This is a genomic window from Micromonospora sp. DT47 (assembly GCF_049844475.1).
Lineage (GTDB): Bacteria > Actinomycetota > Actinomycetes > Mycobacteriales > Micromonosporaceae > Micromonospora.
This window is the reverse complement of record NZ_JBNCLC010000029.1, coordinates 1-54,091: the sequence shown is the minus strand read 5'-3', so window position 1 is coordinate 54,091 and position 54,091 is coordinate 1. Positions and strand designations below refer to the sequence as shown.

The following is a 54,091-nucleotide window of genomic DNA, read 5'->3' as shown; positions in this document are numbered from 1 at the left end:
GGGCGCGCTGCAGACCCACGCGGTGACCCCGTCCGGGCTGGACGGCCCCGGCCAGTTCACCAGCGCGTACGACCTGGCGCTGATCGCCCGGGCCTGCTTCGCCGACCCCGCCTTCCGCCGCTACGACGCCACCCGGGAGGCCGAGATCCCCGCCCAGCCGGCGCTGCGGGAGAAGGCGTTCCAGATCCAGAACGACAACCAGTTGCTCTACCGGTACCCGGGGGCGCTGGGCGGCAAGACCGGCTACACCGACCTGGCCCGGCACACCTACGTCGGCGCCGCCGAGCGGAACGGCCGGCGGCTGGTGGTCACCCTGCTCGGCGCGGAGGTCGTCGACAAGCGCGGCTGGCAGCAGGGCGCCGCCCTGCTGGACTGGGGGTTCGCGCTGCCGCGGGACGCTTCCGTGGGCCGGCTGGTCCGCCCCGGAGAGCTGGCCTCGCCCGCGCCCGGCTCCAGCGTCGCCCCGCCCGCGCTGGCCGCGGCCGGCGGCCCGGCCGGGCTGGAGCCGGTCGGCCACCGGTGGCTGCGGCCCGGTCCGCTGGCCGGCCTCTCGCTCGCCGCCCTCGTGGTCGGGGTGGCCGCGCTGGTCCTCGTGCTCCGGCGCCGGGCCGTACGACGGCAGCCGTGATCCTCGGCGCGCTCGGCCCCGCCGGCCGGACCCCGCCCGGGGCCTCGGGTGCACGGTGGCCCGGGTGGGTCGCCCGGCCGGTCGTCGGTGCGCTGGTCGTGGCGGCGCTGGTCGCCGGCTGCGGCCGGCCCTCGGGTCCGCGGCCGACCTCGAGCGAGCCGACGCCCACCGCCAGCGGGCCGCGCGCTCCGGCGGACGTCGTGCTCCTGGCCGAGGTGGACCCGAGCATCGCCGTCGACATCCGGTACGCCACGGCGCACAACTTCGTCGGCCGGCCCGTCGACGGTTACCCGGAGCCGCTCTGCCTGCTCACCCGGCCTGCCGCCGAGGCGTTGCGCCGGGTGCAGGACGCCGCCCGCGCCCAAGGCCGCAGCCTGCGGGTGTACGACTGCTACCGGCCGCAGCGGGCGGTCGACGACTTCGTCCGCTGGGGCAAGGACCCGGCCGAGCAGCGGATGAAGGCCGAGTTCTACCCCCGAGTGGCGAAGTCGAGGCTCTTCGACGACGGCTACCTCGGGGCTCCCACCGCGCACAGCCGGGGCAGCACCGTGGACCTGACCCTGGAACCACTCCCCGCGCCGCCCCGCGCCACGTACGCCCCGGGCCAGCCGCTGGCGGCCTGCACCGCCCCGGCCGGGCAGCGCTTCGCCGACGGCGGTGTGGACATGGGCTCCGGTTTCGACTGCTTCGACCCGCTCGCGCACACCGGCGACCCGCGGGTCACCGGCGTCGCGCGGGAGAACCGGCAGCTGCTGAAGCGGCTGATGGCGCAGGGCGGGTTCGTCAACTACGACCGCGAGTGGTGGCACTACCGGCTCTCCGCCGAGCCCTATCCGGACACGTTCTTCGACTTCCCGGTCGCCCGGTCGTCGCTCCGCTGAGCCGGCCTGCCGGCCCGGCGTCGGGCCCGAATCGCTACCCCGGAGGCCGGAGCGGAAACCGGGCGGCGCCGCCCAACCGGCCCCGGGCGACCAGCTCCACGGTGACCGCGACGGCGATCGCCTCCACCGCCAGCAGGGCGACCAGGATCAGCAACTGGGTCGCGCCGGCCTGCGCCGGGCTCGCCCCACCGAGCAGTACGCCGACGAACGTGCCGGGCAGGGTGACCAGGCCGACCGTGCGGGTCTGGTCGAGGGCGGGGACCAGCGCCTGGCCGGCGGGGATCCGGCAGACCTCCAGCGCGGCGTCGCGCGGGCTGAAGCCGAGGGCGAGTCCCGCCTCGTACTCGCCGTGCCGGGTGCGCAGCTCGTCCAGCGCCCGGCGGGCGGCCAGCGTGGTGGCGGTCATCGCCCCGCCGATCAGGATGCCGGCGCTGGGCAGCACGGCCAGCGCGGTGGCCGGCAGCGCCCGACTGCCCAGCAGCAGGGCGAGGGTGGGAACGACCCCGCCGGCGATCGGTAGCGCCAGCGGCCATCCGGTACGCAGGCTGCCGGTGCGGCGGGCGGCGGTCACCGACGCCACGACGAACATCACCGCGATGAACGCGATCGTGGCCCACCAGGAGCCGAGCACCGCGCCGATGATCAGCGACACCGCGCCGAGTTGCAGCACGGCCCGCGCCGAGGCGCTCAGCACCGCCCGGCCCGGGCCGAGCCGGCTTCCGGCCAGGACGGCCGCCCCGAGCAGGGCCAGGCCGGCCACGACCGCGTACAGGGTCGGACCGGGGGTCACCGAGGCGCCATTCACCGGGGCATTCTCGCCGGTGCGTGGCCCGGCCGCCGGGCGACCGGCGCGAACGGCGGACGGGGCCGCCCCGGTGGTCCCGGTGGCGGCCCCGTCCGGGCCGGTCAGAGAATGCCGCGGGCCTGGAACGCCGCGCGGGTCGCCGAGGCGGCCGACTCGCCGTAGAGCTGCTGCGCGGCGTCCACCGTGGCCAGCGCGGCGTCCCGGAACGTGACGTCCCTGGTGAAGGCGAACTGCGCCTCCACGATCAGCGTGCTGGCCCTGCGGTCACCGAGGGCGGCGCGGATGTCCCACAGCGCCCGGGACCAGATCTCGCCGTCCGCGTGCACCTCACCCACCACGTCGGCCGGGTAGACCTTGGCCTCGTCCAGGCGGCGCAGGCAGTGCGGCGCGGTACGGGTGTAGGAGACCGCGTCCCAGTCGGCCACGCAGGCCTCCGGGGTCCCGGTCGGCGTGCCGGTGGCCCAGCTGGTCACCACCACGGCCAGGTAGTCGGAGAAGGCCTCACCGATCGAGCCGGACTCCAGGGTGGTGCCGAAGCCGGGGACCTGGCCGTCCTGCACCGAGTGGCCGTACTCGTGGACGATCACCTCGGCGTCCTCGGCGTCGTCCACGCCACCCTTGCCCAGGGTGATGTTGGCCTTGTCAGGGCGGAAGAACGAGTTGTCGCCGCCGAACTGGTCGATGCGCAGCTCGATCTGCCGCTGGTTGACCGGGCGCAGCGTGCCGCCGAAGCCGAGCGACTGCAGGTACGCCTGGGCGGTGTTCACCCAGTGGTAGCCCATCACCTGCTCGAACTGGTCGGCGTCGCGGTGCCAGGCGGGGAAGTTCCCGTCCACCGCCCGGGCCGGCGTGCCGGTCTTGCTCTTGACCACCACGTACCGGCCGGTGAGGGTGCCGGAGGAGTCCAGATTGGTCAGCAGCACCGGCCGGTACGCCCCGGCCAGGGCCGGGTAGTCGGCGTCCTTCTGGTCGGTCAGCGTCTGGTCGCCGAGCTGCTGGACGGGGTTCGGCGCGAAGGCCGTCGCGCCGGCGGTCTGGCCGTAGGGATCGCCGGCGGCCTGGACGGTCGTGCCGCCGGCGACCAGCGCCGCGGTGACCGCCGAGGCGACCAGGGCGGATCGCGTGAGGTGGGGGTTCATGCATGATCCCTTCGAGAGTGGATCGGTGCGCCGAGACTAAGCTCCCGTGCGACCCCTGCCAACCCTCGACGGGCGGGCCATCGCCGTTCCCGTTACCGCAGGAAGGACATCACCGTGACCACCGAACGGATCGGCCCGCCGCTGCGGGCGGGAGAGCGGGAGACGCTGCGCGCCTTCCTCGACTTCCACCGGGCCACCCTGGCGATGAAGTGCGAGGGCCTCGCCGACGACGAGCTGCGCCGCCGCTCCTCACCGCCGTCGACGCTGACCCTGCTCGGCCTGCTGCGGCACATGGCCGAGGTGGAGCGGGCCTGGTTCCGGCGGGTGATCGACGCCGAGGACATCCCGCTGATCTGGTCGGCGACCGGCGACTACCAGGAGGCGTACGACCCGTCCGGCTCGACCGGGGCGGAGGCGTTCGAGGTGTGGCGGCGGGAGGTGGAGCACTCCCGCCGCATCGAGCGGGAGGCCGAGTCGCTGGACGTGATCGGGCACCAGCCGCGCTGGGGCGAGGACGTCTCGCTGCGGCTGGTGATGCTGCACATGATCCACGAGTACGCCCGGCACAACGGCCACGCTGACTTCCTCCGGGAGGCGATCGACGGCAGCGTCGGCGCCTGAGCCCCCGCGCGGAGTCGGCCGGTCAGGCCGGCGTGGCGGTCGAGCCGGCCGGCTCGGCCGGGGTGCTCCGCGTCGGCTCGCGGGCCTTGACCGTCGCGGTGATCGACCAGGCCAGCGCGACCAGCAGCGCCGCGACGACGGCGGGAATCAGACCCCAGGGCAGGGCCCGCGCCGAATGCGTCCAGGCCTGCCGGCCGTCGGCGAGCACCCGCGGCTGCCTGACCGACTCCGGGATGGTGACCTCCCACTCGTAGGCGCTGTTGGGTTCTTCGTCGATGACCTTCCAGGACTCCTGGACGTCCACGCCGTAGATCGGCCCTTGGTACCCGCGGCCGCCGCGGGTCCAGTTGCCGACGCACCGGCTGTGCATGACCTCCAGCCGGTCGTAGGTGACGAAGCAGTGGTCCACAATGGCGCGCGGCTGGTCACCGGGCCACAAGCCCGCCGTCCAGCTCGCCACCCCGGCGAGGGCCAAGCCCACCACGAGGACCGCGGCGAGCCGGCTCCTGAACGCGATCATGGCCGGTTCCCCTCGTCGCTCAGTGGCCGCCGGTCGGGGTGCGCGAGCGCAGCGGCAGCCAGGCCAGCACGTCCTGGATCTTCGCGTCCCAGTACGCCCAGTCGTGCGCGCCGGGGGAGAGGTCCACGGTGACCGGGACGCCCTGCGCCCGGGCGGCCTCGACGAAGCGCAGGTTGTCGTCGTACAGGAAGTCCTCGGTGCCGCAGGCGACGTAGAGCGGGGGTGTGTCCACCCCGGCCCGGCGGACCAGGGCGACCGTGTCGTCGTCCGTGCCCGGCACGTGCTGGTCGCCCCAGACGGTGTGCCAGACGGCCGGGTCGACCGGCCTGGTCGGGTGGTCCCGCCGGTGCGCGACGTCGAGCGCGCCGGACAGGCTCGCCGCGGCGGCGAACCGGCGGGGGTCGCGCAGCGCCCACTTGACCGCGCCGTAGCCGCCCATGGAGAGCCCGGCGACGAAGGTGTCCTCCCGGCGGTCGGAGAGCCGGAAGAAGGACTGGCACAGCTGCGGCAGCTCCTCGCTGAGGAAGGTCCAGTAGCGGTTGCCGTGCGCCTCGTCGGTGTAGAAGCTGCGCGCGGCCTGCGGCATCACCACGGCCAGCCCGAGCGGGGCCACGTACCGCTCGATCGCGGTGCGGCGCAGCCAGATGGTGTCGTCGTCGGTGAGGCCGTGCAGCAGGTAGAGCACCGGCGGGTCACCGTCGGCGACGCCGCCCGACATGCCGATCTGGGACGTGGCGCGTTGCGGCAGGAGCACCGTCATGGAGGTGCTGAGGCCGAGCGCCTCGGAGAAAAAGTCGCAGCGCATCAGTGCCATGGTCCGGCACCGTACCCGGTCAGCCGGCGGGGCGGGCAGGCGGCGGCGACCAGGGCCTCGGCGGCGGCGCGGGCCTCCGCTGGCGCGCTCGGGTCGGCGTCCAGCACGCCGGCGGCCAGCCCCCCGTCGAGCAGCAGGGTCAGCTGGCGGGCCAGCCGGTCCGGGTCCGCGGCGCCGGCCCGCCGGGCCAGGTCGGTGACCCAGGCCCGGACCACGTTCTTGTGCTCCACGGTGCGGGCGTGCACCGCGCTGTCGGGGGCGCTCTCGGCAGCAGTGTTGATGAAGGCGCAGCCGTGGTAGCCCTCCCGGCGGCACGCCGAGGCGAGGGCGTCGAACATCCCGACCAGCTGCTCGCGCGGCTCGTCGCCGGCCGTCCGGGCGGCGGCGCGCAGCGCACCGAACCAGGCCTGGTCGACCCTGTCCAGGTACGCCAGGACCAGGTCGTCCTTGCGCGGAAAGTGCTTGTAGAGGGTGGCCTTGGCGACCCCGGACTCGGCGATCACGGTGTCCACGCCGACGCCGCGCGGTCCGTGCGCGTAGAAGAGCCGGAAGGCGGTGTCCAGGATCCGGTCCCGGGCGCACTGCCGGTTCCCCCCGGGCGTCTGCGGCGCCGCCATGTCCGGTCACCTCCGTCGTCGTCAGCCGGTCAGAGCCAGCATACCGACCCGTCTGCCGGCCACCCGGTTTGTTGTGCTGATGCACGCGGCGACTAAAGCATTGTGGGTAGACAGACCTGTCTGTTAGCTTGACTCCGACAACGCCATCGATCAATGCAGGAGCGGCATCATGAAGATCGCGGTATTCGGCACCGGCATGGTCGGGCAGGCCCTCGCGGGCCGGCTGGCGGAGCTGGGCCACCAGGTCACGGTCGGCACCCGGGACGTCGCCGCCACCCTTGCCCGCACCGAGCCGGACGGCATGGGCAACCCGCCCTACCCGCAGTGGGCGACGGCCCACCCGGAGGTCTCCCTGACCACCTTCGCCGCGGCGGTGGCCGGCGCCGAGCTGGTCGTCAACGCCACCTCGGGCGGGGTCTCGCTCGACGCGCTGACCGCCGCCGGCGCGGAGAACCTCGCCGGCAAGGTGCTGGTCGACATCGCCAACCCGCTCGACTTCTCCCAGGGCTTCCCGCCCAGCCTCTTCGTCAAGGACACCGACTCGCTCGGCGAACGGATCCAGGCGGCCTTCCCCGGGCTGAAGGTGGTCAAGGCGCTCAACACGTTGACCGCCGAGCTGATGGTCAACCCGAAGGCGCTCGCCGGCGGCCAGCACACCGTCTTCGTCGCCGGCGACGACGCCGGGGCCAAGCGGACGGTGACCGAGCTGCTGGAGAGCTTCGGCCACACCGACATCATCGACCTGGGTGACATCACCGGCGCCCGGGGCACCGAGATGCTGCTGCCGGTCTGGCTGCGGCTGATGGGCACCCTGAACACCCCGATGTTCCAGTTCAAGATCGTCCGCTGATCGGGCCTGGTCCGGCTGATCCGCGACGAGGTCCTCCGCTCACCCCGCTGACGGGTCCCCTCACCTGCCGTGGTTGTCCCCCGCCCGCTTGTGGGCGGGGGAACCGGGCCCGCACCGCGTCGACGCAAGTGTCCCGGGAGGTAGGGCCGCCGAACCGCAGCCGGTCGTACCCGGTGAAGGCCGGCTCCAGCGCATCCAGGTCGTCGACCAGCGCGTGCAACCGCCGCGACCAGTCGTCACCGGACCCGGGGCGGTCCACCGCGGCGTGGATCGCCGTGGTCAGCTCGTCCTTGCGCCGGATCGTCTCCGGCGTCACCGAGCGCAGGCACACGTACCGGCCGCTGAGATAGGCGCCCCATTCCGCCTCGCCCACCGCCGGGTCCGCCCACTGGCCGGCGAACCAGGCCCGCAGCCGGTCCGGGCCGCCGGCCCGTTCGGCCAGCGCGAACAGGTCGGCCGACACCATCTGGGCACCGTCCGAGCGCAGGTAGCCCGGCAGCGGCAGTCGTCGGTCCAGCATCAGCCGGCGTACGTCGTCGGCGTCACGGCCGTGCGCCGCGCAGAGTTCCTCGAGCACGACGAACTGCGCGCTGACGTACGCGTCGTCCGCCGGCGTCATCGGATGGTCCCCGTTGACCTGCCGGAACCGCTCGGCCACCCGTCGCCTCAGCTCCACCCGCATCCCCTTCCCACCTCCAGCCGGGAACGGTAGCCGGCGGACGATTCGGCCCCTACCGAACCATCAGGCGAGCAGACGCCGCCGCGCGTGTTCCAGCCCCCGCTCGTTGTCGGCCGGGCCGTCGATCCCGGTCCGGTCGTCCTCGACGATCCGCCGCGCGAAGTAGTCCGCCTGCACCGCCCACCGGAACCGCAGCATCACCCCCAGACCCCGCTCGACCTCCGCCGTCCCCAGCACACCCGACCCGACGTACGCCTCGACCAGCGCCCGACCACGGTCCGGACCGCCGACGTACATCACCGCCGAGGCCACGTCGTAGAGCAGCGGCCCTACCAGCCCGACGCTCCAGTCGATCACCCCGCAGCGGCCGGTCGCCGGGTCCAGGCGGAACGCCTCCGGGGCCGGATCGGAGTGCAACAGACCCCAGGACAGGCGGCCCGGGCCGAGCTCCTCGAACGCGCGCACCGCCGCGGTCACCGCGGGCCGCACCCAGTCGCGTACCCCCAGGTGCTCCGCCGTCGGATCGACCCAGTGGAACCGTTCGACGCCGGGCACGGTCTCGGTGCGGAGCGCGGCGTGGACCCGCGCCAGCGTGCGACCGATCAGCCGTTGCTCGGCCGGGCCGACCCCGGTCAGCGGCGCCCCCGGCACCCAGTCGAGCAACGCCAGCGCGCCACCGTCCACCTCGACCACGACGTCGCCGTCCACCGTCGGCACCGCCGCCCCGGCCATCACCCCCGTACCCTCCACCAGCCCCGCCACGGCGAGACCGGCGGTGAATCGGCTGGTCGCGGCCGGCGGCACCGTCTTGGCCACCCTGCGCAGACCGTCGTGCTCGACGAACGGCCCGGCGGCGGCGCCATCGACATACCCCGCTCACATCGGGTGCGGAATATCCATTGCGGCCCCTCGACGCCTCGCCTACCTTCAGTGGGCGACGTCAAGCTGATCAACCCGGGGAGCCCGCCGTGCCGCAGCACACCAGCACCGAGACCACGCGGTCCATGCCGCGCGGTGGTGCCATGCTGCTGGCGGGCGAACGAGCCCAGGGCCAGCTCCAGGGCCGATGCGGCTGGCGACCAGGGTGGCGGCGCGGATAGCGCCAGCGCGACACGCGCAGCCGCCCACCCCGTCGGGGACCGGGCGGCTTTTTCGTCACCCGGCACCCGTCCCAGGGGTGTAGCTCAACTGGCAGAGCATCGGATTCCAAAACCCGACGGTCGCAGGTTCGAATCCTGTCACCCCTGCTTTCCCCCGTCCCGGCCCAGCCGGCGACGTCGCTCTTTCCCAACTCCACAGTGGACGACATGAGCACGACACCCCTGGCCGGCGGCAGCATTACACCGGCCGTCGGCCAGGGGACAAGCCGTGATGGACCTGGGTGCGGCCGATAGAGTGCCGGTTTGCCACGGCAGGGTTCGAGTCCCGAGTCCTGCCGAGGCTAGGCTCATGGACCGTCGTAGCCACGGAACTGTCGCCGTCCGTCAGGGGTTGACGCAAGGGATTAACCCAACGCCGCCAGCCCGCATGGACAACCCACGATTCTTGTCGTACGTCTCCCATAGGGTCACTGGTATGCCGAATCGTCTCAGCTATAGCGAGGACCAGCTCAGAGATGCCATCTCCAAGGCAAAATGCTGGTCAGATGTGATGGAGGCGATCGGCAAGCCTCGCGGGCGAAGCGCCCACGACGTTAGGAAAGTCGCTGCACGCCTCGGCTTCGACACCTCCCACTTCTACTTCAGCCGGAGTACAGCTCCAATCCCGGCCCCACCCTCGCTGTTCACGCGACCGGCTGCTCCAGGGCACCGGTCGAGCGTCGCGATCGCCGCGCGGTGGTTCATGGAGCGCAACTACGTCGCCTCAGTGCCATTGGAGGTCGCACCATACGACCTCGTCGTCGAGTCTGACCGGGGCCTACAGCGGGTGCAGGTGAAGACCTCGTCGCACGTTAACTCCAATGGAGTGCATGTTGCTGGCATCGGGCGAATGGCTTACGACCCTAATGGACGGAGGTTTTCGCACGGTCGGGCCAGGATAGTCCCGTACACCGCTGAGGAGATTGACCTGTTCTTCATCGTGACTACCACGGGCCCGCTCTACCTCATCCCAGTCGAGTCCGCGGGCGGCCGGCTTCAACTTACGCTTGAGCCGAAGTACGGGAAGTTCCGGGTCGATTAGCTGGTCGTCGGCGCGCTCACCTGCCGCGGGCCAACCCGCCGGCGTCGCTCGTCCAGCTGGGTGCACTTGGGGAAACATGTGGCTGACTGCTGCGAGTCGGGCCGGTCAGCGTGCAGGTCCGCCTCAGGTCCCCATGCCACCTTGGGCGGGTGTGCCAACCCGCCATCGTTGACCGTGGCGGCCCGACGGGCTTCCCCAGCCAACGAGGAAACTGCATCGGCGGGTGGTCGATAGTCGCACCGGCGATCACCTCGTATAGGCACTTCAGGCTATACGGCGTGTGTGTGGCCGGACACGAGCGGACGCTGGACCGCTGGTATCCAGCGGCATATTTTCGGTTCGAGTCCCGCCCTGGGTTGGACCGCTTGGAATTTGCCCAACCAGTCACGAGGCGCGAAGCAATTCGCGTCGTTGCAGCTCGAGTCCTGCTATCGACACACATGTCGTCGTAGCTCAGCTTCGCCTAGCGCCGGCTGCGACGGGGAGGACCGCGCCTTTGATTCACGTCGATGGCTTCATGCGGTTGTAGTGCAGAGGTAGCGCGTCACCTCGCCACGGTGAAGATCGCCGGTTCGAATCCGGCCAGCCGCTCGGAACACCGCCCCTGCCGGGGCGCCACGGGCTGCGCGCTGGGGCGCAGAGAGGCCTTGCAAGCCACTCCGGCCGGGTTCGATCCCCGGGCGGTCCACGAGCATTCCCGCCGCCCCGACCCGGGGCGCGACCCGACGAACGAGGAGACGACGATGGTATTCACCCCGCTGCCGGGCACGAAGGCGCCGGTACGGGTCTGGGCCGACCCGTACGGCATCGAGCCGCAGGCCGCGCAGCAGCTGCGCAACATCGGCGCGCTGCCCTGGGTGCAGGGCGTCGCCGTGATGCCGGACGTGCACTTCGGCAAGGGCGCCACCGTCGGCTCGGTCGTCGCGATGCGGCAGGCGGTCTCGCCGGCCGCCGTCGGGGTGGACATCGGCTGCGGCATGTCGGCGGTGCGTACCTCGCTCACCGCGGCGGACCTCCCCGACGACCTGGCGTCGCTGCGCTCGGCGATCGAGGCGGCCATCCCGGTCGGCTTCGCCAAGCGGGACGACCCGGTCGACCCGCGCCGGATCCGGGGCCTGGAGCAGGCCGGCTGGGACGACTTCTGGCGTCGGTTCGGCACCCTCGACCGGCGGGTGGCGCAGCTGGAGAGCCGGGCCCAGCACCAGATGGGCACCCTCGGCGGCGGCAACCACTTCGTCGAGGTCTGCGTCGAGCAGGGCGGCCCGGACGCCGGCCAGGTCTGGCTGATGCTGCACTCCGGCTCCCGCAACATCGGCAAGGAGCTGGCCGAACGGCACATCGGGGTGGCCCGGAAGCTGCCGCACAACGTCGACCTGCCCGACCGCGACCTGGCGGTGTTCCTCTCCGGCACGCCGGAGATGGACGCCTACCGCCGGGACCTGTGGTGGGCGCAGGAGTACGCGCGGCGCAACCGGGCCGTCATGGTGGCCCTGCTCTGCGGCCTGGTCCGCGAGCGGTTCCCGCAGGTGACCTTCGGTGAGCCGACGTCATGCCACCACAACTATGTGGCGGAGGAGAGCTACGACGGCGTCGACGTGCTGGTGACCCGCAAGGGCGCGATCCGGGCCGGTCGGGGGGACCTGGGCATCATCCCGGGGTCGATGGGCACCGGCTCGTACATCGTGCGGGGCAAGGGGAACCCGGACGCGTACTGCTCGGCGTCGCACGGCGCGGGGCGGCGGATGTCCCGGGGGCAGGCGAAGCGGACGTACAGCACCGCCGACCTGGTCCGGCAGACCGCCGGCGTGGAGTGCCGCAAGGACGCCGGGGTGGTCGACGAGATCCCCGGCGCGTACAAGGACATCACCAAGGTGATGGCGCAGCAGGACGACCTGGTCGAGGTGGTGGCGCACCTCAAGCAGGTGGTCTGCGTGAAGGGTTAGGCCGACCGGCGCCCCGGGGGGTGGGCGCCGGCCGTACGCCCCGGTGGCGCAGCGGAGAGCGCGCCGGTCTACGAAACCGGAGAGCCCAGGTTCGAATCCTGGTCGGGGCACGGTCCGCATCCGGCGCGACGCCGGAGCGGAACCCATGCGAGCTGGTGCAAGAGGCAGCACACCCGTCTCTGGAACGGGAAATCGAAGTTCGAGTCTTCGGCTCGCAGCACGAACCCTCGTGGCCCAACGGTAGAGGCGGCGGCATGAGGTGCCGCAGGTTACGCGTTCGAATCGCGCCGAGGGTACGCAGTGGTCAGGCCCGGGTAGCCCAATTGGCAGGAGGCACGATTTTCAGGGAATCGACAGTGTGCGTTCGAATCGCACCCCGGGCACCTAAGGGAGCTACCGTGACGGAGCGGAGCGCGGGACCGGTGAACACAGTCTAGCGGGCCGTTCCGGGTGGTGACTTGAGCAGGGTTGCCGCCTCCGCGGCGTAACCGCCGCGCCCATTTCTAAAGGCGCTGACCGCCATGCGAATCAGGTCGATCGTGACACCTGCGCCGCCGCTCGGGTCGTGTGCCTTCAGCTTGACGTCGAGGCTGACCGAGGTCTCACCCCAGCCCTGCGCTTCGATATTGAGGTACGCCACCTTTTCCGACTGCAGCTGTGAAAGGTATCCGAGCGGAGCCATCTGGACCTTGTCCACAGTGGACTGATGCGAGGTCAGGGCGTTCAGCTTGGACTGCTTCTTGCCGCTGCCGTTCTGGGCCAGGTTGCGGAAGTCCTCGGTACCCCCCAAATTGACCTGGTAGGAACTGACCAGTGTGAGACCGCGTTCTTCCAGCAGGCGCAGCAGCGTGTGGTGCACGATCGAGGTGCCGAACTGGCTGGTCAAATCATCACCTAGGAGCGGAAGCCCGGCGGCCTCAAACAGCTCCATCCACTGTGGATCGCGGGCGACCACATCGGAGGTGGTGTTGATGAAGGCGACCCCGGCCCGCAGGGCGGCCTCAGCGTAGGCCCGGGCCACCTCGGGTCGCCCTGACGGCGCCGCGTAGAGCATGACCTCAGCGCCGGCCAAAGCCTTCGCCACGCGATCGACCCCGGTCGCGTCGGTCAGGCCCCGCTCCACCCGCACGCCAGACGGCGGCAGCTCGGTGCCGATACGCGGAAAATTATTGGGAGCCACGAAGATCGCCTCGGTGAGGTCCTTGCCCACCTTGCTGTCGGCGGTGGCGAATGCCGCCACGAAGTCGATGTCACCCACACCGAGGCCATCAACCACAGGGCGGTAGATGCCGACCAGGCTGCCGGAGGCGCGGTAGAACGCGATCCCCTGCACCAGCGCTGAAATGTTGTTGCCCACACCGACAACAGCAACCTTGGCTCTCTCGATCATGCGGACGAGGGTACAGCCGCCTCAACACATCCGAGAAACACGCCCTTGTCGCCGCCGGCCGGGCGGCCATCAGCCCCCGGCGGATCGCGCCCTCATTGAAAACGCCTGCCGGGTCTTCTGGCGGCGGTCGGCTTGTTGATCACGGAATCCTTGCGCCTGCGGCGCACCACAATCGAACTCGCCTTCCTCTTCAACCCTTGTAGGATTCTGTACTTCATCGCAGGCCTCCCTTCTCGCATACGTCAGATCAGCCAAGAAGTTCCACACCCAACAATGGGTCGGGTGGCCCGGCAGTGCAGCGACGCGGGGCGTCTCCCGGCTTGTATCCCTCGCGTATCGCAGCCCGCGTACCCGATGAGACAGCAGTCATTCATGAGCGTCGGCCTACACTGCCTCGCCGACGACACCCTCGGCGTCTACGCCGACTGGAAGATCGACTACGCCCCCACCCACACATCTGCTCGCAAACGCCTGAACTCACCCACTTGGCGGGAATAGGAGGGTCAACTTCGCCGGCGGCCGGCCGCCTCACCTTGGCGGCTGCGTAGCTGCCTCGCCGGTTTGCTCTCGCCCGGGGCAGCCATGTGTACGGCGGTGCCGGTGGGCTGATCAGGTGGTGGCGGCAAGGACGACCGGAATGGTCACCACGTGCTGGCGGGAGCCGTCGCGCGGCGAGACCTCGTACACCTCGATCGCGCCGCCTCCCGGCGCGGCCAGTCGGTACGCCACCGTGGTCCGGTAGTCGCCGCGGCAGCCGCTGCCGCAGGTGGCGGTGGTGAAGCCGGCGCCGACCACCCGGCCAGCGCCGTCGAGGACCCGGACCGAGACGGTGGCCTCGTACACGTCGGCGGTGCCGGCGACGGTGACCGTTCCGGCGACCCGTTGCCCGACGGCCGGTTCGGTGACGACGATCGGCGCCAGCAGGTCGGCCAGGTCGGACCGGGCCAGGACGACGTCGCTCGTCCCGCCGGTGAAGGCGACCCGGCGCACGGTGGGGAACTGGGTGAGGGTCCAGACCACCTGGGCCCGCCGCAGCCGCAGCGTCCGGGGATCCGGGTCGGCGAAGGAGGCGGGCGGGACGACGGTGGCGGTGCCGTCGGCGATCCGGGCCACCTCGACGCCGGCCGGGATCAGGGTGGCCAGGCCGGTGGCCGCCTCCGCCGGGGTGGGGCCGGCGGCCAGTTCGGTGAGCGCCAGGCGGGAGGTGGCGACGGTGGCGGGCCGGTTGCGCCGGGTCGGCGCGACGGTGCCGTCGCGGACGAACCAGAGTTGCAGGGCGACGGTGCCGGTCGGGTCCGGCGTCGCGGTGCGGGCGGTGGGCGGCCGGGGAGCCGGCGAGGCGGGGGTGGGCGGCGGGCCGGTGGTCCGGGCCGGTGCGGTGGTCGGGACGGTGGCCGGTGTGGCGGCGGTCGGCGCCGCGGGTGGCGGCGCGGCGGTGGGGGCCGGTCCGAGGGTGCCCGAGCGCGGGTCGGCGCAGCCGGCGGCCAGCAGCGCGACGGTGGTGAGCAGGACGGCGAGTCGCTTCACGGGGCACCGTCCATGGGCAGTGCCAGCCGGAACGTGGTGCCGACGCCGAGGATGCTCTGGACGGTGAGCCGGGCGCCGAGCAGCCGGGCGTTTTCCCGGGCGATGGCCAGGCCCAGCCCGCTGCCCCGACCGGAGCGGGCCGGGTCGGCCTTGTAGAACCGGTCGAACAGGTGCGGCAGGTGTTCGGGGGCGATGCCCGGCCCCTGGTCGCTCACCTCGTACACCAGCAGCGGGCCGGCGACGGTGACCCGCGCGCGCAGCTCGCCCTCGCCGTGCGCGACGGCGTTGCCGACCAGGTTGGCCAGCACCCGCTCCAGCCGGCGCGGGTCGGTGCGGACCGTGACTGCGTCGCCGTCCACCCGCACCCGATCCGACCAGCCGTGTGCGTCGACCAGGTCGCGCAGCAGGCCGAGCGCGTGGACCAACCCGACGGCGAGCGGTTCCCGCCCCGCGTCCAGCCGGGAGATCTCCATCAGCTCCTCGACCAGGGCGCGCAGCCGCACCACGTCCGCCACCAGCAGCTCGGCGGCGCGCCGGGCGTCGCCGGGCAGCGCGTCGAGCTGGTCGGCCAGCAGCGAGGCCGCCGCCACCAGGGCGGTGACCGGGGTACGCAGCTCGTGCGCGACGTCCGCGGTGAACCGCCGTTCCCGCGCCTCGGCACGGGACAGGTCGTCGATCTTGTTCTGCAACGCCTGCGCCATCTCGTTGAACGCGGCGGCCCAGTCGCTGAACTCGTCCCGGCCGCGGACCGGCAGCCGGGTGGCCAGCAGCCCCTCGGCCACCGCCCGGGCCGCCGTGCTGGCCCGACCCACCGGTTCGAGGGTGCGCCGGGCCAGGGTGTGGCCGACGACCGCGGCGAGGGTCACCACCGCCACCCAGCTGATGGCCAGCGCGGTGCGCAGCTGCTCCAGGCCGCCCATCAGGTCGTCCTCGTCGGTGACCGCGTACAGCTCGGCGGTGGAGCCGGGAATCCGGCCGCCCACCACCAGCAGGTGCGGTCGACCGTCGCCGCCGGAGCGCTCGTACCCGAGCTGCCCCTGCGCGACGGCGTCGCGCAGCTCGCGGCCGGGGCGCGGGTCGTACGCCGGGTTGGACGCCTCGGTGTCCCCGGCGACCAGCAGCACGTGCCGCCCGCTGCCCTCGAAGCTGGCCAGCAGTTCGGCCCGGCGGCCGTCGGTCAGCGGGACGAACTGCCCGGCCAGCACCAGCTGGTAGCGGGCGTCGGCCGCCGCCCGCTGCACCGAGCCGTCCAGCCGGGCCTGCCGGAGCATCAGGTACGACCCGCCGGCGAGCACCCCGGCGGAGATCCCGGCGACCAGGACGAACGCCACCGTCAACCGGCGTCGGAGACGCCCCGGCGGTACGGCGCCCGTGGCCATCACATCCCCCTGTCAACCGGTGGAGAGCTGGTAGCCGACCCCGCGTACGGTGCGGATCGGCCGGGGTGCGGCCGGGTCGTCCTCCACTGTGGCCCGCAGCCGCTGCATCGCCACGTCGACCAGCCGGGAGTCGCCGAGGTGGGAGTGGTTCCACAGCACGTCCAGCACGAGCAGGTCGACGGGCTGGGCCCGCCAGGCGGCGAGGGCGGCGCGCCCGTCGACCGCGGTGCTGACCCAGAAGCCGGCCCGGCGCAGACCGAGGGCGGTGACCTCCCGGATGGAGGCATCGTCCTCGATCAGCAGCACGCGGCCGTCCATGACCTCCTCAGAGTAGTCCCGAGGGTGTGCGGGCCGGCCCTGCCGCAACGGCCGGTGACGGGGGCCGGTCGGCGCCGTGCCCCCGTCCCGACGGGCGGTCACTGCTGCCACTGGTGGGCGACGTCGAGCACGATCCGGCTGTGCGTGCCGGGGCCGGCGAGTACGAACACCCGGAACGGCAGCTTCGCCCGTACGCCGACGGCGAAGGTGCTGTAGCCCTCGAACGTCCCGCCGTACACCACGTCCCGCAGCGTCCGGTAGCCCACCACGGTGGCCACGTGCTGCCCGGACCGGTACGGGTAGCTGATCGCCGGCTCGCGCAGCGTCACCCGCAGCAAAGCCCCACCCGCGGTGTACGGCGACAGCGCCAGCCCCTGCCCCTCGGTCCACGTCTCGCCGTAGGCGACGGAGAAGCCCTTGGCCGAGCCGTTGAACTCGAAGACCAGCCGGTCCCAGCAGTCGTGCCGCCCGGTGCGGGTGGTCAGCAGCGACGCGGTGCTCAACGCGCCGCCCGACTTCGCGGTGCTGCCCCAGGTGATGCCGCAGTACGGCGCGGCGGTCGTGGCCAGCGTGCGCGACGCGGCCGCCGGGCGGCCGGCCACCGCGCCGACAGCGGGTGCCGTCGCGGTCACCAGCAGACCGGTGATCAGCACCGCGAGCGCGGCCAGTGTCTTCCTGGATCCCATCATGTCCTCCCTGTGTCACTCGGTCGCCTGCGTCGAGGCGTCCGTTGAGGTCGACGGTCGGGCGGGAGTGCCACAGTGGTCTCGCCGTCGGGTAACACGGCAGTAACAGTTAGTCGCGTGCCGCGTGGACGAGCGGTGAGCCGTCCGGTGCGGGGAGGGCCGGCGGTTCGGTGAGCCTGCGCAGTGGGGAGCAGAACACCGGCAGCCAGGTCAGGGCCGCGCTGCCGGCGCCGACCCAGAGCGTGGTGCGCACGCCGACGCACTGGCCGAGCAGGCCGGAGAGCGCGGCACCGACCGTGATCGCCCCGAAGAGCAGGAAGCGGAACACCGCGTTCATCCGCCCGAGCAGGGCGTCCGGGGTGCAGCGCTGCCGCAGGCTGACGCCGATCACGTTGCCGATCCCGGTGCGCCAGGCGATGGCCGACCAACCGAGCGCGGCCAGCCAGAGCGCCGGCCCGGTGTCGACCAGCGGCACCAGCGCGCCCAGCGGCGCCACGATCAGCCCGGGCAGCCAGAGCGCCCGACCGTGGCCGATCCGGTCGGCCAGCGGTCGGGCGGTCAACGCGCCGAGCAGCGCGCCGACCCCGCCCGCACCGAGGAACAGCCCGAGCGCGCCGGCGCCGAGGCCCAGTTCGCGCAGGAAGACCACCGGAAGCATGGTGGTCATCAGGTTGACCGTGAGGTTGATGCTGGCCAGCGAGAGCGCCAGGGGCCGGAGCAGCGGGCTGCCCAGGACGTGGCGTACCCCCTCGCCGAGCTGCCGCCCGAAGCCGTCGCCGTGCCGGTCGGCGTCCCGGGCCGGCCCGGCGTCGGACCGCAGCCGGCTCAGGATGACCGCGGAGACCAGGTACGCGCCCGCGTTGAGGACCAGGGCCAGCGGCGCGGAGAGCAGCTGTACCAGGAAACCGCCGAGCGCCCGGCCACCGATCTGGACGGTGGCGCCGGTGCTCATCAGCACCGAGTTCGCCGCCACCAGCCGCTCCCGGCCGACCACCGCCGGCAGGTAGCTCTGCTCGGCGACGTCGAAGAAGACCGTGGCGGCACCGGTGAGCAGGACCACCAGGTAGAGCTGCCCGATGGTCAACCAGCCGGCCCACCAGGCCACCGGAACCGAGGCGAACAGCGCGGCCCGGACCAGATCGGCGCCGATCATGACGGTACGGCGGTCCGCCCGGTCCACCCACACCCCGGCGGGTAGGCCGATCAGCAGGAAGGCGGCGGTGCCCAGCACGCCGAGCAACCCCACCTGTCCGGGAGTGGCGTGCAGGACGGCGACGGCGAGCACCGGCACCGCCAGCAGGACCACCTGCTGGCCGATGCTGCCGACGACGCTGACGGCGTACAACTGACGGAAGGCGCGGGACCAGCGGGAGGTCGGGCGCGTGTCGGTGGCCATGCCGGTCACCATGCCCCGGGCGTCCGGCAGCGGTCGATGAATTCGGCTGAGGGCTAATCCGCGTGGGGCGAACGGACGGGGGACGAGGGGTGCTGCACGCCGCGCTGTCGGTGGCGGACCTGGCCAACACCAGGTTCGCGGTGTCGCCGCTGTGGGAGGCGGTGGCCAGCGTGCGGGTGGTCAAGGAGCCGGGCCACTTCCCGGTCCACCTGCCCTGGGCGCGCCGGGTCGGAGCGGAGCTGGCCGCGCTGGACTGGGGACTCTTCGCCGACCTGGTGCCGGTGCCCACGGTGGTCATCCCGTCCTTCGTCTGCCCACCGCCGACCACCTCGCAGCCCACCCTCGACCTGGAGCTGGCCGCCCTCACCGCCACCCCGCCGGACGTGGTCCGCGCCTGCCTCGACCGGGACCCGGTGCCGCGGACGCCGCGGCTGGCCGCCCTGCACGCCGACCCCGAGGCGGGGCTGGTCCGGCTCGCCGGGCAGATCCGCGCCTATGCCGAGGTCGCGCTGGCCCCGTACTGGCCGCGGATGCGGACGCTGCTGGAGCGGGAGGTGCTGGTCGGGGCCCGCCGGATGGCCGACGACGGGGTGCACGGCCTGCTCAACCACCTCGACCGGTACGTCTCCTGGCACGACGGCACGTTGCGCGTCGACCACGTCACCACCTCCGGTTCGGTGCGGTTGGACGGTCGCGGGGTGCTGCTGGTGCCGTCGGTCTTCACCTGGCCGCGCCCGTTCTCCAACCTGATCGGGGGGTCCGGTCAGCCCACGCTGCGCTACCCGGCCGCGGCGGTGGCGACCCTGTGGGAGCGCGCCGCGACGCCGCCGGGGCAGGCGCTGAGCGGGGTGCTGGGGCGTACCCGGGCCACCCTGCTGCACGAGCTGGCCGTGCCGACCTCGACGACCGAGCTGGCCCGGCGCTGCGAGCTGGCCCCCGGGACGGTCTCGGCGCACCTCACCGCGTTGCGTGACGCCGGTCTGGTGAGCACCCACCGGGTCGGCCGCTTCCTGCTCTACGCCCGGACCACGTCGGCGGAGGCGCTCATCGCCGGCGCCGGCTGACAGCGGCGCTCCCGGCGGTCCGGCCGACGGGGCCGCGCCCGGTCCGGACGGCTCAGGCCACCCGGGCGACCGCGCCGGCCGGCGCGGCGGGCGCCGCGTCCGGGTGCAGCACGGCGGCGATCGCCTCGACGCCGTCGACCAGACGCGGACCCGGGCGGACGATCAGGGCGTCCGCGTCGACCGCCCAGACCGGCGTGCCGGGGAACCGCGGGGCGACGGTGGCGGCCTGTGCCACCGCGCCGTCGAGGCGGAAGCCGCAGGGGGTGACCAGCACGACGTCCGGGGCCGCGTCGCGCAGCTCGGACCAGGGCACCTGCACCGAGCGGGCGCCCGGCCGGGTGGCCACCGGCTCGCCGCCGGCGGCGCGGACCAGGTCGGGGATCCAGTGCCCGGCGGTGAACGGCGGGTCGGTCCACTCCACCACCGCCACCCGGGGCCGGGGACGGCCGGCGATCGCCGCCGCGACCGCCGCGAGCCGGTCCCGCAGCACGCCCACCAGGGCCCGGGCCCGATCCGGTACGCCTGCCGCCGCGCCCACCGCGAGGATGCTCTCCAGCACCTCGTCCAGGGTGTACGGGTCGAGCGAGAGCACGTCGGCGCGGCAGCCCAGGTGGTCCAGGGCGTCGGAGACGTGCCCCGAGGGCAGCGCGCAGACCCGGCACAGGTCCTGGGTGAGGATCAGCTCCGGGTCGAGGCCGGCGAGCGCGTCGGCGTGCAGGGTGTAGAGGTCGGCGCCGGCGGCGAGCTGCGCGCGGACGTGCGCGTCGATCTCGCCCGGCGTCATCCCCCGGGTGTCCGTGCCGCCGACCACGACGGTCTTTCCGGCCCGGCCGGCGGCCGGCACCTCACACTCGAAGGTCACCCCGACCAGGTCGTCGCCGAGGCCGAGGGCGTAGACGATCTCCGTGGCGGAGGGGAGCAGGGACACCAGGCGCATGACCCCATCCTGCCCGGGGCCGCCCCCGCCGCGGGGAGCGGCCCGGTCCCGGTCACTCGGTACGCAGCCCGTCCGGGCGGGTCAGCCGCCAGAGCACGGGCAGGCTCAACCCGGTGACCAGCAGCACCGTCGCCGCGCCGAGCGCGACCGAGAGCCCGACCACCGGCCAGGCGACGGTCACCGGTGCCTGCACCATCCGCAGCAGGGCGGCGCCGAATCCGAGGCCGAAGACGACCGCCAGGCCCAGCCCGACCAGCACCGGCACGGCGGTCTGCCAGAGCACCGACCAGCCGAGCGTGGCCCGTCGGGTGCCCACGGCCACCAGCATGGCCAGCAGCCGACGACGCTCGCGCAGCTGCTCCAGCGTGCCGACCAGCATGCTCACCCCGATCAGCAGGAGGGTGACCACCACGCCGATGTACAGCCCCCGGCGCACGTCGGTGAACCGCCCGTCCTCGATGGTGCCGGAGAGGACGCTGACGTGCGCCGTCGGGTCGGCGGCGGCGACCGCGTTGCGGACGTGCTCCACCGCGTCGGGGACCTCCGGGTCGAGCCGGAGGAAGGTGTCCGCGCGCAGCGGGCCGAACGTGGTCCCGGCGGCGGCGCCCGGGGTGAGCAGCACCCCGCCGTTCTCCCAGCCGGCGGGGTCCGGCCGGGACGGCACCGCCCGGGCGCCGGGGGGCACCCGCCACCGGGCCGTTCCGTCGACGGTCAGCCGGGTGCCCGGGGTGACGGTGACCGCGCCGCCGTCCGGGGAGGGGACCAGGAAGACGTCGCCGTCGGCGCACCGGTCGATCCGGGCGAACTCGGCCAGCACGGCGCAGTCGCCGATCCGCAGCTCGGTGGCGGCGCGATCCGTCCCGTCCAGGGCGGCCACCGTGACCAGGGTGCTGGTCACGCCGGTGACCCCGGTCGCCGCGCCGAGAAGACGGGCCGCCTCGGCCGCGTCCGGACGGGCGGCCAGCTGCACCTGCAGCTGCGCTCGGGAGGGGTCCTGGCCGGTGACGGTGGTGAAGTCGCGGGCCACCCCGGCGAAGAGCATCTGCAGGCCGATGGTGCCGGCCACCGCGACGGCGATGCCGTTGACCAGCCGGGCGGAGGTGGCGGTGTCCAGCTGCATCCGCCGGACCGCGAGCTGCCACGCCACCGGCCCGCCGCGCAGCCGGCGTACCAGCAGCTCGGTGACCCAGGGCAGCAGGGCGACCGTGCCGACGAGCAGCAGCACCGCGCCCGTCGGCACCTGCCACCGGGTGACGTCGGCGCCGCCGGAGCGGAGGCCGGTGAGCGGCAGCAGCAGGGCCGCTCCGGTGGCGGGCAGCAGCAGCCGCCACCAGAGCCGCCGGCGGACCGGTGTGCCGCGCCGGGTCACCCCGAGCGGCTCGACCACGACCGCGCGCAGCGCCACCATCGCCACCAGCACGGCGAGCGCCGGTACGGCGAGGGCGACGATCGCCACCAGGGGCAGCGGTGGGCGGACGTCCGCGGCGTACACGCTGATGTCCCAGAGGGTGACCAGCGGGACGAGTTGGCGGCCGGCGGCGAAGAGCAGCCCGCCGACCGCGACGCCGAGCAGCGCGCCGGTGGCCGCCTCGCCGGCGGCGATCCGCCGGACCATCGCCGCGTCCGCGCCGACCAGGCGCAGCGCGGCGAGCCGCCGGTCGCGGCGCTCGCCGCCGAAGCGGACCGCGGCGCCGAGGAACACGGCGATGGGCAGCAGGAGGACGACGAAGATGACCGACACCAGCAGCATCAGCACGGGGCCGAAGCCCTCGCCGGGCAGCCCGCCGCCGAAGGCGTCCAGCCGGGTCGCGCCCTGCTCCGTGCTCAGCCGGTCGCTGCCCAGGTAGAACGCCAGCTCACGGGGGCCGGAAAGCCCCTGGTCGGCGATCGTGCCGGTCACCCGCGCCCCGGTGAGCCGGGGGGCGAACAGCGCGCCGTCCGGGGAGTCGAGCAGGTCCCGCAGGGCGGGGGAGGCGACCACCTCGCCCGGCGCGGGCAGCGCGGTCAGCCCCGGCGGGACGGGCGCGTCAGGCCCCTCCGGGTGGACCAGCCGGCCGCGTACCGGACGGCCGCGGAACTCGGTGTCCACGGGGGACACCAGCAGCGTGTCGGCGGCCGCGGCGAGCTGCCCGCCCATGCGCAGGTCGTCGCGGGCGTCGCCGCGCGCCTGCCGGGCCTGCAGCGCCCCGGGCACGGACGCGGCGAGCAGCAGCAGCGCCACGCCGATGCCCACGCCCAGGGCGGTGAGCACCGCCCGGGTCCAGCCGTCCCGCCCGCCGGTGACCGCCATCCGGGCGCCCATCACCAGGTCGGCCGCCGCGCCGCGGCACCGCCGCAGCGGGCTCACGCGACCGGCTCCAGGTCGCGGGTGCGGCCGTCGCGCACCACGACCTCCCGATCCGAGTACGCGGCAACCCGCGCCTCGTGGGTCACCAGCACCACCGCGGCGCCGGTCTCCCGGGCGGCCTCGGTGAGCAGCCGCATCACCCGCTCGCCGTTGAGCGAGTCCAGCGCGCCGGTCGGCTCGTCGGCGAAGACCACCCGCGGTCGGGTGACCAGCGCCCGGGCCACCGCCACCCGCTGCCCCTGGCCGCCGGAGACCTCGCCGGGCCGCTTGCCGGCCACGTCGGCGACCTCCAGCCGGGTCAGCTGGTCGAGGGCGCGCCGTTCGGCCTCGCGGCGGCCGATGCGGGCCAGCCGCAGCGGCAGCGCGACGTTCTCCAGGCAGGTCAGCTCGGGCACCAGCTGGCCGAACTGGAACACGAACCCGAACGCCTCGCGGCGCAGCGCGCTGCGCTCGGCGTCGGAGAGCGTGGCCAGGTCCCGCCCGTCGAACCGGACCCGACCGCCGTCCGGGCGGACGATGCCGGCGAGGCAGTGCAGCAGGGTGGACTTGCCGGAGCCGGACGAGCCCATCACCGCGACGACCTCGCCCGGGTCGACGCGCAGGGAGGCGCCGGCCAGTGCCACGGTCTCGCCGAAGCGGCGGTGCAGGTCCTCGGCGACCAGCAGCGGGGTGGCGCTCATCGGCGCACCTGCGCGGCCAGCTCGTCGAGGCGCGCGGCGGTCAGCTCCAGCCAACGCAGGTCGGCCTCGAGGTGGAACAGGGCGTGGTCGCAGATCAGCTGCTCGGCGAGGTCGCCGTCGCGCTTGCGGCGGGTCAGCTCCCGCATCAGCCGCAGGTGCTCGGCGCGCTGCACGTCCAGCAGGTCGGCCGCGTCGCGTCCGGTGAGCAGGGCGAGGACGACCTTGGTGTAGAGGGTGCTCTGCAGGTACGGCTCGGGCTTCTCCGGAGTGGACAGCCACTGCCGTACGTCGGTGACGCCGGCGTCGGTGATCGCGTACCGCTTGCGGTCCGGTCCCTCGCCGGGCTCGACCGCCTCGACCTGGACGAGGCCGCCGCGCAGCAGCCGGGACAGGGTGGCGTAGACCTGGCCGTAGGCGAGGGGGCGGGCGTGGCCGAAGCGTTCGTCGTAGAAACGCTTGATGTCGTAGCCGTGCCGGGGGCTTGCTTCCAGCAGGCCGAGGAAGGTCTGACCGATGGACATGCCGGCGACTATACACAGCGTGTATACGCGTGGTGTGTACACGCGGAGGTTACCGCTGCCGGTGGTGTCGGTGGCCGGTGTCGTCGCCGGTCAGCGAGGGTCGGGTCGGGCCGGGAGGAGGCTGGCGGCGGTCGCGCCGTCCTCCTCGCGGTCCCGGACCGGCGCGCCAAGCCCCGACCGGGCGGCGACCGGTGCGCCGGGTCCGGTCTCCCGGGCGGCAGCCGGTGTGCCCGGTCGGGCCGATCGGGCGGGCTCCGGTGCGTCGGGTCGGGCCGGTCGGGCGGGGTCCGCCTCGGCGAGGGCGCGCAGGTCGTCGCGGACCCTCCGCGCGGCCGCCGGCGCCGACCGCGGGTGCGCCGGAGCGGGCGGGATTGTGACATCGCTCGGCCGGTTGACCGGAAGATTGATATATGTAAGTGTTTCATTGCCCGGTGTGACCGTCGCGGCCCCACCCCGGGTCGCGGGGGTCCCGCTCACCCCGATCAGACCTCCGTCACGGATCCGGTCACCCCCGGTCACGCCCCGTCGACCCCCACGAGGAGCTCGCATGAGACGCAGCACGCCGACCAAGGGCATCGCCCTCGCCGTGTTCACCGCGGTGACGATGACCCTGGCCGCGCAACCGGCCTCGGCCACCACGACGGCCCGGCCGGCGGCCGCCCCGGCCGTCGCACTCGCCGCACCGGACATCTCGGTGACCAACGTCCAGGCCCACCTGACCCAGCTCAACACCATCGCCACCAACAACGGCGGCACCCGGCGGGCCGGCTCGGCCGGTTACACCGCCTCGGTCAGCTACCTCAGGACCAAGCTTCAGGCCGCCGGCTACACGGTCACCGAGCAGTACTGCTCGAACTGCACGTACCCGTCGAACAACCTGATCGCCGAGTGGCCGAACGGCCCCGCCGACCAGGTCGTCATGTTCGGCGCCCACCTGGACAGCGTCTCCGCCGGCCCGGGGATCAACGACAACGGCTCCGGCTCGGCCACCCTGCTGGAGAACGCGCTGGTGTTGGCCCAGCAGAACCCGACCATGACCAAGCGGGTCCGGTTCGCCTGGTGGACCGACGAGGAGCAGGGGCTCAACGGCTCCGAGTTCTACGTCAACTCGCTCAGCGCCACCCAGAAGAGCTACATCAAGAGCTACCACAACTTCGACATGGTCGGCTCGCCCAACGGCGGCTACTTCATCAACCGCATCACCTCCACCACCGCGGCGCCGCTGAAGGCGTACTGGGACTCGCTGAGCCTCCAGCCGGAGGAGAACGTCGAGGGCCAGGGCCGCTCGGACGACTACTCGTTCCAGCAGGGCGGCATCCCGACCTCCGGGTACGCCGCCGGCGCCAGCGCCCGCAAGACCAGCACCCAGGCCGCCAAGTGGGGCGGCACCGCCGGCGCCGCGTACGACGGCTGTTACCACCGCTCCTGCGACACCACCAGCAACATCAACGCCACCGTGCTCAACCGCAGCGCCGACGGCGTCGCGTACGCCATCTGGCAGCTCGCGGTGGGCACCGGCACCCCGACCAACGACTTCTCGGTGTCGGTGAGCCCGACCTCCGGCAGCGTCGCCCGGGGCGCGTCCACCACCGCCGCGGTCAGCACCGCCACCACCAGCGGCAGCGCGCAGACGGTGGCGCTGAGCGCCTCCGGCGCGCCCAGTGGCGTGACGGTGTCGTTCAGCCCGTCCTCGGTCACCTCGGGCGGCTCCGCCACCATGACCGTCAGCGCCTCGTCGACCACCACCACCGGCACCTTCACCATCACGGTCACCGGCACCGGGTCGGTCACCCGCACCGCCACCTACAGCCTCACCGTGACCGGCACCGGCGGCTGCTCCGGCGGCCAGGTGATCGGCAACAGCAGCTTCGAGTCCGGCAGCACGCCGTGGACCGCCACCTCGGGCGTGATCACCAACTCGACCAGCCAGCCGGCCCGGACCGGCTCGTACAAGGCGTGGCTGGACGGGTACGGCAGCACCCACACCGACACGCTCTCCCAGCCGGTGACCGTGCCGGCCGGCTGCTCGACCTACACCCTTGCCTTCCACCTGCACATCGACACCGCGGAGACCACCACCGGCACGGCGTACGACAAGCTGACCGTCCAGGTCGGCACCACCACCCTGGCGACGTACTCGAACCTCAACGCCGCCAGCGGCTACCTGCCGCGCTCGTTCAACGTCGGCGCGTACGCCGGCCAGACCGTCACCCTCAAGTTCACCGGCACCGAGGACTCGTCCCTGCAGACCAGCTTCGTCCTCGACGACGTGACCCTGCAGGCGAGCTGACCGGCCGGGGCGGGGTGGGCCGCCGCCCACCCCGCCCCCACGGTGGGCGCGGCCGTCGACGCTTCCATCGCGGTGGCCGGTCCCGTCGGCGGTGGACGACAGCGTCACGGCGGTAAATGTCGTACCCGGACCGCAGCATGGCGTCATGGCTGCCCCCGCGCTGACCCACCACAGTGGTCGACCCCGTTCCGTGCCGCTGCGCGAGCTGCGCACCCGGCTGACCCAACTGATCGCGATGGCCGAGCTGACCGACACGGTCACCCTGGTCACCCGCGACGGCGATCCCCGTCCGGTCGCCGCGATCGTGCCAGCCGCCGCCGCCGCCCGCACCGCCGCGCAGGCACGCGCCGACGGCGAGCGGCTCGCCGCCGTCACCGCCGGGTGGGCCCGCCGTCTGGAGGAGGCGCATCGGCAGGGTGCCCGCCGGCACGCCGCCGAGCTGCGCGCGGTCACCGCCGCCCTCGCCGAGGCCTGGGCCGAGCTGGACCGGCGGGTGCCGCCGGGCAGCGACCGGGCGGTCGACCGGCTGCGCGCCGTCCACGCGGACCTGCTGCGCGACTGACCCGCCGTGGCGCAGGCCGGGTCGGCCGCCGCGGGTCAGAGCGCGAAGTGTGGGTTGCCGGCGGTCAGCCGCAGGGTGAAGGCGTCAGCTCCCCGATGCATCGCGACGTGGTTGCAGGACTGGTGGGTGATCCACAACCCGAGACCGCCAGCGGCCGCGCCCCGTGCGGGGAGCAGGCCGGCGTACGGGTCGCTCGGCCCGCCACCACCGTCCTCGACCGTCACCACGATCCGGTCCTCGCCGGTCCAGAGCCGCAATCGCACCGGCGGCAGCCCGTGCCGCAGCGCGTTGGTCACCACCTCGCTCACGGCTACGGCCAGGTCGTCCACGTCGTCGACCTTCAGTCGGCCACGACCGGCCTCGTGCACCGCCTCGCGGGCCTGCGCCGGTGTCGGGTCGTCCAGCTCGACGGCCGGGGCGGTCGCCTGCAACGGGTCCGGCACCATCGGCCGGTTCTCCCGCAGGTACGCCTCGGGCGCGGTGTAGACCTCGTTCGGCACGTGCCGCCCGTCCGGCATGGCCGTACGCGGGTGGGTGCGGGCCACGTCCGCCAGCATCGCGGCCGGGGTGGTCCGGGTGTCGTACGCGCACATGCTCCAGAGCGGGTAGTCGTCGTACGCGTGGTTTATCGCCGACTCGTAGCGGGCCCACCAGTCCCAGGTGGGGCCGAACGCGGACGGTGGCAGCTCACCGATGATCCGGATCTGCCCCGCCCCGGCGGCCACGTGGTCGGCCAGCAGCCGCCGGTACGACCTGATCGCCGCCGTCGGCCGGGCGTACACGTCGCCCCCACCGACGAACGACACCCCGGAGTCGGGGCCCAGTGCCGAGCGCACGAGCGCGGTGTTGCGCTCGCCGAAGGCCACCAGCGTCGGTTCGCCGGCGGACACCCCGCCGCGCAGGAAGGGCAGCACGACCGCGAGGAGTTCCTCGTCGGAGCCGTAGCAGACGGCCTCGTGGTAGTACCCGTGGTGCCCGGCGGCCGCGCCGGTCCTCACAAGGCCACCTCCACCCGGATCCGCGACAGCCCCAGCAGCTCGACCAGCCGGGCGGCGGGCGCCAGCGCGGTGCGCAGGACCACGGTCCCGCCGCGACGCTCGGCGTGCCGGTGCAGGTGCACCAGGTTCCGATAGTCGATGAACCGCAGCTCGTCGGCGCGTACCACCAGCTCACCGGTCCCGTCGCCGGCGTCGGCGTGGGTCAGCGCGGTGGCGAAGGTGTCGTGGTTGGACGTGTCCAGCTCGCCGGTGAGGACCAGGTCGTCGTGCCCGGCGTACAGGTGGAACAGGGTGGCGCCCGGGTCGGACGCCGGGTGCAGGCAGGCCAGCTCCTCGATCGCCCGGTCGTCCAGCACCCGCCGGTCGTACCCGCAGGCGGCGGACATCGGCCGGACGCGCATGAACCGGTCGACCAGGTGTTCGTAGCGTGTGAAGGCGTCGCGCTGCTCGGCGGTGACCACCAGCGTCGTCGCGTCGGCGGCCACCCGCAGGCCGGTGTGGCCGTCGGCGAGGGCCGCGTCGGTCAGCGCGGCGTAGGTGGCGACCTGGGTGGCCGGGTCGACGACGTACTCCTCGCCGTAGGTGCCGGGCACCGACACCACCTCCGCCGCGCCGGCGCGCAGCGCCTCGCGCAGCCGCGGGACGGCCCGCCACCGTGCGACGGCGACGTCCTCCGGCTCGGCGGTGACGTAGAGGACCCGCTCGCCGGCGTCGAGGCCGGCGAGGAGGAACCGCTGTGCCCGGGCGTCGAAGACGGCCAGGTCGTCGAAGGTCCAGCAGACGTGACCCGGTGGCACGGATGATCCGCTGGTCACGCTGTCAGCCTCATGCCGCGAGTCTATGCCGGACCGGGCGGAACAGCCCGCCCGGCCCCGCCCGGCGCGGGACCGCGCGCCGGACCGGCGTCTACCGTGACCGGGTGCCGATCACCCGACGCCGCGCGCTCACCTGGATGGGTGCCGCGCTCGGCGCCGCCGCCGGCGGCGTCGCCCTGGTCGACGCGCGCGTGCTGCCCGGCAGGTCCGTGCTGAACCAGGCGCTCGGCCGGTGCGCGGCCGAGGCTCCGCCCGACGGCCTGCGGGCCGCGCCCGGACCGCGGATCGGCGGCACCTTCCGCTCCGCGGCGCGACGCCGGGAGGTCTCCTTCGCGCTGTCCTACCCGCCGGGGTACACGCCCGGCGCCCGGCTACCGGTCTGCCTCGCCCTGCACGGGTACGCCAGCGACGCGGCGGCAGCGGTGGGCAACGGCGACTATCCGGCGTTCATCGCCGGCGCGGTCCGTGCCGGCGCCGCCCGTTCGCGCTGGCCGCCGTGGACGGCGGCGACGGGTACTGGCACCCGCACCCGGACGACGACCCGTTGGCGATGCTGACCGGAGAGTTCCTGCCGCTGCTGGCGTCGCGGGGGCTGCGCACCGAGCGGGTCGCGGTGGCCGGCTGGTCGATGGGCGGCTACGGCGCGCTGCTCTGCGCGCTGATCCGTCCCGAGCTGTTCCGGGCCGTGGTCGCCACCTCGCCGGCGATCTTCCACTCCTACGCCGACGCCCGCGCGGTCAACCCCGGCGCGTACGACTCGCCGGGGGAGTGGGACCGCTACGACGTGGTGGCCCGCGCGCGGGAGTTCGCCGGGCTGCCGCTGCGGGTGGCGATCGGCGCGGACGACCCGTTCACCCCGGCGGTGCGCGCATGGCGGGACCGGTTGCCCGACCCGGGCGTGGTGCGCATCTCCACCGGCTGCCACGACGGGCGGTTCTGGGTCTCGATCGCGCCGGAGCAGGTGCGCGCGATCAGCGCCGCGCTGGCCGCCTGACCGCTCCGGCCGCCAGTGCCCGGCCCGCACGCCCGGCGCGGGCGGGTGCTCAGGTCGGGGCGCTGGCCAGGTCCGGACGCTTGTCCCGCTCGGTCTCCGGCCGGCCCATCCGCCGCCACGGGCCGCCGAGCAGCGGGGTCAGCACCACAAGCAGGTAGCAGGTGCCGACGGTGAGCAGGGTGGCGGTGGTGCCGAACCGGTCCGCGGCCAGGCCGGCGCCGAGCGCGCCGAGCGGCATGGCGGCCCAGGCGCCGGCGCCGACGACCCCGTAGACCCGGGCCCGCATGTGCGCGGGCACCCGCTCCAGCTTGACCGCCCCGATAAGCGGGTTGATCGCCCCGGCGGCAAATCCGGCCACCGCGAAGACCGCGACCACCACGGGCAGCGGTGGGGCGGCGGCCAGCGCCCAGAACGGCGGGCCGCCGGCGATCGCGAAGGCGGTGACGAAGGTGGCGCGGCGGGGCAGCCGGTGACCGATCGCGCTGAACAGCAGCGAGCCGACCAGAGCGCCGCCGCCCATCGCCCCGACCAGCAGACCGAACGCGGTGGGGCCGCCGAGTTCCCGTTCGGCGACGATCGGCAGCAGCACGCTGGACTTGGTCGCGTCGAAGAGGTTCGTCACCAGGATCAGCAGCACCACCGCGCGCAGCAGCGGTTCGCGGACCAGGAAGCGCAGGCCGGCGGCGAAGTCCCGCCAGTAGCCGCGGGATTCCGCGCCGGCCGCCTCGGCGGGTCGCATGTTGCGGGGCACCAGCAGCGCGACGGCCAGCGCCGAGACCGCGAAGGTCGCCGCATCGACCGCCAGCACGGGCAGCGCGCCGATCGCGGCGACCAGCAGGCCGGCGACGGGCGCGCCGATCAGGCGGGCGCCGCGTTCGGTGGCCTCGAACCAGCCGATCGCCCGCTCGATGGGCAGCCCGGCGGCGGTCGCCGCCTCCGGCAGCAGTGCGGTCCGCGCGGTCTGCCCGGGCGTGTCCAGCAGTCCGCTGGCGAAGACCAGGGCGAGCAGCCCCCAGAACGGCAGCCCGACGGTGGCGTCGAGCAGCGGTACGGCGGCCACCGTCGCGCAGGAGACCAGGTCGGCCAGGACGCTGGCCCGCCGGTAGCCGATCCGGTCGACGAGCACGCCACCGAAGGCGCCGCCCAGCACGACGGGGGCGGTGGCGAACGCCCCGGTCAGGCCGGTGGCCGTCGGTGAGCCGGTCTCGGCCAGCACGTAGAGGGGCAGCGCGATCAACGTGAGCATATTGCCGGTGAGCGAGACCGTGTGGCCGGTGAGCAGGCCGAACAGGGGTGCCCACCGACGCGGCGCGGCGTTCACTGCGGCCCCCGGTACGCCTGCCAGATCAGCGTGACGGTGCGGGCGTCGGGCCGGTCGGGGTTGCCGCGTGCCCGCCAGCGGGCGCCCAGCTCCATGAGTTCGGTGCGCAGCTCCATCAGCTCGTCCGGGGTGAGGTGCATGATCTGGTCGCTGCTCGTGGTGCCGCGCACCCACTCGGGGTCGAGGGTGGCCTCGGACTCCAGATAGTTCTGGAACCGCTCCACGTACCGCTGGAAGGCGGCGCGGCGCAGCAGGTCGGAGGCGAGCTTGCGTTCCGGGTCGGCCAGCATCTCGACCGGCTCCCAGTTGGTGCGGGAGTGCGCCGCCCGCCACCACCGCTCGCGGCGGTTGCGCGCGTGTTCGGGGGCCTCCGTCACGAAGCCGTGCTCGGCGAGCTTGCCCAGGTGGTAGCTGACCGAGCCGACCGCCTCGCCGACGATCTCGCTGAGCATCCCGACGCTCTGCGGGCCACGCACCCGCAGCTCGCCGAGGAGGCGCAGCCGGGTGGGGTGGGCCAGGGCGCGCATGGCGCGCGGGTCGGTCAGGTGCAGGGTCGACTCGTCCTCCGGCATGCCGTCAGGCTAGACCCACAAGACATGATGTACAAGAAGTCTTGTTGAACGGTGGCGCGGCGCGGGGCGGTGCTGATCAGGCGGGGCGGCGGCCCTTGAGTCGGCGGCCCAGCTCGCGGGCGATCTCCCGGTTGGCGTCCCGCTCGGCGAGCGCCTGGCGCTTGTCGTACGACTTCCTGCCCCGGGCCAGGCCGATCTCGACCTTGGCCCAGCCGTTGCTGAAGTACATCGACAGGGGGACCAGGGTGATCCCGCCGTCGCGCAGCTTCTCCAGGATCCGGGCGATCTCCACCCGGTGCAGCAGCAGCTTGCGGGTCCGCCGGGGCTGGTGGTTGGTCCAGGTGCCGTAGCCGTACTCGGCGATGTGCAGGCCGTACAGCATGATCTCGCCGTCGCGCTCCTGGGCGAACGCGTCGACCAGCGAGACCCGACCCTCGCGCAGCGACTTGACCTCGGTGCCGGCCAGCACGATCCCCGCCTCGTACGTCTTGAGGATCGTGTAGTCGTGGCGGGCCTTCTTGTTGGAGGCGACGAGCTTGCGCTCCGTGTCCCTGGACACGACGACCTCCCGACACCCCGTACGCCCTGCTGCCGACGCCACCCTATCGGGCGGCCGGCCGTGCCTCAGCGCCGATGGTCCGGGTGCGTCACGGCGTCCCTCCTCCGACGCGGATGGCAGACTCCTCCCATGCCGCAGCCGCCCGCCATCCCGCCCGAGACGGCCGACTGGACCTTCGTCATCGACGAGGGGTGCGCGGAGTGGTTCTCCCCGCAGGACGTGGCGACCACCGGCGACCGTCTCCGCGCCACCGTCCCGATCTGGCGCGACGCGCTCTCCCGGGCCGACGCCGCCGAGCGTCCGGAGCCCACCGTGTGGTCCCCGGTCGAGTACGCCTGCCACGTCCGGGACACCTGCCGCATCTTCCGCGGGCGGCTGGAGCTGATGCTCGGGCAGGACGACCCGATGTTCCCGAACTGGGACCAGGACGCGACCGCCGTCGAGGAGGACTACTTCCACCAGGCGCCGGCGGAGGTGGCCGATCAGTTGGCCGCCGAGGCCGGGGCGACCGCGGCGGCCTTCGACGCCGTGCGGGTGGACCAGTGGGACCGGCCGGGCCGGCGCAGCAACGGCTCGGTCTTCACGGTACGGACCTTCGCGGTTTACTTCCTGCACGACATCGCGCACCACGTGCACGACGTCCGCCGTCCCGGGGTCGCGCGGTAGCGGGGGCGGGGAGCGGTCATCCCGCCGCGGCCCAGGTGTCGACGACGGCCTCGGTGGAGGCCCGGATCGCCGCGACGCAGGCGGCGACGGCCGGATGGTCGCCGGCACCCCGGCGGTACGCCAGCCGGGTCCGCCGCCGGATCGGCAGCGGGACGAGTCGCACCCCGGCCGGTGGCCGCGACACGGCCAGCCGCGGGATCAGGGCCACCCCCTGCCCGGCGCCGACCAGGGCGAGCATGGCGGTGAAGTCGTCGGCGTGGTGCCGCACCCTGGGCGTGAAGCCGGCCAGCTGGCAGGCGTGCGCCACCACGGTGTGGCAGAGCGTCCCCGGGCTGCCCACGATCCAGTCGGTGTCCCGGACGCTGCGGATCGGTTCACCGTGCGGGTCGACGTCGACGTCGGCGGGCAGGGCGAGGAACACCGGCTCCTCGAGCAGGGGCGTGGAGTCCAGCGCCGGGTCGGGTGCGACGGGCGCGACGTCGTAGTCGTGCCAGAGGGTCACATCGAGCCGCCGGTCGCGCAGCGCGTCGGGCATGGCGACCGGGTCCAGTTCGGTGACCATCAGGTCGAGCGCGGGGTGGTCCCGGGCGAGCGTCACCAGGGCCGCCGGCAGCAGGGTGGGGACGGCGGTCGGGTAGGCGCCGATGCGTACCGTCCCGGACAGCCCGGTCCGGGCGGCGGCGAGGGTGGCCTCGGCCGCCTCGAGGGCGGCGAGGACGACTTCGGTGTGCCGGACCAGCGCGGCGGCGGTCGGGGTGAGGCTCACCCGCCGGCCGTCGCGCTCCAGCAGCCGGACGCCCGCCTCCCGCCGGAGGGCGGCCAACTGCTGGGAGACGGCGGAGGGCGTGTAGGTGTGCGCCTCGGCGACCGCGGCGATGGTTCCCAGCCGGGCCAGGTCGCGCAGCAGGCGCAGGCGGCGGACATCGAGCATAAGCTCAGCTTACGATTTCGTTGAGGAACGCGAACTGGTCCTACCCGGTCATCGGGCGCAGGCTGGGGTCATGACGCTGAGCGGTCTGCACGTCCCGCTGATCACGCCCTTCGACGACTCCGGGGCGGTCGCCGCGGACGCCCTGGAGGCGCTCGCCCACCGGACGCTGGACGACGGGGCCGCCGGCCTCGTCGCCCTCGGCACCACCGGCGAGCCGTCCGCGCTCGACGACGCGGAGCGCCGGCGGGTGGTCGACGTCGTCGCCGGGGTGTGCCGGCAGCGGTCGGCCCGACTGCTGGTGGGCGCCGACACCGTCGCCGCGCTGCGCGCCCTCGGCGACCGCCCGGAGGTGACGGCCGCCCTCTGCCTGGTGCCGCCGTTCGTCCGGCCGGGTGAGGAGGGCGTGCTCGCCCACTTCGCCCACCTGGCCCGGGTCAGCCCGGTGCCGCTGGTCGCGTACCACGTCCCCTACCGGACCGGGCAGTCGCTGTCGGCCGACGCGCTGCGCCGGCTGGCCGCGATCCCCGGGGTCGTCGGCGTCAAGTACGCGGTGGGCGGCATCGACGGGGACGTGGTCGCATTCCTCGCCGACCCGCCGGCCGGCTTCGCGGTGCTCGGCGGCGACGACGTGTTCCTCTCACCGCTGCTCGCCCTGGGCGCCCACGGCGGCATCCTGTCGTCGGCGCACCTCGCCACCGACCGGTTCGCCGAGCTCATCATGCTCTGGCGCGGCGGGCAGACCGTCCCGGCCCGGCAGCTCGGGCACCGGCTGGCGACCCTGTCGGCGGCGTTGTTCGCCGGACCCAACCCCACGGTGGTCAAGGCGGTGCTGCACGCGCGGGGCCGGATCCCGACCCCGGCGGTACGGCTGCCGCTGCTGCCCGCCGGGCCGGACGCCACCCGGGCGGCGCTGCGCCGGCTGGACGACCTGGACGGGGTCGGCACGTCGGTGGGTGGCACCGGGCGGGTGGGGTCCGACGGCGACGCCGGCGGACCTCGCGAAAGGTGAACGGGTGCAGGGGTCGTGGGATCCACTGTGGCCGGATACCCCGCCCGGTAGGGTTCCCGTCCATGATCGAAGCCGACTTCCTCACCACCACCCGCGCCTCGTACGACACCATGGCCGCCGAGTACACGAGGCGGCTGCGGGACGAACTGTCCACCCGCCCGTGGGACCGGGCGGTGCTGGCCGGCTTCGCCGAGGTGGTCCGGACCGGTGGCGGCGGTCCGGTGCTCGACGTCGGCTGCGGCCCCGGCCGGATCACCGGCCACCTGCGCGACCTGGGCCTGGACGTCGCCGGCCTGGACCTCTCGCCGGGCATGGTGGCGCAGGCCCGCCAGGCCCATCCCGACCTGCGGTTCATCGAGGGGTCGATGCTCGACCTCGACGTGCCCGACGGCACGCTCGCCGGCCTGGTCGCCTGGTACTCGGTGATCCACGTCCCGGACGACCGGCTGCCCCGGGTGTTCGCCGAGTTCCACCGGGTCCTCGCCCCGGGCGGGCACGTGCTGCTGGCCTTCCAGGAGGGCGACGAGGCGGCGCACCGTACCGACGCCTGGGGTGAACCGGTCTCGCTCGTCTTCCACCGTCGTCGCCCGGATCGGGTGGCCGACCTGTTGCACGAGGCCGGGCTGGTGGTCCAGGCCCGGATGTGGCGCGGCCCGGAGACGCTCTGTGGTCGCCCCGAGCCCACCCCGCAGGCGTACCTGGTGGCTCGCCGGCCGGCCGACGACCGGGCGTGACCGGGCGGCCACGGGGACTCGTATCCTGTCCGCGGACCTGAGACGTAGGCACGAGGAGGTTGGTGTGAGCGGTCGGACCGAGACCTTGGAGTTCCAGGCGGAGACCCGTCAGCTGCTGCAGCTGATGGTGCACTCCATCTACTCGCACAAGGACGTCTTCCTCCGCGAGCTGATCTCCAACGCCTCCGACGCGCTGGACAAGCTACGGCTGGAATCGCTGGTCGACAAGGAGCTCGACGTCGACACCTCCGACCTGCACATCGAGATCGACGTCGACCCGGCGGCGCGGACGCTGACCGTGCGCGACAACGGCATCGGCATGTCCCGCGAGGACGTCGTGTCGCTGATCGGCACCATCGCCCGCTCCGGCACCGCCGAGCTGCTGCGCCGGCTCAAGGAGTCCAGGGAGGCCGCCAGCCAGGACCTGATCGGCCAGTTCGGCGTCGGCTTCTACTCGACCTTCATGGTCGCCGACCGGGTCACCCTGCTGACCCGCCGCGCCGGGCAGGCCGAGGGCACCCGATGGGAGTCCACCGGCGAGGGCACGTACGTCGTCGAGAGGGTCGACGACGCCCCGCAGGGCACCGCGGTCACCGTGCACCTCAAGCCGGCCGACGACGAGGACAACCTCTTCGACTACACCGACCGGGCCAAGATCCGCGAGGTCGTCAAGCGGTACTCCGACTTCATCGCCTGGCCGATCCGGACGACGGTGCCCGGCGCCGACGGGGCCGAGCCCACGGTCGAGACGCTCAACTCGATGAAGGCGCTCTGGGCCCGCCCGCGCGACGAGGTGGCCGAGGAGGAGTACCACGACTTCTACCGGCACGTCAGCCACGACTGGACCGACCCGCTGGAGACCATCCACATGCGCGGCGAGGGCGTCTTCGAGTACGAGGCGCTGCTCTTCATCCCCTCGCACGCGCCCTTCGACCTGTTCATGGCCGACGGCCGGCGCGGCGTCCAGCTGTACGTCAAGCGGGTGTTCGTGATGGACGACTGCGCCGCGCTCATGCCGAACTACCTGCGCTTCGTCAAGGGTGTGGTGGACGCGCACGACCTGTCACTGAACATCTCCCGGGAGATCCTCCAGCAGGACCGGCAGATCCAGATCGTCCGCCGCCGGCTGGTCCGCAAGGTGCTCTCCACCGTCAAGGAGATGCGCACCGCGCACGGCGAGCGCTACCGGACCTTCTGGTCCGAGTTCGGCCGGGCGGTCAAGGAAGGGCTGATCGAGGACCCGGACAACCAGGACGCGATCCTCGACATCGTCTCCGTCGCCTCCACCCACGACGCCGCCGAGCCGACCAGCCTGCGCGACTACGTCGACCGGATGAAGGACGGGCAGGCCGAGATCTACTACGCCACCGGCGAGACCCGGGCGACGCTCGAGAACTCGCCACACCTGGAGGCGTTCCGGGCCAAGGGCTACGAGGTGCTGCTGCTCACCGACCCGGTCGACGAGGTGTGGGTGGAGCGGGTCGCCCAGTTCGACGGCCGTCCGCTGCGCTCGATCGCCAAGGGCCAGGTCGACCTCGACACGGAGCAGGAGCGCACCGACGCCGAGGCCGAGCGGGAGAAGCGGGCCCAGGAGTACGCCGCCCTGCTGGCCTTCCTCGGCGATGCGCTCTCCGACAGCGTCAAGGAGGTCCGCCTCTCCTCCCGGCTGACCACCTCCCCGGCCTGCGTCGTCGGCGACGCGCACGACATCACGCCGACGCTGGAGAAGATGTACCGCGCGATGGGCCAGGAGCTGCCCCCGGTCAAGCGGATCCTGGAGCTCAATCCGACCCACCCGCTGGTCACCGGCCTGCGCGCCGCGCACGAGCGGGGCGACGACGCGCCGGCACTGACCGAGACCGCCGAGCTGCTGTACGGCATGGCGCTGCTCGCCGAGGGAGGTGACCTGGCCGACCCGGCCCGGTTCGCCCGGCTTCTCGCCGACCGGCTGGCCCGGACCATCTGACCAGCGCGGCCCCGACCGGGTGCGTCCCACTCGGTCGGGGCCGCTGCTCAGAAGGTGGCCCGGCCGCCCATCGCGGCCCAGGTGGCGCGGCCGACCACGCCGTCGACGGCGAGCCCGCGCATGTCCTGGTACCAGCGGACGCCGGCCTCTGTGGTCGCGCCCCACCGTCCGCTCGCCGGGCCGCACACACCCTGGTCCTCGTCGTCATCGAAACCGCGGGCCGCGCTCCCAGGAGACTCGGGGGCAGGCAGCTCTGCTGCGCGGCAGCGATCACCCCAACCTCGGGGGGGCGACCAGCCCTGTCGGCGATCGTCCCGGCTCGGCCAGGCCAGGGGCTTTGGCAGAGGCTCCCGGCGCCTGGACCATCGGCCGTACTTCGTGCCCAGCTGGTGAGGACCGCTTGGCACTCCCAGCGATCTCCTTGTCTCATGTTCCGTCAGTGTGGCCGGCCGGCCCGGCCAATGCCGGCCGGAGGTGGCCTGCGGGCCGCCTTGATCTGATAGAGCGCAGCTCGGCAGTCTGTGGCCGTCGCCGGGTGTTCTGTCACGGGACATGAGCTGCGGCGATGGCACCCGGCATACTGATCGCATGCGGCAGGCGTTCGCTCACGAGGCGATTCTCCTCATGGCGCCGGACGCCGACACGCAGGCTCCCGGTGCGGCGATCACTATGGCCTTGTGCGGCCATTGGGAACACGAGCCGCCATGCCCCTTGGCCTCGCACCACACCCGTGCGGATCGGAGCGACGGTGAGGTGCGTCTGAGGATTCTGTTCGCTGCCGAACCGGAGCTGGAAGACACCGTCCGGCAGCGCATCGACCTGGCGCTGTCCCGCGGTCAACTGCCCGGTCCGGAAGGCGCGCACACGCGGTGGCAACTACGCATCAGCCGACGCAGTGAGGTCTCACCTGAGGAGACGAACCACGCCACGCGCTTGACGCGCGGCTGAGCCACGCACGGTGGCGTCCATGGAAGTGGTGTACGACTTGCCGGTGATGGGCGTCTGTCGGGCAGCTCGTTCCGCGTCGACCCCACCTGCCAGCAAGATCAGGCTGATCCCGCATGTCCAGGGGCGTTGCGCGTGCGTCATGGCAGCCTCGGCGTTCCCCAGGTCGAGGGCGGCGTATGCCAGGACGCCTTGCAGCCTGGCGGGCGCGGGCCCGACTGGGCGAGGTGACCGCCGCGATCGCGCGGGGGCGGCCGTGGCAGGCCGACGAGTTCGGCCGGGCCGTGACCGGGCGGCAGGGGAGCAAGCTGATGGCGCTCCGCGCACCACCCGGGATGAAGGCGACGGCGTGTCACTGATCGTCCGGACGCAAAGCGAGGCCACCACAATGAACTGGGACGGGTCGGAGAGCGGGCATGCCGAGGTGACGCTCTGTTACCGCCTCCGGTACCAGGGCGAGACGGCGGACCCGGTGGCCGAGGTGGACTGTCCGGCCACCGCCCCGGTCACCCCGCGCCCCGAGGCCACCCTGCCGAGCGGCTGCGCCGGGAGTTGCCGACCGGCACCGCCGCCACCGTGGCGTCCGTCGGCGCGGTCCTCGACGGTCTCGCGCTCGACCCCCGGGTACGCCGGGACGTCGCCACCGCCGGCGGCCATGTCGGACTGGCGCTGCGCGCGGACCGGCGCGGCGCGTGCCTGCTGGCCAGAGTGGTGGGTGATCGGGTGGAGGTGTGGAGCCCCAGTGCGGTTCAGCTCCAGCCCGGCGAGTTGAGCCGCACGGGGGAGACCGCAGCCGCCAGCCAGGGCCAGCGGTCACCACACTGAGGACGGGATTGTCTACGCCTGTGGACGGTCCGCAACTCGGGAGGTCGCCCCTTCGCCTGACCGGGTGAAGAACTTCACAAGAAGTGGGCAATCGGCCGAAACGGCTCCTAACGTCGTTCTGGTCCGCCATCGCGGACACCACGGTCGGTAACGCCTAATCCATGCCGCCGACCGGGACCAAGGCAACTGGCATGGAGCGGGGGACCCACACGTTCTTCGGTGCACGTCACCTCGGGGTGAAGCCGCCTGCGGCGGCCGGGCTCCTCGGCCCGAACCCGACAGCTCACCTCGTCGGCGTGGAGGATCACAGATGGCAACTGAACACACCGCCCGTCACCGACGGGTCAGCTCGCGCCGGGTCGCCGTCGGCACGCTCGCCGTCGGCGCGGTCACCGGGATCGCCGCCGTTCTGGCGCCGGCCGCTCCGGCCAGCGCCGCCAGCGTCAACTGGGACGCGATCGCCCAGTGCGAGTCCGGCGGCAACTGGCACATCAACACCGGGAACGGCTACTACGGTGGCCTGCAGTTCTCGCAGGGCACCTGGTCCGGCTACGGCGGCAAGAAGTACGCCTCCCGTGCCGACCTGGCCAGCCGTGGCGAGCAGATCGCGATCGCCGAGCGGGTGCTCGATGGCCAGGGCATCGGCGCCTGGCCGGTGTGCGGCAAGAAGGGTGGCTCGACGAAGAGCTACTCCAGCGGCTCCGAGAAGTCGGAGAAGCCGCAGAAGTCGGAGCGGCGCTCCGAGTCGCGGTCGACCGCCAAGTCGAAGAAGACCGAGCGGTCCGCCCAGCAGAAGCAGGGCAACAGCCGCAGCGAGCGGCGCAGCGCTCCGGCGTCCAGCGGCGACACGTACGTGGTGCGGCCGGGCGACACCCTGTCGCAGATCGCCGACGCGAAGGACCTGGCCGGTGGCTGGCAGGCGCTGTACGAGCGCAACAAGCGCGTCGTCGGCGCCGACCCGGGCCTGATCTTCCCGGGTCAGAAGCTCAGCCTCTGACGCATCGCCCCTCATCGAGGGCGCACCACCGCACCGACGACGCCCGGCCGGTCCACCGGCCGGGCGTCGTCGTGTCCGGACCGGCCGGCGGGTTCTCCGGAGCGGTCCGGCGGGTAGGAGCCAGCAGTGGGCCGCCGGCAAGACCCGGGACCTGCATTCGCGCGACCGCACGGGGATAGGGTTGGCCCTGGTGTGCCGGGAAGTCTGGTCGGCGATGGGACGACGTGACCCCTGCCGACGAGGAGACCCCGTGACCGACGCCACCCGGCGCCGTGCCATCCTGTTCGCCCGACTCTCCTGGGGCGAGACCAGCCGGATATCCGCCATCCTCCGCAAGGAGACGGTCGGCGGGGCACTCCTGCTGGTCGGCGCGCTGGTGGCGTTGATCTGGTCGAACTCGCCCTGGGCGGACGGCTACCGGTCGCTGCGGGACGTCACGTTCGGCCCGGCGTCCCTGCACCTCGACCTCAGCCTCGCCACCTGGGCGGCGGACGGACTGCTGGCGATCTTCTTCTTCGTCGCCGGGCTGGAACTCAAGCGCGAGTTCGTCGCCGGTGATCTGCGGGACCCGCGCCGCGCGGCGGTGCCGGTGGCTGCGGCGGTGGGCGGGGTGCTCGTCCCCGCGCTGCTGTTCACCCTGATCGCCGGGGCCGCCGGGGCGGGCGCGGTCAAGGGATGGGCGATCCCGACGGCCACCGACATCGCCTTCGCGCTGGCCGTGCTGGCCGTGGCCGGGCGCTTCCTGCCGTCGGCGCTGCGCACCTTCCTGCTCACCCTGGCCGTCGTGGACGACCTGCTGGCCATCGTCATCATCGCCGTCTTCTACACCTCCAGCCTGGCGGTCCTGCCGCTGGCCGCCGCGCTGGTCCCGCTGGCGATCTTCGCGGTGCTGGTGCGGCGGCGGGTGCGGTCCTGGTGGCTGCTGCTCCCGCTGGCCGCGGTGACCTGGGCGCTGGTCCACGCCTCCGGGGTGCACGCGACCGTGGCGGGGGTGCTGCTGGCGTTCAGCGTCCCGGTGATCCGCAGCGAGGCTGCCGGCGGCCCGGACGCCGGCCCGGGCCTGGCCGAGCACTTCGAGCACCGGTTCCGGCCGCTCTCCGCCGGGGTCGCGGTGCCGGTCTTCGCGTTCCTCTCCGCCGGGGTGACGGTCGGCGGGCTCGCCGGCCTGGCCACCGCGTTGACCGACCGGGTCGCGGTGGGCATCGTGGCTGGCCTGGTCGTCGGCAAGCCGATCGGCATCCTGACCGCCACCTGGCTGGTCTCCCGGTTCACCCGGGCCGACCTTGACAAGGGCCTGAACTGGCTCGACGTGCTCGGGCTGGCCCTGCTGGGCGGGATCGGCTTCACCGTGTCGCTGCTGATCGGCGAACTCGCATTCGGGCTGGGCAGCGAGCGCGACGACCACGTCAAGGTCGCGGTGCTCACCGGCTCGCTGCTCTCCGCGCTGCTGGCGACGGTGATCCTGCGGGCCCGCAGCCGCTTCTACCGTCGGGTGCACGAGGTGGAGACCGTCGACGAGGACCACGATGGCGTCCCGGACGTCTTCGAGCGCGAGGCCGGCAACGGCGCCTGAGGGCCGGCCTTCGTCGCGGCCGAGACCCGCTAGGGCGACCCGGCCGGGTACGCGCGGGTCTCGGCCGCCTTCACCGCCGCCCACACCCGCTGCCCGGGCACCAGCCGCAGCTGCGCCGCGGCGGCCGGAGTGACGTCGGCGGCGGCGGTGACCGCGCCGGTGAGCTGGACCCGCAGGTTGTCGCCGTGCCGCTGCACCCCCGCGACGGTGGCGGGCCAGGTGTTGCGCGGGCTGCCCTCGGGGCGGTGCGGGTGCAGGGCCACCGCGGCCGGCGGGAACACCACGAAGGCGTCCCCGTCGAGCCGGTCGGCGGCGGCGATGGCGAAGCCGTCGCCGAGGTGCACCAGATGGCCGTCGGCGCGGCCGCGGTAGAGGTTGAGCCCGACCAGGCGGGCCACGTAGTCGGTGCGCGGCCGGGCGGTCACGCTCGCCGCGTCCCCCTCCTGGACCACCCGGCCGTCCTCGACGATGACCAGCCGGTCGGCCAGCGCGAGGGCGTCGAGCGGGTCGTGGGTGACCAGCAGCGCCGCGCCGGGGTGATCGGCCAGGTGCCGGTGCAGCTGGGCCCGGGTGTCCAGCCGGGTCCGGGCGTCCAGCGCCGCGAGGGGCTCGTCGAGCAGCAGCAACGTCGGATGTACGGCGAGCGCCCGGGCGAGGGCGACGCGCTGGGCCTGCCCGCCGGAGAGCTGCCGTGGCCGGTGCCGGGCGTACCCGGCGAGGCCGACCCGGTCCAGCCAGCCGGCGGCCCGGTCCCGGGCGGCCCGCCGGTCCAGGCCCTGCCGGCGGGGCCCGAACGCCACGTTGTCCCGCGCGCTGAGGTGCGGGAAGAGCAGGTAGTCCTGGAAGACCACGCCGACCCGCCGGCGCTCCGGCGGCACCCAGGCCCGCCGGTCGGGCCGGTCCAGCTCCACCCCGTCGAGGCGGACGTGCCCAGCGGTGAGCGGTTGCAGCCCGGCCAGCGCGCGCAGGGAGGTGGTCTTGCCGGCGCCGTTCGGGCCGAGCAGCGCGACCACCTCGCCGGCGCCGACCGAGACCCGGGCGTCGAGCCGGAACGCGCCCCGGTCGACCACCAGGTGCGAGTCGAGCAGCGGGCCGGTCACGGGCTGGTGATCCAGCGGTCGCGCAGCCCGGCGAGGATCGCCACCGACACGGTGAGCAGGATCAGGCTGAGCACGATGGCGCCGTCCAGGTCGGTCTCCAGCGCCAGGTAGACGGCCAGCGGCATGGTCTGGGTGCGGCCGGGATAGTTGCCGGCGAAGGTGATGGTGGCGCCGAACTCGCCGAGCGCGCGGGCCCAGCAGAGCACCGCGCCGGCGGCGACGCCCGGGGCGACCAGCGGCAGCGTGACGTGGGTGAAGGTGGTCCAGCGGCCGGCGCCGAGGGTGGCGGCGGCCTCCTCGTACCGGCTGTCGGCGCCGCGCAGCGCCCCCTCCACCGCGATGATCAGGAACGGCATCGCGACGAACGCCTCGGCGAGCACCACGCCGGTGGTGGTGAACGGCAGGGTGAGGCCGAACGTGCTGTCCAGCCAGCCGCCGAGCAGCCCCCGGCGGCCGAAGACCAGCACCAACGCGACGCCGCCGACCACCGGCGGCAGCACCAGCGGCACGGTGACCAGCGCCCGCACCAGCCGCCGGCCGGGGAACTCCACCCGGGCCAGCAGCCAGGCCAGGGGTACGCCGAGTGCCAGGCAGAGCAGCGTGGCGAGGGTGGCGCACTGCAGGGACAGCCGCAGGGCGGTGAGCACGCCCGGCGCGCTCAGCCGCTCCGGCAGCGACGCCCACGGGGTACGCAGCAGCAGCCCGCCCAGCGGCAGCACCAGGAACAGCAGCCCGAGGGTGGCCGGCACGAGCAGCGCCACCGGCACCCGCCGCCCGGGAACACGCGGTCGCCGGACCGGCGTCTCGTCGACGAGCGGCATCAGGAGCCGGACGGCGCCTGGAAGCCGGCCCGGGTGAGCACGGCCCGGCCCTGGTCGGAGCGGACGTACGCGACGAAGGCCCGCGCGCCGGCCGGGTTGGGGGCGTCCGTGAGCGCCACGATCGGGTAGTCGTTGACCGCGCCGGCGGACTCGGGGAACTCCACGCCGTCGACGGCGTCGGCGGCGGCCCGGGCGTCGGTGCGGTAGACCAGCGCGGCGTCGACCTCGCCGAGCTTCACCTTCGACAGGGCGCCCTTGACGTCCTGCTCGAGCGTCACCGGGGTCAGTCGCACGGTCGCCGCGTCGAGGGCCTTCGTCGCCGCCGCGCCGCAGGGCACCTGTGCGGCGCAGAGCGCGACCTTCACCTCCGGCCCGGTCAGGTCGGCCAGCCCGGTGATCTTCTGTGGGTTTCCCTTGGGCACGGCGATGACGAGCTGGTTGCGGGCGAAGGCGGCGGGAGCGCCCTCGGCGTTGCCGGCTTCGGTCACCGTGGCCATGTTCGTCGCGGCGGCGGCGGCGAACACGTCGGCCGGCGCGCCCTGGTTGATCTGGGTGGCCAGGGCGGAGCTGCCGGCGAAGTTGAAGGTGACCGTCGCGCCGGGGTGGGCGGCCTCGAACTGCCGGCCCAGGGTGGTGAACGACTCGGTCAGCGACGCCGCGGCGAACACCGTCACCGTCCCGGTCACCGCGTCCGCGTCGCCTGAGGGCGCGGTGCTCCCGCCGCCGCAGCCGGCCAGGGCCAGCGTCGCGAGCACGGCCAGGGTGGCTGCGAGCCGACGTGCGGTCATCAGTTCCTTCCCCTTCCGCCACCGCCGGGGGCGGCCCGTTCCACCACGACGGTGGTCGACTTGATCACGGCGACGGCCACCGAGCCGACCCGCAGGTCCAGCTCGTCGACCGCCTCCCGGCTCATCAGCGAGACGATCCGGAACGGTCCGGCCTGGATGTCGACCTGCGCCATCACCGTGTCGCGGACGACGGCGGTGACGATGCCGCGCAGCCGGTTGCGGGCCGAGGAGAACTCCGCCCCGCCGTCCGGCCCGGCGGCCTGGGCGCGGACGAACCCGGCCAGGTCGACGCCGTCGATCAGCCGGTGGCCGTGCTCGTCGCGGCTGGCGGCCAGCCGGCCGGCGTCCACCCAGCGGCGCACCGTGTCGGTGCTGACGCCCAGCAGTTCGGCCGCCTCGCTGATCCGGAACACGGTCACCGGGTCAGCCTAGCGGCCCGCATCTGCGTGGCGGAAGGCGGTTCTGTGCCCGCGTACCAGAGGGGTGTGTCGGTGAAACGGCCGCAACTGCGGCGCGGTGCGTGCTCCCGGCGGGCGCCGGGCAGAAATTCGCGCTGGTCACCACGGCGACGGGCTGGTCGTTCATCGCGTTCTTCCTCCGTGGACTGCGGCCCGCCGGGCCCGTCGACGGACGGTCAGCGGTCCTCGCTGTCGGCGGGCGCCATGACGCGTAACGCGTTGGCGTCCAGGCCGATGCGCAGCGGCGTCCGGCCGCACAACTCGCCGTCGACCTCGACGCGTGCCGGCCGGTCGGTCTCCAGCCACACCTCGCCACCGGCGAGGAAGGGCCGCTGGTCCAGGGTGCGGCTGCCCCCGGTGGCCGCGTTGCGCGCGGCGTGCCGCAGCAGGTCGCGCCGGGCCGGGCCGCCGACCGGGTACGCGACCAGCAGCCGGTCGTCGGCGTCGGCGTCCGCGGTGATCGGCCGGCCGGCGTGGAAGCCGCCGTTGGCCACGTACAGCTGATGGGTGACCAGGTCGTGCGTGGCGCCGTCGACCTTCAGCGTGACCCGCAGCGGGCGGTGCCGGAGCAGCAGCGCCACGGCGGTCATCGGGTACGCGAGCCGCCCGGTGAGCCGCTTCAGCCGGGGCGGCGTGCGGCGCATGATGTCGGCGGAGAGCCCGACGCCGACGTGGTTGGCGAACCGCATGTCGCCGGCGAGCCCGAGGTCGACGTCGATCACCTTGCCGTGGGTGAGGACGGCGACGGCGCCCGCCAGGTCGAGCGGGACGCCGACGGTGCGGGCGAAGTTGTTGGTGGTGCCCAGCGGCAGCAGCCCGAGCGCGATGTCGCGGTGGGCGAGCAGCCGCGCGGCGGCGCTGAGCGTGCCGTCGCCGCCCCCGGCCACGAGCAGGTCCGGCCCGAGGTCAGCGGCCTCGGCGAGGCTGCGCTCCAGCCCGCCGGGGTGCTCGACCGGGTACGTGCCGAGCAGGTCGAAGCCGGCCGCCACCAGCCGCGCCCGGACGTGCTCGTACCGCTGCCGGCCGCGGCGGGAGTGGGCGTTGACCACCAGTGCCGCGCGCCGGTCCCGCCGGACGGCCTCGGTCAGCTCCTGCTTGCTACGCATGTGGGCGACCCTATCGCCAGCAGGCCCCGCGCCACCCCGGCCGCGAGATCGCGGCGACCCGTGGCGGGTGTCGGTGGCCTACCATGCCTTGGGTGACCAACATCGATACGTCGAGTGCGGTGACGAAGGCGTGGGAACGGCAGGGCACGTGGTCGCGGGCGGCCGACGTCGCCAAGCGCCGGATCACCCGCGGTCGCCGGGCGGTCGCCGGCCTGACCACCGGGGCCGCCGTGGCCGGCGCCCTGGCCACCCAGTTCGGCGAGACCGAGCAGGCCGGCCGGGTACTGGCGATCGTGGCCGCGGCCGCGCTGCTGCTGGTGCCGCTGGCCGCCCGGTCGGCGTCCCGGGACGCCGTGCAGCGCTGGACCCGACTGCGGTCCGTCTCCGAGGCGCTCAAGGCCGACGTGCACCGCCACCTCGCCGGGGTCGCGCCGTTCGACGGCGCCGATCGGGAGGCCGTGCTGCTGCGGCGCGTCGACGGTCTGCTGGACGACGCCGGCGACCTCATCGGCGTGACCCTCGACGCCGCGCCGGCCGCCCGGCCGCTGCCCGACATCTCGGACGTGCCCGGCTACCTGGCCCACCGGGTGGACCGGCAGGTCGAGGGCTACTACCTGCCGATGGCGCGGCGGATGGCCCGGTTGGCGACCCGGGTCCGGTACGCCACCACGGCGGTGACGGTCGCCGCGGCGCTGCTCGCCGCCACGGCCGGGGTGCTGGGCGGCCGGCCGGGGCTCACCGCCTGGGTGGGCGTGGCGGCGACCGTGACGACGGCGCTGGTCGGCTACGGCGCCGCCCAGCAGTACGAGCACCAGCAGATCGAGTACGCCCGGACGGCCGACCAGCTCACCCGGCTGCGGCTGACCCGCGAGGCCGGGCACGGCTGGACCGACGACGCCGCGTTCGTCACGGAGGCCGAGCGGATCATCTCGCTCTCCAACGAGGCGTGGATGGCCAAGATGATCGAGGAGGACGGCCTGCGGCAGCAGTGATCCCGGTGCGCGATCGGCAGGGGACCGGTCAACAGACCGCCGGGCGCGCCTCCGGCTCGGTGAACAGGTCGGCGCCGGCCAGCGCGGCCCGCGGATCGCCGTAGCGCCAGTGCACCCGGTACTGGGCGCGCAGCCGGGGCCGGGGAACGGCCCACTCGTACGCCACGACACCCTCGCCTTTTCGCGGGTGCGGGGTGACCTCGGCGGTGCTCTCCGAGGTGAACGAGGTCTCGTTGCCCCAGACGGTGGGTCGGGTCGCGGTGGGGAAGTCGAGCCGGATGGTCAGGTGCCGGGTCGGCAGCCGGATGTCGCGCTGCAACCAGTCGCCGAACTTCCACACCGGCACCCGGTAGGCGTAGTCCACGACGGTGCGCTGCCCGGGATAGAGCGGCAGCGGCGTGCCGCCGGTGTCGAACATCAGCACGATCTTGACGAAGGCGTCCCGACTGCGGGTCACCCGCCAGCGCATCGGCTCGGGCTGGTCGGCGCCGATCGTGGCCCGGAAGTCCACCTCGTCGAGGGTCAACGGGTGGCGACTGTGGAAGGTCGTCGAGCGGGCCGGGTCGTCGGGGAACCGGTCGATGTCGATCTGCACGGTGTACCGGGTGATCGGTTCGGTGCCGACGCTGTGCAGAGCGCGGCGGAATCGACACTCGTACCAGCCGTCGACCAGGGAGAGGTTGGCCTGCTCGTCCTCGATCAGCAGGTGCGAGCCGATGGGCGGCGGGACGGCGGTGGGGCCGAGGGCGGAGAACCGGCCGCCCTGGCCCCGGGTGCCGGCGAAGACGACGTACCGCTGCCAGATGCGGTTGCCGCTGTCGAGCACCAGCTCGACCCGGCGGGCGAACTCCTCGGTGGGCTGGTGCCGGCCGTTCTCGATGTGGCTGACGTACGAGGGGTCGAAGCCGGTCCGCCCGGCCAGCTCCTTCTTGGACAGTCCCCGCTGGTGGCGCCAGTGGGTCAGTTCCCGCACGAACGCCGCCGCCGCATCGTCCTGTGTGGAGGTGTCCATGCCCCCGTCCCTCGGTGTCGGGCCTCAAGTCTGGCCCACCGGACGCGTGTACGCCAGACGCCACTCGTGACCCGGGACCGGGGGGTCGACCACGGGGCCAGCGACGGACGGTCCGAGCGTCGAGGGCGATGTCGATCGGTCTCGATCCGCGTCGGCACGGACAGCGGTTCCCGGCGCCGGCTGGCCGTCGCGTCGGTCACCGGGATGCGTGGGACGGCGCCCGGCTGGGTACCACCGACGCCATGAGCACGAGTACTGCGACCAGCCCGGACACCCGTGACGCGACCGCCCCGAAGGTGGGCACCGTCGCGGTCGTCGCGCACCGGAAGAAGACCCTCGGTGGCGGCCTCGACGAGCTGCGCGCGACCCTCGTCGCCGCCGGGGTCGAGCGCCTGCTCTGGTACGAGGTGCCGAAGAGCCGCAAGGCGCCCAAGAAGGCACGAGCGGCGCTGAAGAAGGGCGTCGACCTGGTCTTCGTCTGGGGTGGCGACGGCATGGTGCAGCGCTGCGCGGACGCGATGGCCGGCGGCGACGCGGCGATGGCGATCCTGCCCGCCGGCACCGCCAACCTCTTCGCCACCAACCTCGGCATCCCCGCCGACCTCGCCGAGGCGGTCCGGATCGGCCTGCACGGCCGGCGTCGCACGCTCGACCTGGGCAAGCTCAACGGCGAGCACTTCGCGGTGATGGCCGGCGCCGGCTTCGACGGGGACCTGATCCGGGAGGCCGACCGCAAGCTCAAGGGAAAGCTCGGCCGCGTCGCGTACGTCTGGACCGGGCTGCGGCACGTCCGGGGCGAGTGCGTTCGCACCCGGATCCGGGTCGACGGCGCCGACTGGTTCGACGGCGAGGCGAGCTGCGTGCTGTTCGGCAACGTCGGCACCATCACCGGGGGAGTGCCCGCCTTCGACGACGCCCGCCCCGACGACGGCGCCCTGGAGATCGGCGTCTCCACCGCCAGCGGCGCGATCGACTGGGCGCGGACCCTCGGCCGGATGGCGACCGGCCGCTCGGAGGACTCGCCGTTCGTCCGGATCACCCGGGGCCGGAAGGTGACGGTGCGCTTCGCCGCGCCGAAGACCTACGAGCTGGACGGCGGCGCGCGGACCACGGCGACGAAGCTGAAGGTGAAGGTCGTGCCGGGGGCGTTGACGGTCTGCTGCCCGGAGCCTGAGGCCTGAGGCGGCGCCCCACGGGCTTGACGCCGGTCGCCGGATGGATTCGACTGGGGTATCGACGTGAGCCGCCGCCTCGAAGTTCCGTCGCCGGGGTGCTGGCGATCGCAGGGGCGCTCTTCCCCACTGCGGCGGGCGCGCCGGAGGTGACGGTCAGCTCGCCGTGCTCGCCTTCGGCGTCGCCTGGCTGGTGAAGGGTCAGGCGATCATCAAGGACGCCGCCGTCGGCTGACCAGGGGCGCGGGGGCATCATGGCCGGCATGGACGCCGCCGTACGCCGCTATCTCGCCGACCTGGTCGCCGCGGCCCGCCAGGTCCTCGGGGACGACCTGGTCGGCGCGTACGCCGCCGGTTCGGTCGGCCTGGACGCCTACCAGCCCGGCCGCAGCGACGTCGACGTGGCGCTGGTCTGCCAGCGCGGCCTGGGGGAGCGGACCAAGCGCGACCTGGTGGCCCGGCTGCGGCACGAGGCGCTCCCGTGCCCGGCGCGCGGGCTGGAACTGGTCGTCTACACCCGCGCGGTCGCCGGCTTCGGCACCCCGGCGCCCGGCTTCGAGGTCGAGCTGAACAGCGGCCCGCGGATGCCGTTCCGGGCGACCTGGTCCGCGGCGGACCGGCCCGCTGCCGACGGGCTCTTCTGGTACGGCCTGGACCGCAGCATCCTGCACCAGCGCGGGTACGCGCTGCTCGGTCCGCCGGCCGCCGAGACGTTCGCCGACCTGTGCCCGGAGGACCTGCGTCGGCTGCTCGTCGACGCGCTGGGCTGGTGGCTCGCCCTGCCCACCCCCGGCGGCGACGCGCCGGCGCCGGGCGCCGAGGACGCCGTGCTGGGGGCCTGCCGGTCGCTGGTCCGGGTCCGGGACGGGGTGTGGCTGTCGAAGGTCGCCGCCGGTCGCCGGCTGGCCGGGTCCGGTCCGCACGCCGAGCTGATCGCGCAGTGCGTCGCCGCCCGCGCCGGTGGCACCCCACCGAGCGGTACGCAGGCCCGCGCCTTCCAGCGTGGGGTGCGCGACGAGATCGCGGCCGGGATGGACTCCGATCGGGCGGTCCGCCCGGCGTGACGCGGTGGTGGCGCGCCCGGGCGGCGCGCCACCACCGTCCGGTCAGCGCTTGAGCAGCGCGAACACGCCCCAGCCGAGGTACTCCCGCTGGTAGCGCACGTGGCGCAGCGGATCGTCCGTCAGCTCCTGCCGCAGCTCGGCCGCCAGGTCGTCGCCGGGGTTGGCGTCCAGCCAGCGGCGGAGGTTGAGCCAGTGCGCCGCGGCGTACCGGTCCCAGCTGTCCTGGTCGGCGAGCACCATCTCCACCAGGTCCCAGCCCTGGTCCCCGAAGAGTCGGACCAGGCCGGGCAGGTCGTGGAACTCGTCCCTCGACTCGGCGTGGCAGGCCCGCACGGTGGTCTCGTCGGGCGGGTCGAGCCGCCAGTACGGCTCGCCGATCAGCAGCATCCCGCCGGGGCGCAGGCTGCGCTCCAGGATGCCGATGGTGCCGGGCACGCCCCCGCCGATCCAGGTGGCGCCGACGCAGGCGGCCACGTCGACCGGCCCGTCGGGTACGAAGGTGGCGGCCTCGCCGTGCACGAAGCGGACCCGGTCCGCCACGCCCAGCGCCGTCGCCCGTTCCCGGGCCGCAGCGGTGAAGGCGGTGCTGATGTCGACCCCGGTGCCGTGGATGCCGTGGTCGCGGGCCCAGGTGCAGAGCAGTTCGCCCTTGCCGCTGCACAGGTCGAGGATCGAGGTGCCGGGGCGCAGTTTGACGGCCCGCCCGAGGGTGGCGAGCTTCCCGGCGTCGAACGGGTTGAGGATGCGAAGGTCGCCTTCGCGGATGACGAAACTACGTGCGAGATCCATGTCGGAGAGTCCTGACGTCCGAAGGGTGCGTGCGGTCGGGCGCGAGCTGAGCGGTCGCGGTCAGCACACGGGGCACGGGCACGAAACGCACCTTCTTCGGACGTCGGAGCGATGGGCCGCCAGGCTATGGGCCGCCTGGGGCGGCGGCAACGGGATTTCGGCGGGCCGGGCGCGGCGTGTAGAGAATTCTTGACATGGCGGCGCCGTCGGCGTCCTGGACCGCACCTGGCCGCTCGCCGACACGGCCGACGCCATCCGGCGCGCCCTAGCTGCTCGGCACCGCCTCGGGCCGGTGCGCCCCCGCCGGGACGTACGGCTGGGGGACGTACGGCTTGGGAGCGGGCTGCTCGGGGACGTACGGCTCGAGATCGGGCTGCTCGGGAGCGGGCTGCTCGGCGACCGGCTCCTCCGACGTCTCCTCGGCCGGCCGCTCCGTCCCCGGACGGACCGCCAGCATCGGGTACTCGGCGGTCTCCCCGCCACCGGCGGCGGCCGCCATCACCGCGGCGGCCGCCAGGTTCGCCACCCGCTTCGCCTCCCGCTGCACCCGTGCCCGTACGTCCTTGGCGTGCCGCTCCACCGACTCCGCCGCCTGCCGCGCCTCGTCCAGACGCTTCGTCTCGACCGTGAGGCTCCGGCGGACCTCCTCGAGGCGTCGCTGCGCCTGCATGAGTTCCCGCTCGACGGTGTCCCCCTCCTGCTGGATCTCGGCGAGCTGCTGCTGGGCGGTGTCCAACTCCTCGCGCACCTGGGCCAGCGCCTGCTGCCGCTCCCCGAGCTCCTGCTGCACCGCCGTCAGCTGCTCGTGGTGGCCGGACACCTGCTCGTCCGCGCGTTGGCGCACCTCCGTGGCGTACTGCTGCGCCTCGGCGATCAGCGCCTGGATCTGCTGCTCCGCGGCGCTGTGCTGACTGGTGAGCTCCTGCTCGGCCGCCGCCCTGTGCTCGGCCAGCTCCTGCTCGGCGGCGGCCCGCCGCTCGGCGATCTCCTTCTCGCCGTTGGCCTGCCACTGGGCCAGCTCCTGCTGGCTCTGCGTCCGCGCCGCCTGGATCTCCTGCTGGATCTGCGTACGGGCAGCCCTGGTCAACGCCTCGGACGCCGCCCGGGTCTGGGTGATCTGCTTCGCGGTCTGCTCGCTGATCCGCTTCGCCTCCTGCTGGGCGCGCTCGTGCGCGGCCTCGCCGTCGGCCCGCAGCTTCTCCGCCCGCTCGTGGATCTCGGTCAGCTCCTTCTCGGCCGCGGACCGGAGCTCCTCGTACGCATTCTCCTGCTCGGCGCGGCGCGCGGACAGCTCGTCGTCCAGGTCGCGCAATGCCTGGGCGGTCCGCTCCCGCGCCTCTACCAGCACCTTCTCCGCCTCGGCCTGGAGGCTGGCCGCCCGCTGCGTCGCGGTCTCGGTGATCACCCCGGCCTGCTTCTCGGCCAGCGCGAGGATCTGGTCCACCATCGGCCCCAGGTCACGGAACGAGGCGCGCTCCACCTGCGCCGGCCGCTGCCGCAGCTCGGTCAGCTCGGCCTGCACCCGCTGGATGTGACTGGTCAGCCCCTGGATCCGGCTGGTGGCCTGGTCGCGGTCAACAGTCACGGTCGCCAGCTGACCCTCCAGCTGCTCGACGTACCGGTCCACCTGCCGCTTGTCGTAGCCGCGCAGCGCGAGCTCGAAGCTCGGCCGCGAGGTCGCGTCGTCGCGCGGGGCGAACGGCTCCTCGCCGCTGGACATAGCCATCCTCCGTACGGTCGGCCGCCGTGCGCAGTGGGGACCGCGACGAGGGGCGTGATGGGGTCGCAAGGTTACCGCCGAACGGCCCGGCGGTCACCAGGCCCCGGCTGTCGTCGACCCAGCGGGTAAGTTGCCGCAGAGCAGTTTGGCGGCTGTCCCGGTTTTGCGGAAGTCCACCGTGCCCGAGAAAGTTGAGCTGCCGCAGGTTCTCGCCGGACGACGCGAAGCTGCGGACGTTGCCGCTGCGCAGCATCGACATCACCGTCTGCGCCTCCGCGACGTGCCCGCCGACGCGCTCGATGTAGGTGGCCAACCCCATCCCGATGTACATCTCCCGCCCTGGTGGAACCCCGCCGAGCAGCTCGGTGGTCGCCGGCACCTCGAGGGCGCACAGTCCGCCACCGCGGCGCTCGCCGGCCGGCCCGCCGCGTCGATCAGCGCGTTGCGGACGTTGGCCTGGTAGGCGGTGTGCGCGGCGTTCCAGGCCCGGAACTCGGCCCCGGCGGCGACGAACTGCCGGGCCTCCATGGAAGCCCAGGCCGGGGCTGTACGCCAGGAAGAGGCTGGCGTTGCGGACCATGGGTGCGCCCCGCTCGCCAGGATCCAGCGGCGTCCCCATCGCTGCGCTGGGGGCGTGCCGAGATAAAGGGACAGGCCGGAGACCAGCGACTTGATGCCCTGCCAGGAGAACGGGTCGGCGTGGAACCCCTGCCCCTGCGGTCCCGCCTGTTCGCGATCCGCTCCGGGCAGCTGCCCACCGGTGGCGCCGACGGTGGTCGGCGTGCATCGCGGGGTGGCGGACGTGCTGGTCGTCGTCGGCTGGCCGGGACAGGCCCCGGCCTGGCCCCTCTGAACTGCGCTTTTCCTCGCGCCCGCCCGTTCCGGACGGTCGCGAATGGAGGATGTGACGCGGGACGCGTCCGACGGATTTGACGACCAATTCGGCGGGGGCGTAACTTTCTCTCTGCCAGCGCGGAACGGACGAAACAGGGCGAAAGACCTGGGAGGCCGGAGCGCAGGCCGGGCGGAGCCCGGATCGACCCCTGGGTCGATTTGGTGAGGCGAAACCGACCGGGTAGGCTGATCAGCCGGCAGGGAAACGGGCGAGCGTGCGGGATACCGCGAGCGGCCGGCCTGCTGGAAGCCACGAATGAGAGCGGCGAAAGCCGGTCGAATTGTGGTGCCCGGAATTGGGGTTGAAGCGTGATGAACCGCGGTACAGCGGTTTGACACGGGAAAATCCGCCGGGTAACGTAGTAAAAGTGCCTGGCGCGTGAGCGGCGGTCACGACAGAGCGGAAATGCCCCGGGTCGGGGCTCCACGGTGTGGGGTTTCTGGGCGGTGTGTGGTTGTTCTTTGAGAACTCAACAGGGTGCTTGATAAGCCAGT

56 protein-coding genes, 6 tRNA genes, 1 pseudogene and 1 riboswitch (1 of these 64 cut by a window edge) are annotated in these 54,091 nt (G+C 73.6%); of the genes and pseudogenes, 30 read left to right on the top strand and 33 right to left on the bottom strand.

Going from position 1 to position 54,091, the window contains the following annotated elements; translation table 11 throughout:
- Together ACLQ2U_RS29175 and ACLQ2U_RS29170 are read left to right on the top strand one after the other, a co-directional pair.
- Positions 1-628, top strand: partial view of a D-alanyl-D-alanine carboxypeptidase family protein gene (locus tag ACLQ2U_RS29175; protein WP_425754114.1) — the 3' portion only. It extends 581 nt beyond the left edge of the window; the window shows 628 of its 1,209 coding nt (coding positions 582-1,209); its start codon lies beyond the left edge, outside the window; its stop codon occupies positions 626-628.
- Positions 625-1,509: a M15 family metallopeptidase gene (locus tag ACLQ2U_RS29170; protein ID WP_425754108.1), complete on the top strand. Its 885-nt coding sequence runs from the start codon at positions 625-627 to the stop codon at positions 1,507-1,509. Before ACLQ2U_RS29175 ends, ACLQ2U_RS29170 begins: the two co-directional genes overlap by 4 nt.
- Before the next feature lie 34 nt (positions 1,510-1,543).
- Here the strand turns inward: ACLQ2U_RS29170 and ACLQ2U_RS29165 are convergent, their stop codons facing one another.
- Entirely contained in the window at positions 1,544-2,314 is a 771-nt protein-coding gene (locus ACLQ2U_RS29165; RefSeq protein ID WP_425754107.1) for an ABC transporter permease, read from the bottom strand.
- A gap of 101 nt (positions 2,315-2,415) precedes the next feature.
- Positions 2,416-3,453, bottom strand: coding sequence for a M36 family metallopeptidase (locus ACLQ2U_RS29160; protein WP_425754106.1), 1,038 nt, complete (start codon positions 3,451-3,453; stop codon positions 2,416-2,418).
- Positions 3,454-3,567: 114 nt separating this feature from the next.
- Between ACLQ2U_RS29160 and ACLQ2U_RS29155 the strand changes: the two genes are divergently transcribed.
- Positions 3,568-4,074 (top strand): DinB family protein, encoded by a 507-nt coding sequence (locus ACLQ2U_RS29155; RefSeq protein WP_425754105.1) that lies wholly within the window; start codon positions 3,568-3,570, stop codon positions 4,072-4,074.
- Between the two features lie 22 nt (positions 4,075-4,096).
- On the opposite strand, the gene ACLQ2U_RS29150 is transcribed toward ACLQ2U_RS29155, so the two are convergent.
- From ACLQ2U_RS29150 to ACLQ2U_RS29140, 3 genes are read right to left on the bottom strand one after another with little or no spacing between them, the layout of a single operon-like run.
- Positions 4,097-4,594 (bottom strand): hypothetical protein, encoded by a 498-nt coding sequence (locus ACLQ2U_RS29150; protein ID WP_425754104.1) that lies wholly within the window; start codon positions 4,592-4,594, stop codon positions 4,097-4,099.
- 19 nt (positions 4,595-4,613) lie between these two features.
- The gene (locus ACLQ2U_RS29145) at positions 4,614-5,408 is read right to left on the bottom strand and encodes an alpha/beta hydrolase (protein ID WP_425754103.1); all 795 of its coding nucleotides are present in this window, start codon (positions 5,406-5,408) and stop codon (positions 4,614-4,616) included.
- On the bottom strand, positions 5,399-6,025 hold the full coding sequence (locus ACLQ2U_RS29140; protein ID WP_425754102.1) for a TetR/AcrR family transcriptional regulator: 627 nt from the start codon (positions 6,023-6,025) through the stop codon (positions 5,399-5,401). The genes ACLQ2U_RS29145 and ACLQ2U_RS29140 overlap by 10 nt, the downstream gene beginning before the upstream one ends.
- A 169-nt stretch (positions 6,026-6,194) precedes the next feature.
- On the opposite strand from ACLQ2U_RS29140, the gene ACLQ2U_RS29135 reads away from it, so the two are divergent.
- Positions 6,195-6,875, top strand: a complete 681-nt coding sequence (locus ACLQ2U_RS29135) for an NADPH-dependent F420 reductase (RefSeq protein WP_425754101.1) — start codon at positions 6,195-6,197, stop codon at positions 6,873-6,875.
- Here ACLQ2U_RS29135 and ACLQ2U_RS29130 read toward each other — a convergent pair.
- Both ACLQ2U_RS29130 and ACLQ2U_RS29125 read right to left on the bottom strand, forming a co-directional pair.
- Positions 6,859-7,557 carry a DUF6058 family natural product biosynthesis protein gene (locus tag ACLQ2U_RS29130; RefSeq protein ID WP_425754100.1) on the bottom strand — a complete coding sequence of 233 codons (699 nt, stop codon included), beginning with the start codon at positions 7,555-7,557 and terminating at the stop codon, positions 6,859-6,861. The two genes, ACLQ2U_RS29135 and ACLQ2U_RS29130, sit on opposite strands and share 17 nt — an antisense overlap.
- Before the next feature lie 60 nt (positions 7,558-7,617).
- Positions 7,618-8,382, bottom strand: a pseudogene (locus ACLQ2U_RS29125) (phosphotransferase enzyme family protein); the annotation flags it as partial.
- Positions 8,383-8,727: 345 nt separating this feature from the next.
- Between ACLQ2U_RS29125 and ACLQ2U_RS29120 the strand changes: the two are divergent.
- The 8 genes from ACLQ2U_RS29120 (at position 8,728) to ACLQ2U_RS29085 (ending at position 12,061) form a co-directional block, all read left to right on the top strand.
- Positions 8,728-8,801: transfer RNA gene (locus ACLQ2U_RS29120), tRNA-Trp, on the top strand.
- A 328-nt stretch (positions 8,802-9,129) separates the two neighbouring features.
- A complete protein-coding gene (locus tag ACLQ2U_RS29115) occupies positions 9,130-9,735 on the top strand; it encodes a group I intron-associated PD-(D/E)XK endonuclease (RefSeq protein ID WP_425754099.1) in 606 nt (201 codons plus the stop codon).
- A 519-nt stretch (positions 9,736-10,254) separates the two neighbouring features.
- Positions 10,255-10,326, top strand: a tRNA-Gly gene (locus ACLQ2U_RS29110).
- 152 nt (positions 10,327-10,478) lie between these two features.
- Positions 10,479-11,678, top strand: coding sequence for an RtcB family protein (locus ACLQ2U_RS29105; protein WP_425754098.1), 1,200 nt, complete (start codon positions 10,479-10,481; stop codon positions 11,676-11,678).
- Positions 11,679-11,715: 37 nt separating this feature from the next.
- Positions 11,716-11,788, top strand: a tRNA-Arg gene (locus tag ACLQ2U_RS29100).
- Between the two features lie 36 nt (positions 11,789-11,824).
- A tRNA-Gln gene (locus tag ACLQ2U_RS29095) sits at positions 11,825-11,896 on the top strand.
- Between the two features lie 5 nt (positions 11,897-11,901).
- Positions 11,902-11,974, top strand: a tRNA-Leu gene (locus ACLQ2U_RS29090).
- Positions 11,975-11,986: 12 nt separating this feature from the next.
- A tRNA-Leu gene (locus tag ACLQ2U_RS29085) sits at positions 11,987-12,061 on the top strand.
- 50 nt (positions 12,062-12,111) lie between these two features.
- Here ACLQ2U_RS29085 and ACLQ2U_RS29080 read toward each other — a convergent pair.
- Entirely contained in the window at positions 12,112-13,068 is a 957-nt protein-coding gene (locus ACLQ2U_RS29080) for an inositol-3-phosphate synthase (protein ID WP_425754097.1), read from the bottom strand.
- A 372-nt stretch (positions 13,069-13,440) separates the two neighbouring features.
- Between ACLQ2U_RS29080 and ACLQ2U_RS29075 the strand changes: the two genes are divergently transcribed.
- Positions 13,441-13,566, top strand: a complete 126-nt coding sequence (locus tag ACLQ2U_RS29075; protein WP_425754096.1) for a hypothetical protein — start codon at positions 13,441-13,443, stop codon at positions 13,564-13,566.
- 111 nt (positions 13,567-13,677) lie between these two features.
- Here ACLQ2U_RS29075 and ACLQ2U_RS29070 read toward each other — a convergent pair whose 3' ends face one another.
- From ACLQ2U_RS29070 to ACLQ2U_RS29050, 5 genes are all read right to left on the bottom strand, one after another.
- Entirely contained in the window at positions 13,678-14,595 is a 918-nt protein-coding gene (locus ACLQ2U_RS29070) for a Gmad2 immunoglobulin-like domain-containing protein (protein WP_425754095.1), read from the bottom strand.
- The gene (locus ACLQ2U_RS29065) at positions 14,592-15,974 is read right to left on the bottom strand and encodes an ATP-binding protein (RefSeq protein ID WP_425754094.1); all 1,383 of its coding nucleotides are present in this window, start codon (positions 15,972-15,974) and stop codon (positions 14,592-14,594) included. The genes ACLQ2U_RS29070 and ACLQ2U_RS29065 overlap by 4 nt, the downstream gene beginning before the upstream one ends.
- 12 nt (positions 15,975-15,986) lie before the next feature.
- Positions 15,987-16,292 carry a winged helix-turn-helix domain-containing protein gene (locus ACLQ2U_RS29060; RefSeq protein WP_425754093.1) on the bottom strand — a complete coding sequence of 102 codons (306 nt, stop codon included), beginning with the start codon at positions 16,290-16,292 and terminating at the stop codon, positions 15,987-15,989.
- A gap of 98 nt (positions 16,293-16,390) precedes the next feature.
- Entirely contained in the window at positions 16,391-16,978 is a 588-nt protein-coding gene (locus tag ACLQ2U_RS29055) for an AMIN-like domain-containing (lipo)protein (protein ID WP_425754092.1), read from the bottom strand.
- A gap of 109 nt (positions 16,979-17,087) precedes the next feature.
- Positions 17,088-18,374, bottom strand: coding sequence for an MFS transporter (locus ACLQ2U_RS29050; RefSeq protein ID WP_425754091.1), 1,287 nt, complete (start codon positions 18,372-18,374; stop codon positions 17,088-17,090).
- Between the two features lie 89 nt (positions 18,375-18,463).
- Here ACLQ2U_RS29050 and ACLQ2U_RS29045 point away from each other — a divergent pair, with 89 nt between their 5' ends.
- Positions 18,464-19,438 carry a DUF5937 family protein gene (locus tag ACLQ2U_RS29045; RefSeq protein WP_425754090.1) on the top strand — a complete coding sequence of 325 codons (975 nt, stop codon included), beginning with the start codon at positions 18,464-18,466 and terminating at the stop codon, positions 19,436-19,438.
- Between the two features lie 52 nt (positions 19,439-19,490).
- Here the strand turns inward: ACLQ2U_RS29045 and ACLQ2U_RS29040 are convergent, their stop codons facing one another.
- The 4 genes from ACLQ2U_RS29040 to ACLQ2U_RS29025 are packed head-to-tail and all read right to left on the bottom strand — an operon-like array spanning position 19,491 to position 23,923.
- Complete coding sequence (locus tag ACLQ2U_RS29040; protein ID WP_425754089.1) at positions 19,491-20,375, bottom strand: ABC transporter substrate-binding protein; 885 nt, start codon at positions 20,373-20,375, stop codon at positions 19,491-19,493.
- Positions 20,376-20,427: 52 nt separating this feature from the next.
- On the bottom strand, positions 20,428-22,722 hold the full coding sequence (locus tag ACLQ2U_RS29035) for an FtsX-like permease family protein (protein ID WP_425754088.1): 2,295 nt from the start codon (positions 22,720-22,722) through the stop codon (positions 20,428-20,430).
- Positions 22,719-23,402 carry an ABC transporter ATP-binding protein gene (locus ACLQ2U_RS29030; protein WP_425754087.1) on the bottom strand — a complete coding sequence of 228 codons (684 nt, stop codon included), beginning with the start codon at positions 23,400-23,402 and terminating at the stop codon, positions 22,719-22,721. The genes ACLQ2U_RS29035 and ACLQ2U_RS29030 overlap by 4 nt, the downstream gene beginning before the upstream one ends.
- Positions 23,399-23,923, bottom strand: a complete 525-nt coding sequence (locus ACLQ2U_RS29025; RefSeq protein WP_425754086.1) for a PadR family transcriptional regulator — start codon at positions 23,921-23,923, stop codon at positions 23,399-23,401. Before ACLQ2U_RS29025 ends, ACLQ2U_RS29030 begins: the two co-directional genes overlap by 4 nt.
- A gap of 547 nt (positions 23,924-24,470) precedes the next feature.
- On the opposite strand from ACLQ2U_RS29025, the gene ACLQ2U_RS29020 reads away from it, so the two are divergent.
- The gene (locus ACLQ2U_RS29020) at positions 24,471-26,213 is read left to right on the top strand and encodes a M28 family peptidase (RefSeq protein ID WP_425754085.1); all 1,743 of its coding nucleotides are present in this window, start codon (positions 24,471-24,473) and stop codon (positions 26,211-26,213) included.
- 145 nt (positions 26,214-26,358) lie between these two features.
- The gene (locus ACLQ2U_RS29015) at positions 26,359-26,775 is read left to right on the top strand and encodes a type II toxin-antitoxin system Phd/YefM family antitoxin (protein WP_425754084.1); all 417 of its coding nucleotides are present in this window, start codon (positions 26,359-26,361) and stop codon (positions 26,773-26,775) included.
- 35 nt (positions 26,776-26,810) lie between these two features.
- Here ACLQ2U_RS29015 and ACLQ2U_RS29010 read toward each other — a convergent pair whose 3' ends face one another.
- The gene (locus ACLQ2U_RS29010; protein WP_425754083.1) at positions 26,811-27,773 is read right to left on the bottom strand and encodes an anti-sigma factor RsbA family regulatory protein; all 963 of its coding nucleotides are present in this window, start codon (positions 27,771-27,773) and stop codon (positions 26,811-26,813) included.
- Positions 27,770-28,588 carry an MEDS domain-containing protein gene (locus tag ACLQ2U_RS29005; RefSeq protein ID WP_425754082.1) on the bottom strand — a complete coding sequence of 273 codons (819 nt, stop codon included), beginning with the start codon at positions 28,586-28,588 and terminating at the stop codon, positions 27,770-27,772. The genes ACLQ2U_RS29010 and ACLQ2U_RS29005 overlap by 4 nt, the downstream gene beginning before the upstream one ends.
- Positions 28,589-28,692: 104 nt before the next feature.
- Here ACLQ2U_RS29005 and ACLQ2U_RS29000 point away from each other — a divergent pair, with 104 nt between their 5' ends.
- Both ACLQ2U_RS29000 and ACLQ2U_RS28995 read left to right on the top strand, forming a co-directional pair.
- A complete protein-coding gene (locus ACLQ2U_RS29000) occupies positions 28,693-29,145 on the top strand; it encodes a hypothetical protein (RefSeq protein ID WP_425754081.1) in 453 nt (150 codons plus the stop codon).
- Entirely contained in the window at positions 29,139-29,582 is a 444-nt protein-coding gene (locus ACLQ2U_RS28995) for an alpha/beta hydrolase-fold protein (protein WP_425754080.1), read from the top strand. Before ACLQ2U_RS29000 ends, ACLQ2U_RS28995 begins: the two co-directional genes overlap by 7 nt.
- A 49-nt stretch (positions 29,583-29,631) precedes the next feature.
- Here the strand turns inward: ACLQ2U_RS28995 and ACLQ2U_RS28990 are convergent, their stop codons facing one another.
- From ACLQ2U_RS28990 to smpB, 3 genes are all read right to left on the bottom strand, one after another.
- On the bottom strand, positions 29,632-30,903 hold the full coding sequence (locus ACLQ2U_RS28990; protein WP_425754079.1) for an MFS transporter: 1,272 nt from the start codon (positions 30,901-30,903) through the stop codon (positions 29,632-29,634).
- Positions 30,900-31,475, bottom strand: a complete 576-nt coding sequence (locus tag ACLQ2U_RS28985) for an ArsR/SmtB family transcription factor (RefSeq protein WP_425754078.1) — start codon at positions 31,473-31,475, stop codon at positions 30,900-30,902. Before ACLQ2U_RS28985 ends, ACLQ2U_RS28990 begins: the two co-directional genes overlap by 4 nt.
- Before the next feature lie 76 nt (positions 31,476-31,551).
- Positions 31,552-32,034 carry an SsrA-binding protein SmpB gene (smpB, locus tag ACLQ2U_RS28980; protein WP_425754077.1) on the bottom strand — a complete coding sequence of 161 codons (483 nt, stop codon included), beginning with the start codon at positions 32,032-32,034 and terminating at the stop codon, positions 31,552-31,554.
- Positions 32,035-32,163: 129 nt separating this feature from the next.
- On the opposite strand from smpB, the gene ACLQ2U_RS28975 reads away from it, so the two are divergent.
- Entirely contained in the window at positions 32,164-32,700 is a 537-nt protein-coding gene (locus ACLQ2U_RS28975) for a DinB family protein (RefSeq protein ID WP_425754076.1), read from the top strand.
- Positions 32,701-32,716: 16 nt separating this feature from the next.
- Here ACLQ2U_RS28975 and ACLQ2U_RS28970 read toward each other — a convergent pair whose 3' ends face one another.
- Positions 32,717-33,631: a LysR family transcriptional regulator gene (locus ACLQ2U_RS28970; protein ID WP_425754075.1), complete on the bottom strand. Its 915-nt coding sequence runs from the start codon at positions 33,629-33,631 to the stop codon at positions 32,717-32,719.
- Positions 33,632-33,701: 70 nt separating this feature from the next.
- Between ACLQ2U_RS28970 and ACLQ2U_RS28965 the strand changes: the two genes are divergently transcribed.
- The 3 genes from ACLQ2U_RS28965 to htpG all read left to right on the top strand — a co-directional run bounded on the left by ACLQ2U_RS28965 (position 33,702) and on the right by htpG (position 37,340).
- Positions 33,702-34,640, top strand: a complete 939-nt coding sequence (locus tag ACLQ2U_RS28965) for a dihydrodipicolinate synthase family protein (RefSeq protein WP_425754074.1) — start codon at positions 33,702-33,704, stop codon at positions 34,638-34,640.
- A gap of 62 nt (positions 34,641-34,702) precedes the next feature.
- A complete protein-coding gene (locus ACLQ2U_RS28960) occupies positions 34,703-35,374 on the top strand; it encodes a class I SAM-dependent DNA methyltransferase (RefSeq protein WP_425754073.1) in 672 nt (223 codons plus the stop codon).
- 64 nt (positions 35,375-35,438) lie between these two features.
- A complete protein-coding gene (gene htpG, locus ACLQ2U_RS28955) occupies positions 35,439-37,340 on the top strand; it encodes a molecular chaperone HtpG (protein WP_425754072.1) in 1,902 nt (633 codons plus the stop codon).
- Positions 37,341-37,387: 47 nt separating this feature from the next.
- Here htpG and ACLQ2U_RS28950 read toward each other — a convergent pair whose 3' ends face one another.
- A complete protein-coding gene (locus ACLQ2U_RS28950) occupies positions 37,388-37,528 on the bottom strand; it encodes a peptidoglycan-binding domain-containing protein (RefSeq protein ID WP_425754071.1) in 141 nt (46 codons plus the stop codon).
- Between the two features lie 400 nt (positions 37,529-37,928).
- Here ACLQ2U_RS28950 and ACLQ2U_RS28945 point away from each other — a divergent pair, with 400 nt between their 5' ends.
- From ACLQ2U_RS28945 to nhaA, 5 genes are all read left to right on the top strand, one after another.
- Positions 37,929-38,288: a hypothetical protein gene (locus ACLQ2U_RS28945; RefSeq protein ID WP_425754070.1), complete on the top strand. Its 360-nt coding sequence runs from the start codon at positions 37,929-37,931 to the stop codon at positions 38,286-38,288.
- A 176-nt stretch (positions 38,289-38,464) separates the two neighbouring features.
- Entirely contained in the window at positions 38,465-38,644 is a 180-nt protein-coding gene (locus ACLQ2U_RS28940; protein WP_425754069.1) for a hypothetical protein, read from the top strand.
- A 217-nt stretch (positions 38,645-38,861) separates the two neighbouring features.
- A complete protein-coding gene (locus tag ACLQ2U_RS28935; protein WP_425754068.1) occupies positions 38,862-39,110 on the top strand; it encodes a hypothetical protein in 249 nt (82 codons plus the stop codon).
- Positions 39,111-39,251: 141 nt separating this feature from the next.
- A riboswitch (cyclic di-AMP (ydaO/yuaA leader) is annotated at positions 39,252-39,422 on the top strand.
- Complete coding sequence (locus tag ACLQ2U_RS28930; protein ID WP_425754067.1) at positions 39,421-40,107, top strand: transglycosylase family protein; 687 nt, start codon at positions 39,421-39,423, stop codon at positions 40,105-40,107. Its footprint overlaps the riboswitch before it by 2 nt.
- 250 nt (positions 40,108-40,357) lie before the next feature.
- Positions 40,358-41,680, top strand: a complete 1,323-nt coding sequence (nhaA, locus tag ACLQ2U_RS28925; protein ID WP_425754066.1) for a Na+/H+ antiporter NhaA — start codon at positions 40,358-40,360, stop codon at positions 41,678-41,680.
- 29 nt (positions 41,681-41,709) lie between these two features.
- On the opposite strand, the gene ACLQ2U_RS28920 is transcribed toward nhaA, so the two are convergent.
- From ACLQ2U_RS28920 to ACLQ2U_RS28900, 5 genes are all read right to left on the bottom strand, one after another.
- Complete coding sequence (locus ACLQ2U_RS28920) at positions 41,710-42,780, bottom strand: ABC transporter ATP-binding protein (RefSeq protein ID WP_425754065.1); 1,071 nt, start codon at positions 42,778-42,780, stop codon at positions 41,710-41,712.
- On the bottom strand, positions 42,777-43,601 hold the full coding sequence (gene modB / locus ACLQ2U_RS28915) for a molybdate ABC transporter permease subunit (protein ID WP_425754064.1): 825 nt from the start codon (positions 43,599-43,601) through the stop codon (positions 42,777-42,779). The genes ACLQ2U_RS28920 and modB overlap by 4 nt, the downstream gene beginning before the upstream one ends.
- Positions 43,601-44,389 carry a molybdate ABC transporter substrate-binding protein gene (gene modA, locus ACLQ2U_RS28910; RefSeq protein WP_425754063.1) on the bottom strand — a complete coding sequence of 263 codons (789 nt, stop codon included), beginning with the start codon at positions 44,387-44,389 and terminating at the stop codon, positions 43,601-43,603. Before modA ends, modB begins: the two co-directional genes overlap by 1 nt.
- Complete coding sequence (locus ACLQ2U_RS28905; RefSeq protein ID WP_425754062.1) at positions 44,389-44,808, bottom strand: TOBE domain-containing protein; 420 nt, start codon at positions 44,806-44,808, stop codon at positions 44,389-44,391. The genes modA and ACLQ2U_RS28905 overlap by 1 nt, the downstream gene beginning before the upstream one ends.
- Before the next feature lie 215 nt (positions 44,809-45,023).
- Entirely contained in the window at positions 45,024-45,953 is a 930-nt protein-coding gene (locus ACLQ2U_RS28900) for a diacylglycerol/lipid kinase family protein (protein WP_425754061.1), read from the bottom strand.
- Between the two features lie 92 nt (positions 45,954-46,045).
- Between ACLQ2U_RS28900 and ACLQ2U_RS28895 the strand changes: the two genes are divergently transcribed.
- Positions 46,046-46,945 carry a DUF4231 domain-containing protein gene (locus ACLQ2U_RS28895; RefSeq protein WP_425754060.1) on the top strand — a complete coding sequence of 300 codons (900 nt, stop codon included), beginning with the start codon at positions 46,046-46,048 and terminating at the stop codon, positions 46,943-46,945.
- Between the two features lie 28 nt (positions 46,946-46,973).
- Here ACLQ2U_RS28895 and ACLQ2U_RS28890 read toward each other — a convergent pair whose 3' ends face one another.
- The gene (locus ACLQ2U_RS28890; RefSeq protein ID WP_425754059.1) at positions 46,974-47,957 is read right to left on the bottom strand and encodes a helix-turn-helix domain-containing protein; all 984 of its coding nucleotides are present in this window, start codon (positions 47,955-47,957) and stop codon (positions 46,974-46,976) included.
- Between the two features lie 242 nt (positions 47,958-48,199).
- On the opposite strand from ACLQ2U_RS28890, the gene ACLQ2U_RS28885 reads away from it, so the two are divergent.
- Together ACLQ2U_RS28885 and ACLQ2U_RS28880 are read left to right on the top strand one after the other, a co-directional pair.
- Entirely contained in the window at positions 48,200-49,138 is a 939-nt protein-coding gene (locus ACLQ2U_RS28885) for a diacylglycerol/lipid kinase family protein (RefSeq protein WP_425754058.1), read from the top strand.
- A 254-nt stretch (positions 49,139-49,392) separates the two neighbouring features.
- Complete coding sequence (locus ACLQ2U_RS28880) at positions 49,393-50,193, top strand: nucleotidyltransferase domain-containing protein (protein ID WP_425754057.1); 801 nt, start codon at positions 49,393-49,395, stop codon at positions 50,191-50,193.
- Between the two features lie 42 nt (positions 50,194-50,235).
- Here the strand turns inward: ACLQ2U_RS28880 and ACLQ2U_RS28875 are convergent, their stop codons facing one another.
- The 3 genes from ACLQ2U_RS28875 to ACLQ2U_RS28865 form a co-directional block, all read right to left on the bottom strand.
- Complete coding sequence (locus ACLQ2U_RS28875; RefSeq protein WP_425754056.1) at positions 50,236-50,982, bottom strand: SAM-dependent methyltransferase; 747 nt, start codon at positions 50,980-50,982, stop codon at positions 50,236-50,238.
- 265 nt (positions 50,983-51,247) lie between these two features.
- Positions 51,248-52,702: a hypothetical protein gene (locus ACLQ2U_RS28870; RefSeq protein WP_425754113.1), complete on the bottom strand. Its 1,455-nt coding sequence runs from the start codon at positions 52,700-52,702 to the stop codon at positions 51,248-51,250.
- Positions 52,703-53,786: 1,084 nt separating this feature from the next.
- A partial coding sequence (locus ACLQ2U_RS28865) for a hypothetical protein (RefSeq protein WP_425754055.1) occupies positions 53,787-54,091 on the bottom strand: 305 nt, incomplete at its 5' end.

Coding starts and splice junctions, on each gene's coding strand:
- ACLQ2U_RS29160 (WP_425754106.1), bottom strand. CDS start 3,453: ATGAACCCCCACCTCACGCGATCCGCCCTGGTCGCCTCGGCGGTCACC.
- ACLQ2U_RS29150 (WP_425754104.1), bottom strand. CDS start 4,594: ATGATCGCGTTCAGGAGCCGGCTCGCCGCGGTCCTCGTGGTGGGCTTG.
- ACLQ2U_RS29145 (WP_425754103.1), bottom strand. CDS start 5,408: ATGGCACTGATGCGCTGCGACTTTTTCTCCGAGGCGCTCGGCCTCAGC.
- ACLQ2U_RS29140 (WP_425754102.1), bottom strand. CDS start 6,025: ATGGCGGCGCCGCAGACGCCCGGGGGGAACCGGCAGTGCGCCCGGGAC.
- ACLQ2U_RS29135 (WP_425754101.1), top strand. CDS start 6,195: ATGAAGATCGCGGTATTCGGCACCGGCATGGTCGGGCAGGCCCTCGCG.
- ACLQ2U_RS29130 (WP_425754100.1), bottom strand. CDS start 7,557: ATGCGGGTGGAGCTGAGGCGACGGGTGGCCGAGCGGTTCCGGCAGGTC.
- ACLQ2U_RS29115 (WP_425754099.1), top strand. CDS start 9,130: ATGCCGAATCGTCTCAGCTATAGCGAGGACCAGCTCAGAGATGCCATC.
- ACLQ2U_RS29105 (WP_425754098.1), top strand. CDS start 10,479: ATGGTATTCACCCCGCTGCCGGGCACGAAGGCGCCGGTACGGGTCTGG.
- ACLQ2U_RS29080 (WP_425754097.1), bottom strand. CDS start 13,068: ATGATCGAGAGAGCCAAGGTTGCTGTTGTCGGTGTGGGCAACAACATT.
- ACLQ2U_RS29075 (WP_425754096.1), top strand. CDS start 13,441: ATGAGCGTCGGCCTACACTGCCTCGCCGACGACACCCTCGGCGTCTAC.
- ACLQ2U_RS29065 (WP_425754094.1), bottom strand. CDS start 15,974: ATGGCCACGGGCGCCGTACCGCCGGGGCGTCTCCGACGCCGGTTGACG.
- ACLQ2U_RS29060 (WP_425754093.1), bottom strand. CDS start 16,292: ATGGACGGCCGCGTGCTGCTGATCGAGGACGATGCCTCCATCCGGGAG.
- ACLQ2U_RS29055 (WP_425754092.1), bottom strand. CDS start 16,978: ATGGGATCCAGGAAGACACTGGCCGCGCTCGCGGTGCTGATCACCGGT.
- ACLQ2U_RS29050 (WP_425754091.1), bottom strand. CDS start 18,374: ATGGCCACCGACACGCGCCCGACCTCCCGCTGGTCCCGCGCCTTCCGT.
- ACLQ2U_RS29040 (WP_425754089.1), bottom strand. CDS start 20,375: ATGCGCCTGGTGTCCCTGCTCCCCTCCGCCACGGAGATCGTCTACGCC.
- ACLQ2U_RS29030 (WP_425754087.1), bottom strand. CDS start 23,402: ATGAGCGCCACCCCGCTGCTGGTCGCCGAGGACCTGCACCGCCGCTTC.
- ACLQ2U_RS29025 (WP_425754086.1), bottom strand. CDS start 23,923: ATGTCCATCGGTCAGACCTTCCTCGGCCTGCTGGAAGCAAGCCCCCGG.
- ACLQ2U_RS29020 (WP_425754085.1), top strand. CDS start 24,471: ATGAGACGCAGCACGCCGACCAAGGGCATCGCCCTCGCCGTGTTCACC.
- ACLQ2U_RS29015 (WP_425754084.1), top strand. CDS start 26,359: ATGGCTGCCCCCGCGCTGACCCACCACAGTGGTCGACCCCGTTCCGTG.
- ACLQ2U_RS28995 (WP_425754080.1), top strand. CDS start 29,139: ATGCTGACCGGAGAGTTCCTGCCGCTGCTGGCGTCGCGGGGGCTGCGC.
- ACLQ2U_RS28985 (WP_425754078.1), bottom strand. CDS start 31,475: ATGCCGGAGGACGAGTCGACCCTGCACCTGACCGACCCGCGCGCCATG.
- ACLQ2U_RS28975 (WP_425754076.1), top strand. CDS start 32,164: ATGCCGCAGCCGCCCGCCATCCCGCCCGAGACGGCCGACTGGACCTTC.
- ACLQ2U_RS28970 (WP_425754075.1), bottom strand. CDS start 33,631: ATGCTCGATGTCCGCCGCCTGCGCCTGCTGCGCGACCTGGCCCGGCTG.
- ACLQ2U_RS28965 (WP_425754074.1), top strand. CDS start 33,702: ATGACGCTGAGCGGTCTGCACGTCCCGCTGATCACGCCCTTCGACGAC.
- ACLQ2U_RS28960 (WP_425754073.1), top strand. CDS start 34,703: ATGATCGAAGCCGACTTCCTCACCACCACCCGCGCCTCGTACGACACC.
- ACLQ2U_RS28945 (WP_425754070.1), top strand. CDS start 37,929: ATGCGGCAGGCGTTCGCTCACGAGGCGATTCTCCTCATGGCGCCGGAC.
- ACLQ2U_RS28940 (WP_425754069.1), top strand. CDS start 38,465: ATGCCAGGACGCCTTGCAGCCTGGCGGGCGCGGGCCCGACTGGGCGAG.
- ACLQ2U_RS28930 (WP_425754067.1), top strand. CDS start 39,421: ATGGCAACTGAACACACCGCCCGTCACCGACGGGTCAGCTCGCGCCGG.
- modB (WP_425754064.1), bottom strand. CDS start 43,601: ATGCCGCTCGTCGACGAGACGCCGGTCCGGCGACCGCGTGTTCCCGGG.
- modA (WP_425754063.1), bottom strand. CDS start 44,389: ATGACCGCACGTCGGCTCGCAGCCACCCTGGCCGTGCTCGCGACGCTG.
- ACLQ2U_RS28900 (WP_425754061.1), bottom strand. CDS start 45,953: ATGCGTAGCAAGCAGGAGCTGACCGAGGCCGTCCGGCGGGACCGGCGC.
- ACLQ2U_RS28890 (WP_425754059.1), bottom strand. CDS start 47,957: ATGGACACCTCCACACAGGACGATGCGGCGGCGGCGTTCGTGCGGGAA.
- ACLQ2U_RS28885 (WP_425754058.1), top strand. CDS start 48,200: ATGAGCACGAGTACTGCGACCAGCCCGGACACCCGTGACGCGACCGCC.
- ACLQ2U_RS28880 (WP_425754057.1), top strand. CDS start 49,393: ATGGACGCCGCCGTACGCCGCTATCTCGCCGACCTGGTCGCCGCGGCC.
- ACLQ2U_RS28875 (WP_425754056.1), bottom strand. CDS start 50,982: ATGGATCTCGCACGTAGTTTCGTCATCCGCGAAGGCGACCTTCGCATC.
- ACLQ2U_RS28870 (WP_425754113.1), bottom strand. CDS start 52,702: ATGTCCAGCGGCGAGGAGCCGTTCGCCCCGCGCGACGACGCGACCTCG.